The sequence below is a fragment of the Brucella gallinifaecis genome (assembly GCF_006476605.1).
In the GTDB taxonomy this organism is placed as follows: Bacteria; Pseudomonadota; Alphaproteobacteria; order Rhizobiales; family Rhizobiaceae; genus Brucella; species Brucella gallinifaecis.
The window spans coordinates 1-48,430 of sequence record NZ_ML636816.1; the positions used below are offsets into that span (position 1 = coordinate 1).

The window sequence follows — 48,430 nt, forward strand, 5'->3', positions numbered from 1 at the left end:
TATGCTGTCACCAGTACACTTTGAACAGAACCACAAAATGAAGACGAAGAGTGTCTAATAAACTCGGGGCTATTCAGTAATTGTCATTCTTGTACCAATCATCATTGCCACCAAACTGTTCCAAATCGATGTTTTTGCTTCCAAATAAACCAACGAAGCAGGCCAACTGCTCAATAACTTCATCAAATGCGAGGGAACTATGAAACTATCTTCTTATCTCTTAGCCGGCTGTATGTCGCTTGGGCTTACTCTACCGGCGTTGGCCAACGATCCTGTGCTCTACACATCAAACCCGGTTCAGGCCTATGAAGCGGTGCAAGCCGTTGTGAAAGACAAGACCGGGCAAAATCTGGGCGTGATCACCGGAGGCTCCGGTGTTTTGCTGCGCCGTGCAGAAGCTGAAACATCAGCGCCTCAGAGTGACATTTTCTGGTCTTCATCCGCCAACACCCTTGGTGCTTATGAAAAACTGTTTGAGCCTTATAAGGCGTCAGCGCTCGAAGCTATCCCACAGAACCTGCATTACAGTGGCGATCTGTTTATTCCTGCCAATGTTCATCTGGTGACAATGTTAGTCAACTCCGACCAGCTACAAGGCAATGCAGCTCCAAAGACATGGGCTGATCTGGCCAAGCCAGAATGGAAGGGCAAGATTATCATGCCTGACCCTGTTAACAGCTCGACTGGCTACACCATCGCATGGGGGCTTTCAAAACTGCTCGATGAAGACACGTTTAAGGCTATCGTAGCCAATATCGTAACATCGGGTTCTGCTTCGAATGTGCCCAAAGGCACAGCAATGGGGGAATACACTATTGGCCTGACGTTTGAGGCAACAGCTTATCCTTATATCGACGGCGGGCAGGAAGAATTGTCCCTCGTGTATCCATCAGAAGGCACATTCATGACGCCGGAATTTGCGGGTTTATTCAAGAATGCCCCAAGCGGTGACAATGCTAAAAAGGCACTCGACAGCCTGCTTTCAAAGGAAGCACAAATTGAGCTTTTGAAGGTCGCATTCCGTCGCCCAAGCCGCAATGATATCAAAGTATCTGAATTCGTTGAACTCCCGGAGCTCGCCGAGGTAAAAGTGTTTGAACTTGATGAGGCAGACGCTGCCAAAAACCGCGACGCATTTCTAGGCGAATGGGCCAAGTTGCCTAAAGCTGGCGATCTACCGCAATAGAGAATTGCATATGGTGCGGTTCAAGGTGTCAGTTTAAGAGCTACGGCTTCATCCAAGCGCCAGCGGGAATATTTCCGGCAGGAAATGGCTTGCATTCCTGATAAAGACCGCGGCGCCATGGCTGACAAGGCAGCAGAGCTTTCCGCACAGTATCCATCATTTTCTGCTACTGATATCATGGAAATGGCTCGTATAACTTGGGCTACTATGGGCAACACAGAGCGCGGGAATGAGATATTGCCCGCCTTGGTAAAAGGATTGGTCACACTCCAATCATCGAAAGGGGTGAACGCCGCGCCGAAGATGGTTAATAGGCTGCTCAATGGTGTCGACAATCTGGGCAAAAACTCCATGAATGAGGTCGGTGTGAAAAACACCATTGATATCATTGATGGGATCATTCGGGCAGCACAGATCGAAAATGGTGAAATCGAACAAAACCACCGGTTCAATGTAGCATAATCAATCTCTACACCGCGTTCAGTCATTATTTACTAAAGATCACGATAGGAAACGGCATAACAGATGCAAAAGAGAATAGCGTGCAGAATGGCGCTTTTGGAGAAATGAAATCTTTGAAGCCAACCATCATACGCTGTCTCCTCACTCAATTACCCTCTCCAAAGGGAACATAACTCAAATGAAGTAAAAAGATGCGATATAATCAAAACTGATTGCCTATGCGGCAATCAGCATTTTCTCGATTTCGTTTACCAGATCACGCAACTGGAAAAGCTTGGGAAGTGCATTTAGATCGCGTGGCGTATCAGAATCGGGATTTAGCACAATCGCTGCAAAACCGGTGATGAACATGATTTTGAGATCTGAATCGATTTCAGTCGCGCTTTTTGCAAGTTAGATTCCGTCCATTTCCGGCAGAGCAAACCACTGCGTGAATATAGAATATGATCTCGCGCGGTATAAAGAGCGGAAATCAATCGAACGGATGTTTGGCAGACTAAAACCAATCACGCTATCGCCACCCGATACGACTAACTCCCTGGGAGTTTCATCCGCATAGTTCATACTGCCACCGCAAGATACTGGCTCAAATTCATCTACGCTGCCTAGTATGAATCATCCAGAAGACTATTCACCCAAAATTCTGATACACTTGCGCTGTTGGGCAGACTGACGATATGCAATATTGAGCTTGCAACATCTTCCGGGCGCGTCAGTACATCAGACGATGATGCAAGGGGCGTTCCCATATCTGTTGCAACAAACCCGGGGCAAATCGCAGTAGACCGCACACCCTTCTCGAACCCGGCATGGCGAATTGCATGCGAAAGCCCCAATGCCGCAAACTTCGACACTGAATAAGAACCTGAAATCGCCGACTTAACACGTTTGGCTGAGAGCGAAGCCACAATCACAACCCGTCCGCTTCCAGTCTTAACCAATTCGTCCCAGCAGGCTTTAACAAGCAATCGCGGACCATTGACGTTGACATCCATCAAGGTGTCAAATTCTTCATCAGTCGCTTCGATAACTGACTTACGCACCATCACACCTGCATTCGCTACAACTGCATCAATGCGTCCAAAACGCTCAACCGCTGCATTGGCCCAACGTTTTGCCATAGCCGGGTCTGTAGCATCATAAGCCTCGATCTGTGTCGATGCAGCATCTGCCCAATCCGGCATTTGCGGGGTTCTCATACCAAGTGAAACATTCCAGCCCGCAGCCAGAAATGCTCTGGCAGTTGCAGCGCCAATACCTCTATTGGCCCCAGAAATAAGAATAGTTCTTTTTTGTTGCATAGGGATTCCTTGACTAAAGCGGAGAAACTGTCCGTGAAACGGCCCGGGAAATTTGAGTCCCGGGCCGTCTGGTTTCAAAATTTCAAGTCTGATCAGCTTTGAATATAAACAACATGGGTTACGGTAAATTCGTAAAGTCCGTGCTTGCCGTCAGCACCGCCAATACCCGACTTGCGACGACCGGCATGAAACCCCTGCATAGCCTCAAAATTCTCGCGGTTAATATAGGTTTCGCCGAATTTCAGCTCACGCGAAGCCTGCATGGCCGCGGAAAGATCGCGTGTATAGATTGAAGAGGTCAGACCATAATCAGAGTCATTCGACAATGCGATTGCCTCATCCAGACTATCGACAATCTGAACGGGCAGAACCGGACCAAAGGTCTCCTTGCGCATGATGTCCATATCAGCTTTAGCACCGGTAATCAGCGTTGGCTCGTAATGGAAACCGGAAGCGCGATCTGCCACCTTGCCACCCAGCACAACCGTTGCACCCTGCGCACGAGCCGTGTCGACAGCCTGAGCAACCTTATCAAGACCGGCCTGATTAACAAGCGGTCCCATATGCAGATCATCTTCTACCGATGGATCACCATAGCGGGTGTTTTCAAACAGGGTCTTTAGCTTTGCGACAAACGCATCATGAACCGGGCGTTCTACATAAACACGCTCGGCACAGTTACAGACCTGACCTGTATTGATAACGCGCGAGTCATAGATCGCTTTGGCGGCCAGATCGAGATCTGCGTCTTTCAAGACAATCGCCGGAGCCTTACCACCCAGTTCAAGATTGACTTTTGTCAGGTTCTTGCCTGCGGTTTGCATAATGTGTGAACCGGTAGCGACACTACCCGTAAAGGTGATCAGGTCAATGCCCGGATGTGATGCAAGCGCTTCACCGGCAACCCGTCCACGACCACCAACCAGATTGAAAACACCCTTTGGCAGATCGGTTTCGGCCAGAAGCTCGGCAAAAACATAAGCGTTAAGCGGCGTCTCTTCGCTTGGTTTGATTACAATCGTATTGCCTGTCAGCAGCGCAGGCGCCATTTTACGTGCAATCAGGAAGAAGGGGAAGTTCCATGGAAGAATGCCAGCAACCACACCAACCGGCTTGCGCAGCAAAAGCATGGTTTCATTTGGACGGTCGCTTGTCAGCACTTCGCCTTCAATCCGGCGCGCCCATTCTGCCATATAATCTATGTAATCGGCAGTAAAATCGACTTCTACCTGAGCAAGACCACGGACCTTGCCCTGTTCCTTGACGATAATATCAGCCAGCTCAACCCGATGCTCGCGCAGCTTGGCAGAAATCTTGCGCAGGTAATTCGCGCGTTCAATGGCGGGCAGCTTTTCCCACGCGCCTTGCGCGGCGCGTGCAGCCTTTACTGCCGCATCCACCTCCTCTGCGCCTGTCTCGGGTATCCTGCCCAGCAATGCACCAGTGGCAGGATTGGTAACATCAATCAATTCGCTGCCAGCCGCTACAAAAGCACCATCAATATAATTCTGATAGTCACGCGGCATATCTGAAAATGCCTGCGATTGCTTGCGTATGCTCATGCCTTTTCCTCCTTAAGCGATGATAATTCCGTTATTATTGTTCGACCTGTCAGCTGTTTATGCCGCATTTTTCTTTGCATAAGGCGGACGCAAACGACTGATGTCAAACACCTTGCTGTCAACACTTGTCGGACTGCCGGTAATAAGATCCGCCATCAGCTGCCCGGCACCCGGACCGATACCAAAACCATGCCCCGAAAAACCCGAGGCAATATGGAAGCCCGGAATATGATGGATGGGGCTGATAACCGGAATTGCATCGGGCGTAGCATCAATGACACCGGACCATTCATTGAGCACACGCGCTTTTGCAAATTCTGGAAACCGTCGTGTCATGTTGCGCAGAGCATTGCGCGTAAAGCCCGAATTTGCCGGCGGATCCATAACGCGGCATTGCTCGAAGATTGTCTGCTCGTCCAAACGCCATTTACGTTTTGTTGCAAGCTCCTGAAAGAAGGAGCCATTAAAACGCAGGCTCAATTCACGCCATGTCGTCAGATATGTCGGTGCAAATTCAGTGAAAAGCCGCAGATGATCAGGCGTAATGGGAGCAAGGTTTAGATTGCGCACCGCAATGGTGAAGCTGCCATCAAGGCGCTTGCGATAAGCAAAATCCCCTGCTCCCACCGGCATATCTGTAATGCCCTCAACGCCATCGACACGGGCAACCGGACCGATAACTTTGAGCTGCGGAAAATCAATACCCATATTGCCTGCAAAAAGCCGCGACCAGATACCACCTGCCAGAACAACAGCCTGACAACGAATTTCTCCGCGCTCCGTCACAACAGAACTGACACGACCAGCTGCCGTTTCAATGCCGCGGACCGCACAATGCGTCAGGATAATTGCACCCTTTTCACGCGCCGCTTCTGCCATGGCTGGTACGGCGATCCACGGTTCAGCACGTCCATCTGTCCCGGTATGCAAAACACCCAGTAGATTGCCGTTATTGCCCGGAATTTTTTCAGAAATTTCGGCGGGAGTGAGCATGCGGGCATCAACGCCATGCCGTTTGCCAATCTCGGCCCAACTCAGCCACTCTTTCAGCTCACGCTGCGTATAAGAGAGATAGCTGATACCAGTGCGTCGCCATCCCGTTTCACGACCAATACGCGCATTCATCTGCGACCACAGATTGACCGAATGCATGCAGAGCGGCAATTCGCGCTCATCACGCCCCATCTGCCGCGTCCAGCCCCAGTTGCGGGCTGATTGCTCACCGGCAATCACACCTTTTTCGCACACAGCAACAGAGATACCGCGTTCAGCCAGTTCAAGCGCCGTGGTAATCCCAACAATACCTCCACCGATAATGACAACATCGACAGCTTTCGGCAAAGTCTCATCACCCGCAAAAGGTGCAACCGGAATAGAAAGCGGCTTCATTTATAGAACTCACTTAAAGAGGATATATGCGAAGTTGATTGATTACTTTACCGACCGGGACGGTCGATAAAGTCACGCAATCGATACCAGCCGGTGAAAAGCGGCAGAAACCACGGTTTCTCGGAATAAAGCGGAATAGCCATAAATTTCTCGCGGTCAAACGCCGATGGCATATTCTGTTGTCCGAGAATTTTACGCGCGACCTGATAGCCAAGATAGGTCATCAGCGCGACGCCATTGCCATTACATCCGACCGCGAAATGCGCACCATCTCGCTCGCCAATATGCGCAATTTTGTCGGCAGTCATGGCAACGCTTCCTACCCATGAATGGGTGATCTTAACGCCCTCAAGTTGCGGCCAAAGTGCAACCATCCGCGCATAAATGCGTTTTGCTGCCTGCTTCTCCGTCATCTCAAAAACACCGGGACGAGACCCAAAAAGTATTCGCGTGCCATCAGGAGAAACACGACTGTAAATAAGATCACGTCTTGTATCTGAAACCATGCGTCCATTTGGAATAAGCTCTGCCAACAGATCAGCTGGAAGAGGCTCGGTTGCGATCTGATAACTCTTCACCGGCACAAGACGTCGGGCGAGCTCAGGAGATGCATCTTTTCCGGTATAGCCATTGGTTGCCTGAATGACATTCGTCGCCCGGATTGAACCGCGTGCAGTGGGGACGATCTTTTCACCGTTTCCGACTTCTTCCACGCGTCCGGCGCGTGCATGCGAGCGCAACATGACACCGGCAGCTTTCGCACGCTCCCGCAAGGCTTTGTGAAACATGGCAGGATGCAAGCCGCCATAATCATCCACCAGCATTCCGCCATGATAAAAGTCTGAGCCAATCACCGAACGCTGCTCTTCACGGGAAATCTGGTGTACCTTAACGCTGGTCTTCTCGTTGAGAAGCGTGCCATGTCTTTTAAGCGTTTCGTAATCGCGTGCAGTATAAGCACCAAAAAAACGCCCCTTCAATGTCAGCGCGGCATCGAGATTCTCGCTGTCAATCAAGGTCTTGAGATAATCAAAGCTTTCATTGCTTTCACCAATCAGCCGGGAAACAAGGGCCGGGTCGATGCCATTAATCGCACCGCCGACCACAAGCTTCTGGGCACTGGAAACCATACCACCAGAACGTGTGGAGCAGCCTGCACCCAGTTGTTCACCATCAAGCACGACAACCGAACGTCCGGCACGCGCCAGATGTGTTGCCGCATTCAACCCGGCATATCCAGAACCAACCACAACGACATCAACGCGTGCGGGTAGTGGATCAAGGTTGGTTTCAGGCTGTGCAGCCTCCCACCAATAGGGAGCTTCCTTGAAGTTCTCAGCATAAATATGGTCGTAGCGGGACATTGAACGTCAAGCCTTAAGGCTCGTCCTTTTGAAATAAAGTGATCTCAGATGCGATCCCATAATAGGAGCGGATGCAGGAATTAGAGAACCTGACCAAGAAATTCCCGCGTGCGTGGGTCCTGCGGGTTATCAAATATCTGTGCCGGCGGTCCACTTTCAACAATCATCCCATGATCTGTGAAGCAGACGCGATGCGAAACTTCACGGGCGAATTTCATTTCATGCGTGACAAGAATACAGGTCAGTCCATCTTCGACCAGTTCACGAATGGTCATGAGCACATCCTTCACCGTTTCGGGATCAAGTGCCGCTGTTACTTCGTCGAACAAAATAACTTCCGGCTGCATGGCAAGCGCCCGGGCAATTGCGACACGCTGTTGCTGGCCACCTGAAAGCTGGCCGGGATAGCTGTCTGCCTTATGGGAAAGGCGCACCTTATCCAATAATTTGCATGCACGCTTTTCAACCTCGGCACGATCATGACGGAGCACCTGAATTGGTGCCATCATGATATTCTCGAGCGCCGTTTTATGCGGAAACAGATTATATTGCTGGAACACCATCGCGACCTCATGGCGAAGCGGACGCATCGCTTTTTCGGTCTTCAGTTCATGAACCTGATACGGTCCAACGCGGATGGTTCCACTATCAATCGGGATCAGGCCGTTAATGCAGCGCAGGATCGTTGATTTGCCCGAGCCGGATGGGCCGATAATGCATACAGCCTCGCCTTTTTTAACCGACAGATCGATGCCTTTGAGAACTTCAAAACTACCGAAGGCTTTGCGAACATTTTTAATTTCGATAAGGGGGGCAGACTGGTTCATAGATTTTCTCCCTTGACTGCACGTTCCAGACGGCGGGCAAACAGCGCAATCGGATAGCAGTAGGCAAAGAACAGGAAGAGCACGGTAAGGTAGAAGTAAACGAGTGCGAGCTCGCTCTCCATGGCAATAGACGTGTTCAAAATGGTGATGACGTCCTGAATACCGGTAACGGTAGCAAGCGATGTTGCAATCATCAGCAGGGCATAAAGGTTCATCCAGCCCGGGATCATGCGCCGGAACGCCTGCGGTAAGATAACATAGCGATAGATCTGCATCGGCGTATATCCGAGCGACCGTGCTGCTTCCCATTGACCGGAGTGAATGGACTGCACGGCACCGCGAATAACTTCCGAAAAGTTTGCAGCCGTTGGCAAAGCCAAACCAATTGTAGCCTTAACAAAGGTCGGAAAAGGAATAACCAGGCCGAAAATTCGGACTTCAAACGGAATGATGTAAAGCATCGCAAACAGCAGCACGAGCCATGGCGAATTGCGAAGAAAATTCATCACAAGCAAAGCTGGCACCCGCACCGAGGCATTCTTCACCATGGTTGCAAGACCCATAGCAGTCCCAAGAGCCGTAGCAAGTGCCATAGCTGCAATCGACAGCAGGATATTCAAGGCAAAGCCGCCAGTAATTGGCCAGCCGGAACCGGACCCGGTCAGAAGCAAAGGCAAGCGCGCGGCAACTCTGCGCCACTGATCAGCACCACCTGAAAGCGCATCGACAGCAACCCATGCTGCAATAGCAAGAGCGATGAAAAGAAGAACAGCTCGCTTCTTATTCTCATATGTCATGACACTGTTCATCATCCACCAGCCTTTCCGTAACCGGGGAAAGCCATCCAGGCTTCAAGCTTGGCCATGCCATAAGTCAGAACCGATACGAGGCTCACATATATAACCAGTACCAGCACCATAACTTCGAGTGTGCGGAAGTTATCATTGTAGATCTGTCCGGCGTAATACATCAGTTCAGGGACAGCAATCACCGAAGCCTGAGAGGTCGTCTTGAAAAGATTACTCAGGATATTTGTGAGTGCCGGAAGGCAGATACGCGTTGCGATCGGCGCTTCAATGCGCCAGAAACGCGACCAGCGGCCATAGCCAAGAGAGCGTGACGCTTCAATAATCGAACGAGGCATGGTTTCAATGCCAGAACGAAATGCTTCAATTGCCAATGCGCCACCAAACAGGCTGAGCGAAATAGCAGCGCAAGAGAAGGCACTTAATAACGGAACTGAAAGGCCCGTCACCGGATCGACAACTTTCAAACCTAAAGTCGACAAGGTGAAATACGCAAACAACATTTGCAGCAAAGGCGGTGTGTTGCGAAAAACCTCGACAAAAAGCTCAATAAGCGCATCAAGCCAGAAAATACGCAAGGTCAGACCAAGCGCACCCAACATACCAATCAGCACCGCAACGAATGAAGAAATCGCTGCGAGCTGAATAGTGTTGAGGACCCCAATCACTAACCAATGCTGGTAGGTCGGATCACCGAGCCATGAATAATCAAGACCGAACAAAAGTGCCTCTCCGAGCTGAGCTTAGTTGTTTACAGCAGCGGCAGCGGCTTTGGCCCGCTCTGCAATATAATCGGAGGCAGGCATGTTAAATTCCTTCTCCCACTCGATGAGCTTTCCTTCAGCTTCCGCTTTGTGAATGGCTTTGTCGACGACTTCCTTGAAAGCCACGTCGCCTTCACGAATGCCGCCACCCATCGGCGCAAACTCATAAGGCTGAACAGCGATTTTGTAGCCGGCCCAGTCTGCTTCACGCAGCTTCATGCGCAATGTGATGTCGTCAAAAACGAAACCGATGCAGCGATTATCCTTAAGGGCACGATAGGCTTCCGGCGGGTTCTTGAAAGCAACCAGCTTCATGCCGAATTCTTCTGTCATCTTCTTATTGAAGTATGAACCCTGAATGCCGCACACAGTTTGACCTTTAAACTGATCCCAGCTGTCGATCTTGGCTTCCTTTGCCATCATGACCGAAGGACCGCCAGCCGAAACATACTGCGTGGTGAAATCGATTACCCGATCCCGTTCCGGCGAAATTCCAAGCGTCGCGAACACAATATCAACACGGCCAGCCGACAAAAATTCAATACGGTTTGCCGCGACTACCGGAACCAATTCGATCTTATCTTCAGAACCAAGAAGTTCTTTTGCAACATATTTTGCCAACTCTATTTCAAAGCCGACGATCTCACCTTTTTCATTCAAATAACCATAAGGCGCATAATCATTTTTCACGCCGACAATGAGCTTGTCGCGCTCTTTAATCGTCGCAAGCGTATCGGCCACAGCATTCTGAGCTGCCAGTACCGCGCACATGGCCACCGTCGACAGAATAATTTTTCTGATCATTTAAGTTCCCTTTTTTGAATATTCAGAATCCACTCGATATGAGGCCGCTGCTTTTTTAATCATTTTCCCATGCAGCCTTTATTTCATCATTGAACACCGATATTTCTCACTATACAAGTTATGTTGGTAGTATTTTTTACAATGTGAGAATTCATGATCAAAAATCCCAAAACTTCTCCAACAGGCGGCACCCAACTTTTGGATCGCGCTGTGCAATTGCTTGATCTGGTCGCTGACGGAGGCAATGATGGGCTTACATTGAAGAGGCTCACGGAGCTGTCGGGGCTTAACAACGCCACCTGCCATCGCATTCTCAACACGCTTGTCGGCCATAAGCTTCTTGCAAGAGATGATAAAAAACGCTGCTATCGGTTAGGCGCACGTATGTCGATTTACGGTGCGCGGGCAGCAAGAGGCCCGGGACTCATAAGCCGCTGCGAAATTGCGCTGACCCGACTACGCCGTCGTACCGGAGATACTGTACACCTCATGGCACGGTTTAATCATGATTCTGTCTGCCTTGACCGCAGAGATGGAGAATGCGTGGTCCCCACCTTAACCGGCATGATCGGTGGTTCAGTGCCACTGGGTGTCGGCCCTGGATCAATTGCCATGCTGTCTTATCTTGATGAGGACGAGCAAGACTTTATCATTCGTGCCAATCTTGAACGCTATTCAGGCTATAAGGGATTAACCGTCGATAGAATTCACGAATTGATAGAAGAAACGCGGGAACGCGGATATGCTATCGATAATGAGGAGCTCATAAAAGGAATTGTAGGAATCGCTGTGCCTATTTTCACGGACGGTGTGACTGCTGGAGCATCCATAGGCTTCACGATACTCGGCGCAAAACTGGCTCCCAATTCCTTAACCGAATACGCCCGCATACTCAAAGATGAAGTAACCGCTATTCTGGATCAGTAATGGTTTGATCCAGAAGAAACAGGCTGGTTCATGAGAATTTAGAAAACAAACGCGAAGTTTAAAACAAATAAATGACTAATTAGAAATAGAAAGGCCCGGTGAACTCACCGGGCCTTTCTATTTATGCACCGTATGGTACCCAGATGTTTTTGACCTGGATAGCTTTACGCAGATAATCACGGCCCTGTGCTTCGGCTTTATTGCTCCAGTTCGGCAGACGACCATTGCTGACCCATGTCGCTTTGAGGTTTCCTGCGGAAGCTTTTTCAACCATAGCGCTGCCATCTTTTGAGCCGAAGTACCAAAGAGCTGCCACTTCATCATGCTCGGCCAAGGTTTTGGTAAGGACATCACGCTCGCCAGTGACGATATTGACGACACCACCCGGAACATCCGATGTATCGAGCAGTTGATAAAAATCACCCGCAATCAGCGGATGACGGCTTGACGGCACGACAACCGTACGATTGCCCATGGTAATGGCAGGCAGAACAAGCGAGACAAGTGAGAGAAGCGGGGCCTCATCCGGGCAGACAATTCCCATCACTCCCCATGGTTCATTCATGGCAAGTGTCACATGACGAGACTTGGTTGAGTGGACAGCACCATCGAATTTGTCGGCCTGTGCTGCGTAGTAGAAAATCCGGCGTAACGATGCCTCGACTTCCTCTGTGGCTTTCTTTTCGCTGACGCCGGTGCTTTCGACCAGTCGATTGATAAAGTCACTGCGGCGGGCATCGAGATTTTCACCCAGATAATAAAGCACCTGCGCCCGGTTATGCGCTGTTGCATTGCCCCAGCTTGATGCCTTTGCGGCAGCCTCAACCGCATTGCGAATGTCTTTGCGGTTGCTGATCCCGACCTGACCGATAACCGTACCAGCCTTGCCAATAACAGAATAACTGTAACCACTGTCGGAACGTACCTGCTTTCCGCCAATATAGTTCTTCATCGTACGGTCAATGCCGTTGGTTGCAATCTTTGCCTCACCTGAAGGCAAAGCGGATGGCACGAAGCTTTCATTCACCTTGGATGGAGCAAGCGCCTTTTCCCAATCGGCTACGAGATATTCGTAAAGCCCTTCACGTGCCCCTTCACGGCCATAGCCGCTTTCGCGATAGCCACCAAAGCCTGCCCCCGCATCAAGCATATTGGTACAGTTGATCCAGACAACCCCAGCCTTCACGTGCGCCGCAAGATCAAGCGCGACATTGATGTTTTCTGACCAGATGGATGCAGCGAGGCCATAACGCGTGTTATTTGCAAGGGCTACAGCTTCATCCGGCGTGCGAAAACTTGTAGCAGCAGCAATTGGTCCGAAGATTTCCACCTGACAAACCGTTGCAGCCTGATCAACATCTGTGAAGAAACCCGGTGCAATATAATTGCCTTTCGCTGGCATAGGGTTGGGTGTTTGCCAAAGCTGGCCGCCTTCCTCAATGCCCTTTTGAATGAGATCAGAAATGCGCTTCACCTGTGTCGGCGAGACAATCGCACCAACATCGGTCGATTTATCAAGCGGGTCACCGACGCGTAAGGTCTCAAGCCGCTTTCTCAGCTTGGCATAAAAACGATCGGCAATGCCTTCCTGCACCAGAAGACGTGAGCCTGCACAACAGACTTCACCCTGATTAAACCAGATGGCATCGACCACGCCTTCAACGGCTGCATCAAGATCAGCATCTTCAAACACAATGAAAGGCGACTTGCCACCAAGTTCCAGAGAAAGCTTCTTGCCAGAGCCGGCAGTCTGCTCGCGAATAATGCGGCCCACCTGTGTTGAACCGGTGAAGGCAACCTTGTTCACGTCTTCATGACCACAGATGCTAGCGCCTGTTGTACCATCGCCCTGAACAATATTGACCACGCCCGCAGGCAGACCAACTTCATGGCAGATTTCTGCAAAGGCAATGGCCGTCAATGGTGTCAGATCGGCAGGCTTTAACACCACCGTATTGCCTGCTGCGAGTGCAGGGGCGATCTTCCATGCCAGCATCAAAAGCGGGAAGTTCCATGGAATGACCTGCGCGCAGACACCAACAGGCGAAAAGCCTTTAAACTCGTCTTCGACCATCTCTGCCCAACCGGCATGATGGTAAAAGTGACGAACAGCGAGAGGAATATCGATGTCGCGGGTTTCGCGCAGCGGCTTGCCATTATCCATTGCTTCGAGCACCGAAAGAAAGCGTTCGCGCTTCTGGATATGGCGGGCAATGGCATAAAGATATTTGGCACGTTCATGGCCGGAAAGCTTCGACCATTTACCAAAGGAGTTACGTGCCGCTTTTACCGCCTGATCAACATCTTCCACTGTGCCAAGCAGAATCTCCGCCAGCTTGTCGCCATTGGCGGGATTGGCTACAGCAATGGTCTGACGACCTTCCGGCTTGGTGAAAGAGCCATTGATGTAATGACCAAACGAACGGCCATGCTGTTCCAGCCACTGCTTCACATCGGCGCTGGCTTCGGGGGAAGGTCCATATTCCATGGTCTTCAGAATGTCCTTGATAGGTCGCATTTTATGTTCCTTACGAGCATTTCCAGCAAAGTTCTTGGCGCCCTGCGCCTGGAAATGCGTAAAAGCCAAATTTAAGCAGCGGCGTGACGGTTGGTGCTCGAATAACGTCCGGTCACGAAGTGCTCCAATTGCCGTTCAATATCGCCAAGCATCGATGATGCGCCGATGCGGAACAGATCCGGTTCCAGCCAGCGATTGCCGAGTTCTTCTTTCATAAGCGTGAGCCATGCCAGAGCATCTTTGGAGGTCTTGAGACCACCGGCCGGCTTGAAGCCAACGATCTGGCCAGACAATTCGCCATAATCGCGCAAGGCGCGTACCATGGTCAGGCTAACTGGCAGCGTCGCATTAACATCTTCCTTGCCGGTCGAGGTCTTGATAAAATCGGAACCCGCCTGCATAGCCACCATCGAGGCGCGATAAACATTGCTCAGCGTGTTAAGGTCGCCGGTCGCAAGAATGGCCTTCATATGAGCGTCACCACAGGCTTCACGCATGGCTGAAATCTCATCATAAAGCGCTGACCAGTTCTGTGTGAGCACATGCTCGCGTGTAATCACGATGTCGATCTCATCCGCACCCTGCTCAACCGCATAGGCAATTTCGGCCAGCCGCAATGGCAGCGGCGTCAATCCTGCCGGAAAGCCTGTCGCAACCGACGCCACAGGAATGCCGGCCCCCTCAAGCGCCTTAACCGCATGGGGCACCATGGTCGGATAAACACAGACAGCACCTGTGGTAATGCCGGCATCGCCGAGCCCAAGCGCCTCCAGAATATCATCGCGTACCGGACGGCGTGCCTTGGCGCAAAGACGGCGCACACGACCTTCAGTATCGTCACCGGCAAGGGTAGTCAGATCAATGCATTGAATCGCCCGGACAAGCCAAGCTGCCTGATATTCTTTCTTGATCGAACGACGTGTCGGCAAGCTCGAAGCACGCCGCTCCGATGCACTGCGGTTTACAACAACATCTTCAAACCATTCAGGCCGTAAAGATGTGCCACTATTGCGGGGAAAATTCATAATTTCATCAACCATACTCGCAGAGGAAGAAAGCGTAGTGAAACTGGCAGGAATTGAGACCGTCATCCTCGGCCCTTTCTGTGATCGATAAACCGGTTAAGAAGAATGGCAGCGACAATAATGACCCCGGTAACGGTCATCTGATAGAAAGACCCCCAACCAAGCAGGTTGAAGATATTTCTGAGCACCTGAAGCAGCATGACTGCGAAGAACGTGCCCAATATGCTGCCACGCCCGCCAAACAAACTGGTTCCGCCCAGCACGACAGCAGCGATTGCATCGAGTTCAAGGCCCTGTGCCGCTGTTGGCTGCCCGATGCGCAAACGAGAGGTAAGCAATATGCCAGCAAAAGATGCCATCAGACCGGAAATCGAAAAGACGGCGATGATCATGCCACGTGTCGGCAAACCGGAAAGGCGTGCAGCTTCAGGATTGCCACCCGTTGCATAGACATATTCGCCAAAAACCGTATAGCGAAGAACAAGACCCGCAATAATACAAAGGGCAATGAAGATTATTCCCATTGAGGCTATAGCGAAGCCCGGGAAGACTGGCACCATTGTTGAACTGATCGTTGCAAAACCTGCTGGTAATCCACTCACAGGAACGCCATCAGTCAAAAGATAAGTCAGGCCACGAAATGAAACCAAACCGGCCAGTGTGATAATAAAGCTCGGCACCTGTGCGAGGGCGGATATAGCTCCCATTCCTGCTCCGCAAGCCATACCTGCAAATGCAGTTATGACAACGGCTACAACCGGATCATAACCTTGCGCCATGAGCACGGCGACCAGCATGCCACAAAGTGCGGCAACGCTCCCCACTGACAAATCAATATTGCCGGTCAGAATGACGAAGGTCATGCCAACCGCAACAACGCCGACAACCGATGCCTGCTGAAACAGGTTTGCAATATTACCGAAGGTTAGAAAGTTGCTGGAAAGACTGGAGGCGATTGCAACGACCAACAGGAAGATAACGATAAAATTATATTCTACCGCCAGATTGATCAGGCGTTTGGTCACAGGAGCCCTGTCTGCTTGAGCGCTCAATAATGGTGTATCAGTGCTGGACATGGAAACTGTCCCCCAGAATTGTTGTTTTCAGGATCGTGTCACGATCGGTTTTTGAAGGATCATAGCGAGCAATAATGCGGCCTTCATGGAAGACCCATATGCTATCGCAGGATGAGTAAAGTTCATCCAGTTCACTGCTGGCGACGATAACAGCTGCGCCCTCATCGGCAAGCTTGTGGACCAGATTATAGAGATCAGCCTTGGCACCAATATCAAGTCCGCGACTTGGTTCATCGAGCAGCAGAATTCGGGCGCCATTGATTATCCACTTGGCCAGAACAACCTTTTGCTGATTACCGCCGGAAAGCTGGACAACCGACTGTTCGGGAAAACCATATTTGATTGAAAGACTAGCGAGAACTGGCTGCGTGCGCTGTTTCTGGAAACTGTGGCGGGTAAGCCAGTTCGATTTCATAGCTGGCAAAGTGGCATTCTTATAGATTGGCGCATGAAGGATAAGCCCTTCAGTCTTTCGGTTCTCCGGCACAAGCCCAATACCGAACCGAATGGCGTCTGATGGATAACGCGGCTTAAACGGCTTGCCATCAATCTGAACATCGCCCTGAAAAGCCCGTGCTCCAAACAGTGATTTCAGAAAGCTCGTACGCCCGGAACCATTCAGCCCCGTCAACCCCGTCACTTCACCCCAACGCACCTGAAAATCATCAATATGCAGGCCTTCATCGCCTTTGAGACTGGTCACCTTCAGCGCGACTTCACCTGTTGCTGGCGGACGTTCCTGTCGCTCGACCAGTGAGCGCTCGCGGCCTATAATCGCCTCGACCAGCATTTCATCGCCGGTAGAACTCAATTCAAAAGTCTCGATCGTTTTGCCGCCGCGCAAGACAGTCACGCGGTCACCAATTTCACGCAGCTCACCAAGGCGATGGCTGACATAAAGGATTGCAACCCCTTGCCGGGTCAGTTCGCGAATAACCTCAAAAACGCTTTTGAGTTCTGTTTCGTTAAGCGCTGCCGACGGCTCATCCATAATGATGATTTTTGCGTCCATGGTCAGTGAACGCGCGATTGCAGTAAGTTGCTGGTTTGCGACCGATAGCGTCTCAATACGCGCATCGGGTGCGAAATTCGCCCCCACTCGCTTGAGTGCTTCCACAGCTTTGCGCCGACGATCCTTTTTTCTCAGAAAGCCTAATGTTTTTGGCGCATGTCCCAGAAACATATTTTCTTCGACGGTCAGTTGCGGAACCAGATCAAGTTCCTGATAAATCATCGAAATACCAAGACGTGAGGCTTCCGACGGTGATCTTGGCGAGACTTTTTTGCCATCTATCGCGACAGTGCCCGTCGAAGGGCGCAGTGCACCCGCAATGATTTTGAGAAATGTCGACTTTCCAGCGCCATTTGCGCCCAGCAAACAATGTATTTCGCCTTTTTGAATGTCGATTGAAGCATGTTCCAGCGCAACAATATTGGGCGGAAACCGCTTGGAGACGTTGCTTACGGACAAAACGCTATGGGACATTTGAAACCTCTAGGGCATGTCGTGCTGTGGCCTCATCGGTCACGATAACCTTGAGATATCCAGCTGCGAGTGCGGCGACAGCGATATTGTGTTTTTCGGGACCGGAAACGACGCCGATACTGTGTTGCTTTCTGGAAAGGGATTCCAGGCGCAATCCCAGTGTACGATCATCGATCGAGCTATCGACAATGGCGCCCTTCATATCGACAAAGCGTCCAAGAATATCACCCACGGCACCCGCATCACGCAAACGATCAATGTCGGTTTCGTTGAGATAACCTGAGCTTAAAAGGACCGATTGATGCGTGATGCCGCCCATGCCAAAACAAACGGTTTCTGCCTGTTCTGCCAGTTCCATCACCCGCTCGACAATTGGATCCTCTTCAAGCGCATCGCGTGTACTCTTCTTGCCAAGAATGGCCGGAACCGGCAGCAATGTGGTTTTGCCATTGCCTGCTGCGGCTGCAAATTCTTCAGCAACGGCACTGGTTCTGACGGTTGTTGAATGCAGATGCGTTGATCCATTGACTAAGACGACATGCAATCCGGGGCACCAGTTGCTTGGCAAAAATTTCGCCACGGCGGACATGGTTCGCCCCCAGGAAACCCCCACTAAGTCTGGCTTTGGATGCATGGCTGCAAGATAATGTGCCGCCGCCTGCGCCACACTTTCCATCAACAAAGCCGAATCTGTGCTGTCCCCTGTCGGCACTACGATTGCATCATGAAGATGATATTGCTGCTGCAACATGATTTCGAGTTCGGTGCGGCGCTGTGCACGTGGAGTAATCTCAATCCTGACAACACCCAGCTCCTTGGCTTCGGTCATAAGCCGTCCCACCTGCCAGCGGGTAAGTCCAAGTTCCTTTGCGATCTCACTCTGCGTCCGCTCGAGTTCATAATAGAGCTTGGCAACCCGCACCATAAGATGCTCGCGCTGTTCATCGGAAGGAAGACGTACGGATGGGTTCAAACGGCTGTCGTTCATATTGGAGCTCCTGTTGCCTGTCGCGCAGACAACCGATGCAGCGTGGGAGTCAGCGCTGCGGTTGCTTCGCGATAAAGCTCCAATGTATCCGCGAACCAAGCACTGCGCACCGCATTTGGATGCAATTCCTCTGTATATGCAGCGCAATTTTTTGCGGCTGTAATCAAGTCAGGGAAAAATCCCAGTGCATGGGCCGCACTGACCGAAGCGCCAATGAGCGAGAGATTGTCGCTTTGCGCAACCAAGACTGGACGCGCAAAAGCATCAACTGTGCTTTGCAGCCATAGCGGGTTTTTACAAATACCGCCGGCCATAACGATACGGTTGATCGTTACATCGCGTTTTTCCAAAGAGTAGAGAACATTGGCCGAGCCAAGCGCGATTGAGTCAACGGCCGATGCATAAATATCTGCTCTTCCATGTCCCAGCGAAAGCCCCAGCATTGCACCGCGCAAGTGCCCATCCCGGTAAGGTGTCCGGTTCCCCATCCAGTAATCAAGGGTTAGCAATCCAGAGCCAGCCTGTTGCGCGACACTGGCCTGTTGAATAAGTGCCCTGTGCTCATCAGCATCCAGACCAAATATCTGACCGCTTAACCAGTTGAGAATGGAACCAGTAGAGACCTGCCCTGCCTCAACCAGCCAGTAATCATCCACCAGCGCATTGGGATAAGGCCCCCAAAAGCCGTTAACATCGCTATAGCCTGCAAGATGCGTCAAAAGCACATTGGACGTGCCGCCGATAGCGAGCATCGAGCCAACATCAACTGTATCGGATCCGAGCATACCGATATGCGCGTCAATTCCGCCCTGCGCAATCAGCGGACAGGAAGTCAATCCAAGCGCTTCAGCCACATGCTTTTGCAAAGCGCCAATGGTTCCGCCAACAGGAATAATGCGCTGCGGGAGTTTAGCTGCCAGCTCTTCAACACCAAGCTGCGTATAAATTTCAGGAACGAACCGGGATGCAAGAGAATCGTAATTCCATTTGCAGGCTGCGTTCATACGCGAGCCAACCCATTCACCTGACAGCTTGAAATTGATGAAATCAAGGGCTTCGCAAATGACGTCTGCCTGCGCATAGATTTCCGGCTCATTGCGCGCCAGCCACATTGCTTTCGGAACAAGCCATTCCACCGCATCGCCACCACCGCTAAAGGCCATCACGGGATGATCGACCTGTGTGGTAAGATGCGCTTCCGCTGTGGCGCGACAATCCATCCATAACAAGGCCGGACGCAAAGGCTGGCCATCCCTTTTGCACACGGCGACAGTTGATGCCGTCGTTGCAGCACAGATTGCAGCCACATCCCGTATGCCACTTTGCTCAACAGCCTTGCGACCCGCAACCAAAAGGGCTTCCCACCATTCACCCGGCTGCTGCTCAGCCCATCCGGCGCGTGGATAGGTGGTGTTATATTGTACTTCAGCAACAGCAATCATATTGCGTCGCTCAAGGTCATATACACCGGCACGAACGCTGCCGGTGCCAAGATCAAAACTAAGAACACATGTCATGTAAAACCTCCCTATACCAACTCCCGATTGGTATATTACCGTCGCTGATGCTCAGGGACGAAACATGACTTTAGAGAAAAACATCGATTTGTCAGATTTGAATTTCTCGAACATTTCCGGCAGTTCAGCGAGATCAAGATCATGGCTGATCATGAATTCCCACTTCAGATCGCCCGCTCCCAGCTTATCCAGTGCCACGGTCCATTGCGGTCCCGGATAAGGAGCACCGAATGAATTCCACGAGCCGTGCAACGAGATTTCCTGACGCAAAAAATGCTGAAAGGTTTTGTTATCCAGCGTGACATCCGATACCGGTATGCCGATGAAGACAACATGGCCGCCCGGAGCAGCCAGTTTCACAGCCGCATTGATTGATGAAGGGTGGCCAGCTGCTTCGACAATGATTTCGCAAAGCAAATCTGCGGGGATTTCCTCACCGGGCAAGAATGTATGCGTAGCTCCCGCCTCACGAGCAAGATCAAGCTTTTGCTGTGAAACATCGATTGCAACGACTTCGCTTGCCCCCATCAGTTTCATCCACTGGATCGCAAACAGGCCAATTGGCCCACAGCCGATAACCGCTCCGCGCTGCCCGATCGTAACGCTGCCCGCTTTCCAGATAGCATGCAGCGCAATGGATGCAGGATCGGTCATTGCGACAGCACGAGGATCGAGATCTTGCGGTGTCTTGAGAAGATTTTCGACCGGAACACAGACAAATTCCGTATAGGCACCATCTCTGCGCGATCCAAAATAATCATAATCGCGGCAACGTGAAAACTGGCCTTTTTGGCATTGATCGCATTTCCGACAAGGCAACATTGGAGGAATGGCCACCAGCTCACCCAGTGCAAAACCGTCAACACCATCACCTATCTCAGTAATATGCCCGGAAAATTCATGCCCGCAGATAATGGGCATCTTATGTGCGCCCTTGATAAGCATACGCGGCAAGTCAGACCCGCAAACACCAACAGACGCAACCCGCAAAATGACGTGCCCAGGGCGCACCTTTGGGACGGGTACATCTTCGATACGAATATCGCCGGGAGTATATAATACTGCTGCACGCATGGGAAAAATCCTGAGTGAATTTGATATTTTACTTGGAACTTTTGGCTGGAACCGGACAAAGGCAAGCCATGCGAGCCGCTGATTTTCAATCCAGCGACCCGGTTTATGCAGTGCTCCGGTGAAAGAGCACCGACAATTTTAATGATTACTTTGCGAGCGCCTCTGGCCGGTATTCGGCAAACAGACTCTCATGCGGGAATTTGCTCACATTCTCTTTTGTGACAACGGCTGTTCCTGCATCTACAAATTTTGGCACGTCTTTCTTAGCTGCCGCCTGAACCGCAACCTGAATGGTCACATCACCAAGATATTTCGGATCATTAAGCGCCGTTGCAATGTAATGATCACCTTTCGACATTGTCTCAAGGGCTTCCGACAAACCGTCGACACCTGCAACCGAAACGTCACTCCGCCCAGTTTCCTGCAAAACCTGCAATGCACCAAGCGCCATGTCGTCATTATGTGCATACACAACCTTCACATCAGGATTGGCCTGTAGCAAATCCTGCATCGCAGTAACGGCATTTGCCCGTATATATTCGGCATAAGGCCCGGCAACAATTATATGCTTGCTGCCTTCAATCGCCTTATGGAAACCATCGCGGCGATCCATCATAACGGCGCCGCCGGCATCACCCTGAATTTCAATGATCTTGGCACTTTCAATGCCATCAGCTTTCAGCTTTGCAAGAACAGCTTCACCAACGAGCTGACCCATTTTCTTATTATCACGACCAATATGTGCACTCACACCATCGCCATTAACGCTGCGGTCTACTGTGATCACGGGTATTTGCGCACTCACTGCAGCTTCCAGTGAGGGCACAACAGCGTCCGGGTTAACTGGATTGATGATGATCGCATCCACGCCCTGCGTGATGAGATCTTGAATATCGTTGTTCTGCTTGCTCACATCACCATTGGCATCAAGAAACACGAGCGTATTGCCCGAAGCCTTAGCCGCTGCCTCAGCCCCTTCTTTTAACTGAACATAAAATGGCGACTGCAACGTTACCTGACTAAAGCCGATTTTAAGCCCCTCGGCCAAAGCAAGTGATGGCAACATCAATGAAGCTGAGATGGCCGTGAAAGCCATGAGTATATTACGACGATTGAGCATTCTTTTCCTCCCTAAGATACTCGAACCAACAAATGTGAATTTAATGCACTTTTGTTGGTTCGAGTTTTATTCAAGGAAAAGGTTATTGTCAATCCCCACGATCACATCGGGCAATCCAATTCTGATGCAGAATTCACGCAAATACAGAGCTTCGTTCAGGAGTAAGTCCGATCGATTAATTGTATTGGCAAGCCAGCCACCAACATGATCTCCAGCGATGAGTTGAAGATCCTTAAAGAAAAAGCAAAGGTTCGCTTTTTGAGATATTTGACAACGAAATCATCAATCAGAATTGTGCCCAATGCAGTTTGATAGCCCTGCGGACGTTGACAGCATGATAATTGGCGACCGTTTTGGTGTGCGTGAGCGTGCTGTATTAATTTCTAAATGGCGTGCAAAGCCGATATTCCGTAATTAGAAAAAACATATGTCCAAAAAAACCATTTCTGTCATATGTATGTATAAAATAAAGTACGACCAGATGTCGGCAAAATGAATAAAATCATTATAAAGAATGCTACAATTGGATTTAAAGTGTTATCCTTATGTTTTCTGTATCGCCTGAGCATCAGCACACAAAGTGCACACTCAGGCGACTTGGCTTTTAAGCGATATCGATTACTGGCATAGAATAATCTGGGTCAAAGCCAATTGTATTTCGTAAGGGCAATCCGAACCCCTGAGCCTCAATTTCAAAAATATCACCAACTTTTGTAACGATCCCATCCGCAACACTAAGCGTAGCAGTTCCAAACATGTGAACATGCACATCACCTGGTTGGCGAAACAAACCATACTTGAAATGGTGATACTCAAGATTGGCTATTGAATGGCTCATATTGTCTTCGCCCGACAAGAATGGCTTTTCCCAAAAGACTTTTCCCTCGCGAAGAATGCGTGATGTTCCCTCGATATGGGCAGGAAGGGCACCCAGCCTTAGTTCAGGACCAATGGAACAAGGACGCAACTTGGAATGGGCGAGATAAAGGTAATTTGCTCGTTCCGTGATATGATCAGAAAACTCATTCGCGAGTGTAAAGCCAAGCCTGCAAGGATTTCCATCCGCATCTATGATATAAATACCGGCAATTTCAGGTTCTTCACCTGCATCAAGTGCAAAGGCGGGAGAACGAAGTTCCGAGCAGGGAGCCGCTAAGCAATGTCCGTTACCTTTGTAAAACCATTCCGGCTGGACACCTCTAGTGCCGGTAACTGGCTTGCCCTGCTCCAACCCCATCTGGAACATTTTCATCGAGTCCGTGAGTACCTCATCCTGTTCAACTCCTGACTTATGCATTGCATCACGCGTTGATGCGGAACCAAGATGAGTAAGGCCGGTACCTGTAAGATAAAGATGTGAAGGATCAGGGTGATCGATAGGCGAAAGTAACCGTCCGTCATCCAGCAACTGCAGGTAATTAATATTTTCGCTCAGACCAGCTTCCCTGATGGTGTTACCTATCCCCTTGCCTGACAAGGATGCAGTGGCAATCGCATAAACAGATGTATAACCGTTTACCTTACGGGCAACACCATCATTAACCACGGCCACCGCACGTTCACCGTTCTGGTCTAGATATTGAATCAGATTCAACGCTCAAGCCCTCCCAGTTCAAGCAATCGCTGTCTAGCAACAGATGCATCTTCTCCATTTGCTAAAGATCTTGCGATTGCTTCACCGCCCAGTTGCTGGAATTCGACATATCCTTGAAAGCGAGGTCTGATCCAGGCTGCTTCCACAGTTGATATAACGGAACTGAAAAATCCATTATAACGAGCATCCATGTCCGCATCGGTCCATCCACAATGACCACCCGGTTGCCCATGATGTTCGGCAACAAGGCTTGCTTGAATGACATCGCTCGCCATATAGCTTGCAAAAGCCAGTGCTGCATCCTGCTGGACGCTGTGGCGCGAAATTCCCATAGCCGTACCGCCAATGGCTGTACCGGCATGGTAGGGAACAGCTATTCCGGCAAAAGCTGCAAAGCCAAGACGATTAACATTGTCCGGCTCACCATATGTCGCATAGCCATAAACGAGTGGCGCATAGACAATATCATCGCGGACGGCCATCTGCTCATGAATATCTATACTGTTCCAGCCCCAAGTTTCCAGCGGTGATAAATCAAGGATCGCACGAACGGCATCATAAGCCTGTGTAAAGCTGTGCTCCGGGATTGCCAGCAATTGTTTATCACTTGCTTCAACTGGCTTTCCCAAATTCGCCATATATGCAAATACGCTCAGTAGAGCATGTGGGGTTTGCACAGGCGTACCCAGATAAAGCCCTTTACCGCGAGCTTGCCTGCCAAGCTGCAGCACATCGGCATATGTTGTTGGAAGTTTAGCATTCATTTCAGCTAAAAGATCGTTGCGTACCAAAGCATGCTGGGTTGCACCGTCGATCGGCAGACCCCAAACATGCCCGGCGAACCGATATGTCTCAAGACTCGGACCAATATAAGAAGAGCTTGCTAAAGCAGATGTCAGCTCAGGCAGCCTGTCGTCGAGCGTCAGGAAGCATTCGCTCGTGGCAATGGCGCCACAAAAAGGGTGATCAAAAATGACGATGTCATGTTCCTTCGCCACTTGCTCGATACCCTGATGCTCAAAATCGCTTAAGGGACGGATAACCTGCTCGATTTCTACATTGGGATGATCGCGGCGATAGGCCTGTATTGCTGCTGCAACAGGCGCCGTGGCGCGCCGGTTATTCCAATTAAGAACAGAAAGTCTGATCAATTCAAGCCTCCTTTCTCGTCACAATATGAATGTGGTTGCAGATCAGTGCGAGCGAGTCATCCTGCTTGAGAACTTCGACCTGTTCGATCACGAGCCCCTGTTCCGGACGCTTGTGATCGCGTTTTTCGATAATTGTCGAGCGAACACGAATCGTATCACCAATAAAGGTCGGCACGATGAAACGCAGGCGGTCATAACCATATGACATGGAATGCGGATTGATGACACTTGCCGCCATACCAATGCCGACACTAAACACAAGCGTCCCATGGGCAATGCGCTGCTTGAATGGCTGTGTAGCACACCACGCAGCATCCATGTGGTGCGGAAAGAAATCTCCGGTCTGCCCCGCATGCAATACGATATCGGCTTCAGTGATAGTTCGTCCACTGGTTACATTGGTTTCGCCAATGGCATAGTCTTCAAAATATCGTTCGATAATCATCGTGCCGTTTCCATTTCGTATTTTTGCTTGAGATATTCATTGTCTTCGCCGATTTTGGGCGCACCTTTGGCGGATCGCAGAACACGGCCATCAATGCGGATCGGGCATCGCGTCGTGTTAACTTTGGCGCCGGTATTGGTGAAGACGTCCTGCAACATGTCGAGTGCCTTGAACCCCTCGTGCTGCACAAGCGTCGGCCAATCCATAACCTGCGCACACCATATGTCAGCCGGTTCTAAAATGGCCAACCAGTCGGCCGTCGACCGCTGGACAAGGCGATCCCAGATCAGTTTTTTAGCTTCATCCCGATCATTAAACATACGTTCGGGATGATCAAATGTCGCCAACTCCGGAATAGACAACAGCTGCGCAAGATTGCTCAGAGAGTTCATAGCAAGAGCCAGAAAGCCATCCTTAGTCGGATAAATTCCATAAGGTGCGCTAAGATAAGCACTGGCACTCCCGATACCACTTCGCATCGGTCCCTGTCCGTCACCATTTAAGAAAGTGCTGAAGAACTCGAATTGCAGATCAAGGATGGATTCCATCAGGCTGACGTCAACGCGAGCGCCCTGTCCTGTCACACCACGACGAACCAGAGCGGCCAGAATACCCTGTGCAAGATGCGCACCTGTCATCATATCAGCAACCGCAACACCGGTGGCGACCGGTGGGTGCCCGCAATCGCCCGTCATCCATGCCAGTCCCGACATGGACTGCACCAACAGGTCCTGACCCGGCTTATTACGCCATGGTCCTTCATCACCATACCCTGTTACGGAACCATAAATCAGCCGCGGATTGATCATGCGTACATCGTCATAACTCAACCCCAACCGCTCTATGACACCTGGACGAAAATTCTGGATCATCACATCCGCACGGCGAATAAGCGTTTTCACATTTTCTACGTCAGCCGGATTCTTGAGATCCGCCGAGAAACTGCGCTTGTTGCGATTGATTGTATGGAACAGCGTGCTATCGCCATCGACCTGAAGATTTGAGACATAAAGGCGACGGCTTAAGTCACCGCCTTCCGGCCTTTCAACCTTAATGACATCTGCTCCAAGATCGGCCAGTCGAAGGGCCGCCGAGGGGCCTGCGAGAAACTGGCTAAGGTCCAGTACGACAAGCCCGGAAAGCGGCAGAACTTGCTTTTCGTCTACTGCAATCGATGCCTGTTTGAAAGATGAGTGCATCATCAGACTCCAATCATAAGTGATGGCAAAAAGAGGGAAATGGCGGGGATCAATGTCACCAGAGCCAAGACAATGAACATGCAAATTAAGAAAGGCACAGATTCCAGAAACGTCTCGGTAATCGGAGTGTTAAGAGTACTTGAGGCTGTAAACGATAATGTACCAACCGGGGGGGGTAATGCCGCCCATTGTTAAGTTCAAAACCATTATTATACCGAAGTGAACAGGATCGATGCCCAGCGCTGTGACAACAGGAACGAGGATGGGAGTAAGTAAAATAATCCCTGCTGTACCTTCGATAAACATGCCGATAACCAATAGCATTAGGTTAATAAGTAAAAGCAGAAACAGGGGGTTATCAGTCAGTGCAATCAAAGCTGTTGCAATCTGACCGGGCACTCGTTCCCAAACCATATAATATCCAAATGTCGATGCAGCACAGATGATCAGCATGACAATTGAGATGGTCATTACAGAGTCACGAATGATGGTCGGAATCTGGTTCCAATGTAGTTCACGATGGCAAACCACGCCGATAAAGATTGCATAAATAACGGCAATCGCACCCGCTTCTGTAGGCGTGAAGAGACCATAACGCAGGCCGATCACGATAAAGACTGGAACTGTCAGCGCCCATGCAGCTTCCCTGAAAGCCACCCAGAGTTCCCGACCTGTCATCATACGATCACGACCACGCTTAAAGCCGCGGGCTTTCGAGACGAAAAACACCGTAATCATCAGGCAAACTGCAATAAACAAGCCCGGCACGACTCCGGCCAGAAACAGGCGGCCAATAGAAACATTCGCCATGAACGCATATACGATCAGGCCGATGCCAGGAGGGATCATCGCCACAATGATTGACGATGCCGCAACGACTGCGGCTGCGAAGCCACGCGGATAACCTTTTGCAATCATCGTTGGACCAAGCATCTTCGACAACATTGCCGCATCTGCATTGGCCGACGCTGTGAGGCCGCCCATCATAGTCGCTAGAATTACTGCAATCTGTGCCAGACCGCCGGTAAGATGCCCAACAAAGGCATCCGCCAGATACAGCAAACGACGGGTGATGCCAGCTGCATTCATGATACTTCCGGCAATGACAAAGAAGGGCAGCGCAAGAAGCGGAAAGGATTCCGTGCTAGAGACAATACGCTGAGCAAAAAGATCAATCGGTAGTGCACCACCGAGATAGAAATACAGTAAGCTTGGCGCCATAAGGGCCATTGCAACTGGCACACTCAACAGAAGCAGACCTAACATCAGAAAAATCGGCCATATGATCATGTCGTTGACGCCTTCTTAAAGAGCATTTCATAACTGGCGATGGTATGGCGAATAGTCATAGCTCCAAAGCCAACCGCAGCTGCGGCATAGATAACGGCTTGGGGCCAGCGAAGAATGGTCGTCGGTGTATCGGTGGTGGAAAGTGTGAAGTTGGTTGCTAGGCAGGTCACTATAAAAAGCGTGACGAACGTAATAAACGCAGCAAGAATACGCATTGCATAAGCCACACGTTCAGGAACCAGATGCAGGAAACTGTCGATGGCAATATGCCCCGAGCGCCGAAAGGCTGCAGCGGATCCCAGAAATACCGCCCATGCAAACATGATACTGGCCAGTTCACCCGACCAACTTGCTGGAGTAGCAGTCACATACCGGGTCACTACACCCCAGGTAACGGAAAGAATGACAATTAGAAGAGCAATTGTTGCCAAAACCTCTTCTAACATCAAATCGGCGAACAGAATCCTGCTCTGCCCGGACTTGGTGTCGGACTGATGGGTCATGATAAACTCGTTGTTAGAAAAGATGCGTACAGGCTCCAAACCCGCACGCGATTATGGCTTAATCCAGAATTGTCCGGATTTCAGTGTAGACGCCGGGTGTCCACTTCGGAAAAGCATCATAGACTTTAGCAGTTGTTTCACGAAATGAAGCAATATCGATATCTTCGACGACCGTGACTCCCTGAGACTTAAGCTGCTCGAGCAGCTTCTGGTCATTTGCGAGCGTAGTCTCGGTCATAAAAGTTCCCGCTTTCACAGATTCTTCTTGTAGAATCTGCTGCAATTCAGGGTCCAGTGAATTAAATATCTTTTCACTCATGACCAAACCAAGAAAGGCTGTGAAATGCCCAGTCAAAGATAGGGTTTTACGCTGTTCTTGCAGTTTTGATCCAACCAGAGAGCCCAACGGTGCTTCAACGGCTTCAACCACATTTTGCGAAAGAGCACTGTAAACTTCTGTCCATGGTAAAGGTGTGCCGCGTGCCCCCAAAGCAGCAAAGGTTTCAATCCAGATTGGATTCGGGGAAATACGCATTGTCACGCCTGCAAGGTCAGCCGGTTTGTTAAACGGCTTGTTGCCAAGCATATGACGATTACCGAAGAAGTAATTGAACGACAATGGTCGGAAACCAGCTTCGGCCGCACGTCCGGTCAACTGATCATACCATTTGCTATCCAGTATCTTCTGGAAATCTTCTGGCGCATTCAACAAGTATGGTCCGTTCATAACACCAAAATCAGGTACATAATCAGACATAAAGCCTGGATCAGCTACCTGGATAATCGGTGCACCATGACGTACCTGTTCGTAAACCTCACGATTGATACCAAGCTGCTCAGAAGGAAAGACCGTGATGTTTAGACGACCTTCACTACGCTCATTAACAGCCTTCGCAAATGCTTCTACTGCCTGATTGATTGGCTCAGTTGGTGCTAGCGCATGAGCAACGCGTAGATTGACTGTTTGCGCTGACGCGACAACAGGCAGCAATGAGATTACTGAAGCGGCAATTGCCGCCCTTAAAATTTTATGCATGTTTCTCTCCCATAAGCACCACTCCTCTGGTGCCTCGACAATATGTAAAATTTCACATATGTCGAGCTCATTCTATATATGGAATAAAAGGCGTCAAGAGCTATGATTGAAACAGATACGGGAAACCGTGTTCCGGCCTTGGAAAAAGGACTTGATATCCTAGAGGTTCTAGCCTCCGAACACGGTGGCTTGCTGCAAAAAGAAGTAGCGAGCCGGGTCGGCCGATCGGTGAGTGAAATATTTCGCGTTCTCAACGCTCTGGAAGCTCGAGGATACGTTTCACGAGATGAGCTTAAAGGGACTTATAGGCTAACGCTAAAACTCTTTGAACTGGCCCATATACACCCGCCCACACGCCGCCTCATTGAGGTGGCAACAATCCAGATGGAAAGCTTGGCGGCCGCTATAGGATGCTCCTGTCATCTCGTTACCTGCCATCAAAATCGGTTAATGGTGGTCGCTCAGGCTCAGCCCGATTCTCTTCTAATGGGATGGAGCGTAAAAATCGGTGCATCTTTCCCGATAAGCAGGCATTTTGCTTCTGCTCGAACCATTGCTGCGCATCAGAATGTTGAAAATATGGAACAAATGCTCGCGAACATGATGACAGCTGACCCTCAGCTCAATCGCGATGATGTTTTGGCTGAGTTGAATACTATTCGTAATGATGGATATGAAATTTCTCAGAGTCGGATTGCACCAGGTGTCACAGATATCAGCTGTCCCGTACTCAATCATTTGGGCGTGGCGGTTGCTGCCCTCACTGTTCCAAAAGTCGGCAATCTTCCTGAACCTCAACTCTCTTCAAATGAAATAATTCATGCAGTAATTAAAGCCTCAAGCGCAATATCAATGGCAATTGGCGGACAGCCCAAAAGGAATACCAACCCGTTAGATCACTCCTAAAGATCATTTAAATCATATTCACTTAATATTAGATCAGAACCGCAAATTGCATAATAATTCACACAGATGCTCAGTAACAATTCGACATATGGCAAAATTTACCTATTGCCATATGTTCGTATAACGATATCTCAAATCCTGTACGCAGAAATTCTGCTCTCGGATATTAATCACTAATGGCATTCGAGGCTAAGAACCGAAAATTAGTGCAAAAAACTATAACGCAATCAATTCGGTCACACAGCGTAGCATAACGATAAATATGATAATATCAGTCTTGTTATAAAAACCATGTCATGCTTATAGGAAATCTGAATAGGTTTTCTCTCTTATATCACATGTCCCTAATGAGGAATGCTGCATGACCCGAATGAAGTGTTTTCTAGCCGCGTCTAGCCTTTTTGCCCTGATCGCTTCTCCAAACCCAGTAACCGCAGCAACGCATTATCCATTGACTTTAGAAAACTGCGGGGCAAGTGTTACATTTGAAAAAGCACCAGAACGTGCCATCGGCCTTGGTCAGAACAGTGCCGAAATCATGCTACTCTTAGGCTTAGAGGATCGCATGGTAGGTACAGCCTTCTGGCCAAGTAAAGTTTTGCCACAGCTTGCAGAAGCCAATGCAAAAGTAAAACTTCTGACGGTCGAATTCCCAACATTTGAAACAATTCTGGCAGAAAACCCTGATTTTGTGACTGCTGCTCTTCCAAGCTTAATCGGCCCAAGCAGTAAAGTATCCAAGCGCGAGGATTTTGATAAGGTTGCAATCCCAACCTATCTTTCACCAAGCACTTGCCTGAGCACTGAAGAAGTCAAAGACGAATATGGCAGCCGCGACAAGCTATGGAATATGGATCTTCTTTATAAAGAAATTGATGAGCTTTCCAAAATTTTTGACGTTGAAGCTCGCGGTCAAGCGCTGATAGCTGATTTCAAGGCTCGTGAAGCAAAGCTGCGCGCTGGCGTCTCTCCTGAAGATAAAAAGCTCTCCTATGTATTCTGGTTTTCAAGCCAATCTCCATCAGCGGACGCCTATTTAGGCGGTGGTAACGGCGCCTCCACATTTATTGCAGATGTGCTGGGCGGTGAAAATGCCATTAAAGCCAAAGCCGAATGGCCAACACTGAGTTGGGAAGGCATTATTGCCGCTAATCCCGATGTTATTGTGATCGCCAATCTCGATCGCAACCGCTGGGAACTCGACAAGCCCGAAGCAAAAATTAAGTTCTTAACGACAGATCCAGTCGTTAGCCAAATGCCGGCTGTCAAAAACAAAGCAATCGTCGTCATGGATGGACAAGCAATGAATCCGACCATCCGCACCATTTATGGTGCTGAGCAGGTTGCAGAACAATTGAAAGAGTCTGGTATTTTGAAGTGAGCACCAAAAGCCACAACCTGCGGCGTGCGAGCGTTTTCACGCTTCTGCTGTTGGTCTCACTAACCGCAATTGTTCTGGTTACAAGCATTAGCGTTGGGATCGGTGACTTGCCGATCCCACTGAATACTACATTTGCAGCCATAACCAACCGTATTGGATGGACGGCAATTGAGCTTAATCATATTCATGAGACAGTCATCTGGGATTATCGTCTCAGCCGTGCGCTTGTAGCCGTCTTCTGCGGTGCGGGTCTTGCCTTATCCGGCGCGATTATGCAGTCACTGTTACGCAATCCATTAGCTGAGCCTTATGTGCTCGGCATATCTGCTGGCGCTTCAACCGGAGCGGTTGGTGTCGTAATTATGGGTATCGGAGCCGGTGCAATTTCACTCTCGCTTGGTGCTTTTGTCGGTGCTTTTGCAGCGTTTTTATTTGTAGCACTGTTATCGAACGGGACGCGCGGTGGTGCGGACCGGACAATTCTCGCAGGTGTTGCCGCTTCCCAACTATTCAATGCAGCGACTGCTTATGTCGTTACAACATCAGGCAATGCGCAACAGGCACGCGACGTGATGTTTTGGTTGTTGGGAAGTTTTGGGGGCGTGCGCTGGCCTGAATTCATGCTCGTATCCATCATAATAAGCGTTGGCCTTATCGCCTGTCTCCTTTATGCGCATATTCTTGATGCTTTTGCCTTTGGAGATGAAGCAGCTGCATCCTTGGGTGTGAATGTAGGGCGCGCCCGTATCGTGCTATTTGCGCTCACTGCATTAATGACAGCCACCATCGTTAGCATGGTTGGATCAATTGGATTTGTTGGTCTGGTCGTGCCACATGCTGCTCGCTTTTTAGTCGGCCCGCTTCATGTCAAGCTTCTGCCCGCATGTGCTGTAGGCGGTGCCATCTTTATGGTGCTTGCAGATATAGCTTCCCGCATCTTGATACCACAGCAGGTTTTACCCATTGGCGTAGTCACAGCCCTTGTTGGGGTTCCATTCTTCTCTATCATTCTATACCGGTTTCAGCGTGTGTCATGACAATTAAAGTCGACAATCTAACCTGGAAAGTTGGCAGAAAAACCATCATTGACAGCATTTCATTTGAAGTAAAATCCGGAAAAATGCTTGGTCTTCTCGGTCCAAACGGCTCTGGAAAAACCACTTTATTACGCCTGATTGCTGGCCTTCGAGCGCCACACTCTGGTCAGGTGCTGTTAGATAATAAAAATATAAGCACTTTTACACGTCGCAACATTGCTCAGCGCGTAGCTTTCGTGGAGCAACATGCAACTACAAATGCCAATCTGAAAGTCTCGGATGTCGTAAAGCTGGGGCGCTTACCGCATCGTTCCATGTTTACTGGCTGGACAAGTAATGACGACAATGCTGTGGAAAATGCCCTGGAACGTACGGGCATGCAGCATAAGCGCAATGAGAGCTGGCAAAACCTATCAGGCGGCGAAAAGCAAAGGGCGCATATTGCCCGCGCTTTGGCACAATCGCCCAGAGAACTCATCCTAGATGAGCCCACCAATCACTTGGATATTCAACACCAAATGAGCTTGCTTCGTTTGGTGGCTAGTTTGCCCGTTACGAGTATTATCGCAATGCATGACCTTAATCATGCAGCAATGTTTTGTGATGAACTGATTATTATGCAGACCGGGAGGATCGTAGCATCAGGGGCGCCAGAAGACGTCATCACAGACCATCTATTGAGAGATGTTTTCCGTGTCGAAGCACATATTGAGACCTCACTTTATAATAAACGGCCTCATATCCATTTCTTACGCTAACCTATAGGCACTTGGACAGAATGTGTTGAAAAAGCTTGATCTACACGGAGCGCGGCTGCGCGACGGAAGCTCTCTTTATCTATAAGAATGATACGTTTCTCTAGTATAACAAGCATATAGACCAGCACTCTAAGAACCGGTCGAGCATATTCGGCAATGACTGCTCTGGATCCTGAACAACCAACGCCTGTTTTCTGATATGTGCAGAACCTTGGGCACCCCCTACTACACTCTGCTAAATAATGGCAGCTGAAGGGGGAGGCCCTCACAACCTTTTTGGGAACATGTTACCGGGCCCTTTGCGTTGGTTAGCTTGATGCGACTATATCTGCGAGCCTGCTACCCAAATGGCCAGCCGGATTTGCGAGATCCAACACTATGTTCATATGATTGAAACCTGGCACCGGCACCGCTTCTGAAGCGTAATCTTGAGCATGAAGACGTGTTTTGAAAGCTTCTGCCTGTTCATGAAAAGGGGCTGTTTCCTCCGTTCCAAACGCAATAATTCGCTGAGGACATGGCAGTGACTTTGAGGTTAGTGGTGACCAGTCCGCGGCCTCTTGTCTTGTCATTTTGGCCTCGTCACGCAAGAAGCTATTCGGGATGTCCGAAAGATCATAAAGGCCGCTCACGAGCAGAAGCCCTTTAATAGTGGGTAGAACAGGCGCTGTGCTTTCTGCAGTGCCTATGGCTGATAGATATGAAGCAAGATGCGCACCTGCCGAATGGCCACTTACTGTTATTTTGTGTGGGTCAGCGCCGAATTTCCCCGCATTTTCCTCAATCCAGTATATGGATCGCCTCACCTGATTGACCAGAACATCAAGACGCTGATCTGGCATCAGATCATATTCAATAATGGCAGCAATGCCGCCAGCCGCCAGAACAGGCGCGGCTACAAAACGGTAATTCTCTTTTTCTCCTGAACGCCAGTAACCGCCATGGACGAACACATGTATAGGTGCGCCGTGCGCAAGGCGGTCAGGCAATATTATGTCCAGAACTTCCCGCTCCCGCAAACCGTAGCGTATATCTGCCAACACCTTCTGCTTTGCTGAAAGGGCACGGCTTTGCTCGGTGAACTCCTGAGCAATTGCATCGAAATCTGGCACGAAGTCTCGGATGCGATAAAAGTCCTGGGACATTAAGGGGCGTTCCTTCAAAAATCAGTAATCCACTGCGTAATACTTAGCTTCCATGAATTCCAGAATACCGGTAACACCACCTTCACGGCCAAGGCCGCTTTGCTTGACGCCACCAAAAGGTGCCGCAGGGTCTGACATTAATCCCCTGTTGATGCCCAGCATACCTGTTTCAAGCCGCTTGCCAACCCGCATTGCCTGCTTGAGGTCGCGGCTGTAAATATAGGCGGCAAGTCCATATTCGGTGTTGTTTGCAAGACGGACCGCCTCGTCTTCGCTCTCGAATTTATAAACTGGCGCAACAGGGCCGAAGATTTCCTCACGGGCGATCGCGGCATCGACCGGAACATTTTCGAGCACTGTCGGCGGATAAAAATAGCCGCTTTTTGCAAGGGGTTTGCCGCCGGTCGTGGCGCGTGCACCCAAAGAGAGCGCATCCGATACCAGTCTGTCGATTTTAACAACAGCATTTTTTGTGATCATCGGACCGCACTGAGTATCAGGGGCATAGCCGGCACCAACCTTGAGTGCCTCCATACGAGCTGTAAGGCCGGCAACAAATGCGTCATGTATACCTGACTGAACATAAAATCTGTTTGCGGCAGTACATGCTTCACCGGCATTGCGCATTTTTGCGATCATAGCGCCGTCGAGAGCGGCCTCGAGATCTGCATCATCGAAAACAAGGAAGGGGGCGTTGCCACCGAGTTCCATTGAACAGTTGACTACTGATTTTGCAGCTTCGCCAAGCAATGTGCGGCCTACACCCGTCGAACCCGTGAAAGAAAGCTTGCGCACACGCGGATCTGCGAGCATGGCGTTTGTGACCGCAGACGGATTGCTTGTGGTGAGCACGTTGACAACACCCGCAGGTACGCCAGCCTCTTCGCCAAGGCGTGCCATAGCGTAAGCTGTCAGGGGTGTTTCAGAAGCAGGTTTGAGAATGACTGTACATCCGGCAGCAAGAGCGGGGCCAATTTTTCGGGTCGCCATGGCCGCGGGAAAATTCCACGGCGTAATAAGGACTGCAATGCCAATTGGTTCATGGTCGACAATGATGTGGTGAGAGCCGGAAGGCGTATGCCGGTATTCCCCCGGAATGCGCACAGCCTCTTCCGCATACCAACGCAAAAATTCGGCTGCATAGGCAATTTCGCCGCGTGCATCGGGCAGTGCCTTGCCATTTTCCAGCGAGACAAGCAAAGCAAGCTCTTCAGCATGTTGCGTCATCAGTTGAAACCAGCGGCGGAGGATTTCTGAGCGTTGACGTGATGGGGTGTTGCGCCATGCCAAGGCTGCTGCATTCGCAGCATCCACGGCGTGCATTGCATCGGCGACGGATGCGTCGGCGACTTCACCGAGTTTTTCACCTGTGGACGGATCTGTGACGGCTATCCCATTGCCTTTATGCCATTTGCCGCCGATGTAAAGACCTTCAGTGTGCATGGTCGGAGCGGCATAGCCGGTGAATTTGGCATTAATCGTCATGGTAGAAATCCTTTTCAATTCGGGCATGAGCGCTCGCCATGATAGGCGGCGGTGACGAGATCGTGCATTTCAGTATGGTTGAGGGGGCGTGGATTGTTCTGAATAAGGCGAGAGATGCCCATGCTTTGTTCAGCTACCCAGCCTATCCGGCTTTCTTCAAGCCCAAGTTCACGCAGTGTTGACGGGATGCCTATGCGTGCAAACAGAGATTCAAATTCGGGAATGACCTCGTCAGGCTCTGCCAGCCCGATAACTTGCGCTATTTGAGAAAGTTCGTCATGGATGACTGGCGCATTCCACCTCATAACATAGGGCATAAGGCAGGCCACACCGAGACCATGTGCCGTGTGCGTTAAAGCACCTACCGGATATTGAATGGCATGGGCAGCGGCTGTTCCTGCTACACCAAAAGCCAGTCCTGCAAGCGTTGCGCCCAGCATGACCTTTTCACGCGCCGCGTGATCGCTGCCGGTTGCGCATGCCGCTTCAAGCCCTTGCCACAGCAATTTGATAGCGCTCAAGGCGAAATGATCTGACAGTTCGTTTTTGCCAACGAAAACGCGTTGCTGGGCGATACCGGGAATGGGATCGCGTCTGATTGCTGTGAAAGCCTCAAGCGCGTGGGTCAGCGCGTCCGCACCTGCAATTGCTGTAAGGGCGGGTGGACATGACAGAGTGAGTTCCGGGTCGCAGATTGAAACAGTAGGAATGAGATAGGGGCTGGAAATGCCAACCTTCAGGCTTCGCTCAGCATCAGAAAGCACTGCGACTGGCGTCACTTCCGAACCGGTGCCGGCAGTGGTGGGGATTGCAATTAATGGCATTAAAGGCCCGGGGACAGCGTATTCGCCATAATAATCCTGTGGTCGTCCGCCATGGGTGAGAAGCAGGGCCAAGCATTTGGCCATATCAAGACAAGAGCCGCCTCCAATGCCGATGACAAGATCAGGAGCAAAGCTGCGGGCAGCATCCGCGCTGCTTATAGCAGAATCGACCGGAACATCAGGCAAAGTGGTGCTATCTACAAATATTATGATGCCTGCTTCTTCAAGCTGTCGCATGAGTGTGACGAAATTGTCGTCGGAAGCAAGGCGCATATCGGTGACGATCAATGCCCGTCGGCCAAGTTTGGCGGCAATGCTGCCAAGAGCATGCCGCTGCCCCCTGCCAAAGAGCAGTTCACGCGGCGCTCTCAATGTGCCGAAAAGGTTCATGAAAGATCTCCTTCAATAATTCAGGCTGCTTTGAGCGCCAAAAGATGTTCTAAAAGCATTGGGGGAAGTTCTATTCCCAAGCGCTCCATTGACGCCCGTCGTTTACGTGCGCCATCACCTGGTATGGCGACCGGATTTTCTGGATCGGACGGAGTGGAATTGCGCAAGTGATCAAGATAGGATGCAAGTGAGCAGATATTGCCATTGCCTGCCGCTACATCGATCAGAATGAGAAGGTCGCCCTTGTTGGCGGCATGGATGTCATCAAGCGTGCCACGCACCTTTGGAGCAAGGTCGGAACCCGCAAGTGCTGCAACCAGAAGCTCAATGGCAAGACCCAGCCCGTAACCTTTTGCGCCGCCGAATGGAGCGATAGCACCGGTTTTGGCCGCTTGAGGGTCCGTCGTTGACTGACCTGCTGCATCAACCGCCCAACCGGATGGAATAGGCACCCCGCGCAGGGCATGATTGTTGATCTTGCCCATGGAAACAATGCTGGTCGCAAAATCAAGGGTGAAGGGATGATCGCCCGAGGGAATTGCAATAGCGACGGGATTGGTCCCGAGCATGGCCTGAGTGCCGCCAAACGGATGAACAAGCGCTTCACTGGTTGACATCACAATGCCAATTGTACCGTTTTTGGCGGCGGCCTCTGCGTAATAAGCCAGCATACCAATATGATTGGCATTATGGATCGCAGCCATGGCAATGCCGGATTCACTCAGAATGGGCTGCATTTCCTGCATTGCATGCATCATCACTACCGGCCCTAGGCCGCGCTCGCCGTCGACACTGAGAAAGGAGCGCCTGTGCCATGTTCCGGTTCCACGGCTTTGTGCATTGGCAAGCCCCTTGTCCAATCGGGAAAGAATAAGTGGCAGTCGCTGCAAGCCGTGCGAAGGTATTCCACGCAGTTCAGCTTCTAGAAGAATATCTGCCTGGAGGCGTGCATGGGCTGTAGGTACGTCTCTCGCTTCGAGGAGAGTTACCGCTAACCCCCGGAGCCGTTCTGCTGCAAGCTTCATATTTTAATCCTATATCGGATCGTATACGATATTGTATTTGACATAGGATATCTTATTTGCAATAAACAGCAATATGTCAAGAAGCCGTTGGAGAATTTAAATGACATTTACAGCGGAGCGGGAAACCAGGAGGATGCCTATTCGCCCGAGCAGCGTGGTCGATAGCGTCTATGATAATATATATCATAGACTGATGTCCCTGGAGATTGCGCCCAGTTCACGCATTCCCATAGATGTTCTGGCGCGTGAGATTGGCGTTTCTCAAACGCCTATCCGCGAAGCATTGAGCCGCTTGGAGCGGGAAGGCCTTGTGCGTAAGGAGCATCTGGTCGGCTACAGTGCATCACCGCAATGGACAAAAAAACAGTTCGAAGACCTTTATGCATTCCGCTTGCTCGTCGAACCCGAAGTGGCCCGGCTCGCGACCCTCAATATGACCCCTGAGGATCTGGATCTTCTTGAAAATGCCGCTGCTGATATGGGAAATGGCGATGCGCCTGTTGATCGCAATACGCGCTATTCACGCTTTGCGCGTGCAGACGCGCATTTTCACGATGCAATCCTACATATTGGCGGCAACGACCTGATCCGTAATGCTTTATCCAGTCAGCATGTCCATCTGCATATTTTCCGGTTGATGTTTCACACACGCGTAACGCAGGAAGCGCTTGAAGAGCACGAAAACTTGCTTTCAGCATTCCGTTCAGGTGATCCGCAGGCGGCATATGATGCCATGCGCATTCATATAGAGCGTTCGCGCGACAGATTACTTTCGGCTTTCGAATGAAAACAGCCCTCTCTACCCAATCTCCGGCATTATCCGCCAGTCAGGCGAGTGCAGTCCTTCAGGCTGAAGGCCTGAGTAAGACCTATGGCCAGATCACAGTCTTGTCTGATGTCACTCTTGATGTCCGGGCGGGTGAGGTTCACGCAATCATCGGCGAGAATGGTGCTGGCAAGTCGACCCTGATGAAGCTGTTATCCGGATATGTCGAGCCGACGCGAGGCCGGTTGTTACTGGACGGCAAGGTGACAGCATTTCGGAATGCGGTTGAAGCAGAAGATGCCGGTATCGTTTTGGTTCATCAGGAAATTCTGCTTGCCCCTGATCTGACAGTGGCGGAGAACCTGTTTCTCGGACGCGAACTTAGCCGCGGTCCGATGGTGGATGATGCCGCGATGAACCGGCGCACTACTGAGCTTCTGGCAAGAGTTGGCTCTGCAGCGCATCCGCAAGATCATGTTGGTGAATTGCCGCTTGCACAGCGCCAGCTTGTACAGATCGCCCGTGCGCTTCTGGATGACCGAAAAGTGGTTATTCTTGATGAGCCGACCGCAGTTCTGGCCAATGATGAGGTCGCAGCGCTGCTGGATATTATAAAGATGCTACGCGAACATGGCGTGGCAGTTCTCTATATTTCGCATCGTCTTGATGAAGTTCAGGCACTGGCCGATAGGATCACCGTGCTGCGTGATGGCCATATGATTGGTACATGGCCAGCCGAAAATCTCAGCCAGCGTGAAATGGCCGAGCTGATGGTCGGACGTGAACTGGCAATGCTTTATCCTCACAAACGTCCTCTGACAGAGCATGCGCCCATTCTCTCAGTCACGGATCTGTCGGTGGATCATGGTACGGATTGTGTAAGTTTCAATGCCCGGCCCGGCGAGGTGCTTGGCATTGGCGGAATGATCGGCGCAGGCCGTACTGAACTGATCGAAGGGCTGATGGGGCTTCGTCCGTCACGGGCAGCGAGCGTTATTGTCAATGGCGAAGAAATCAAGCATCGCTCGGTTCGCACATTGATGGATGCTGGTCTTGTCTATCTGACTGAAGATCGAAAAGGAAAAGGCCTGCTTCTGGAGGAGCAGCTCGGCCCCAACCTGACACTTCAGGCGCTTGATGCAGTTAATCCTGGTACTGTCCTTAATAAGCAGCAAGAGCTTTCTCTCCTCAAGCAGGTGGTGGCGGATTATGATATCCGCGTTCGCTCACTTCAGCTTGAAGCGGGAAAACTTTCCGGCGGCAATCAGCAAAAGCTGCTGCTGGCCAAAGTAATGCTGGCCGATCCTGCGATCGTGATTATTGATGAACCAACACGCGGCATCGATATTGGTAACAAGGATCAGATCTACCATTTTATCGATGCGATGGTGCGTGCTGGTAAGGCTTGCATCATAATCTCATCAGAAATGCCGGAACTGGTAGGACTTGCTGACCGCGTTCTCGTAATGCGGGCTGGCAGGATCGTTGCCGAGCTTACCGGCGATGAAATCAATGAGAAAAATGTCATCTACGCCGCCACTGTTGGTGGAAGTGAAGATGTGGGGGAGAACAAACATGGCCGAAGCGGCAACACCAAGCATACCCGCTGACAAGAGACGTCGTATCCGCTGGGCTGACCTTGCGCCTTTCATTGCGCTTGCGGTGATTGTGTTTTTCGGAGCGATGGTCAATTCGAATTTCACAGCTTCTGCAAACCTGATCAATGTTATCACACGCAGCGCTTTCATCGCGATTATTGCGGTTGGAGCGACGTTTGTTATCTCATCGGGTGGTTTGGACCTTTCGGTCGGGTCCATGATGGCCTTTGTCACCGGAATTATGATCATGGTGATGAACTATCTGGCGCCAGCTTATGGTGCATGGGCAATCCCAATGGGGGCTAGTCTTGCTCTTGTTGTGGGCGCACTTTGTGGCCTTTTCAACGGGCTGATTGTGACACTCGGACGTATAGAGCCGTTCATCGTAACACTTGGCACTATGGGTATTTTCAGAGCCTTTATCACTTTCATGACGGATGGAGGGTCATTACCGATCGACCGCAGTCTGCGTGAGGCCTATCGCCCGGTCTATTTTGGCAATCTGTTCGGCATTCCATATCCGGTTCTTATCACCTTGGTTGTGGTGATGCTTGGCGCATTCCTACTTTACAAAACGAAGTTTGGCCGCCGCCTTACATCTGCCGGATCGAGTGAGGAGGTTGCCCGCTTTTCCGGTGTCAACGTCGCGGCTGTGCGAACCTTTGCTTATGTTATTCAGGGCATTTGCGTGGCTGTTGCGGCTATCTGTTATGTACCGCGCCTGGGAGCTGCCACGCCAACAACGGGCCAACTCTGGGAGCTGCAGGTCATTACCGCGGTGGTGATTGGCGGCACGCTATTGCGCGGCGGACGCGGACGCATCGGAGGAACCGTGGCTGGCGCACTCATTCTCGAAGTTATCGCTAACGTCATGGTTCTGTCAGACATGGTTTCTGAATATCTCGTCGCAGCCGTGCAGGGCGCGATTATTATCATCGCTATGCTGGCGCACCGTTTTACTGCCAACCGCTGAAAACAGTACTGACTTCACAAGGAGGAGAACATGAAGTCTATTTTACAAAAAACCGGTCTCTTAGGAGCGACCGTTGCATTGGCTCTTGCTCTGCCACTCGGCAGCGCACTATCCGAAGATAAAAAGGTAACAATGGCTGTCTCGATACCAGCCGCCACACACGGCTGGACAGGCGGTGTCGTTTACCACGCCGAGCAGGCAAAAAAAGAAATAGAAGCCGCATACCCGAATATCGAGGTTATTGTATCAACCTCGCCTTCAGCAACAGCTCAAGTCTCCGCTCTGGAGGATCTTTCCGCCAGTCGCAAGCTGGATGCACTGGTCATTCTGCCGTTCACTTCCGAGGAGCTGACAGGACCGGTCGAGCAGGTCAAACAAAAAGGTACTTTCATCTCTGTTGTTGACCGTGGTCTCACAGACCCAAATGTTCAGGATCTGTACGTCGCCGGTGATAACATAGCAGTTGGTGCCAACACAGCGCACTGGCTGGTAGACAAGCTCGGTGGCGAGGGTGAGATAGTCGTTCTTCGTGGCATCCCAACGGTCATTGATGATGAACGCATCAAGGGTTTCTCGGATGTTATAGGAAAGTCCAACATCAAGATCCTCGATATTCAATATGCGAACTGGAATCAGGATGAAGCTTTCAAGCTGATGCAGGACTATCTTGCAAAATATCCTAAAATCGATGCCGTCTGGGCTAATGATGATGACATGTTGCTTGGTGTTCTTGAGGCGGTCGACAATGCAGGCCGTAAAGACATTAAATATGCACTTGGTGGCAACGGCATGAAACAGGTTATCGAGATGGTTAAGGAAAAGAACGAGCGTACGCCGATCTCAACTCCTTATCCGCCATCAATGGTCAAATCGGCCATGTATATGACGGCAGCACAATTCGCCGGACAAGCACCAATGCGCGGTTCATTCCTGCTTGGTGCGCCACTGATCACGCCTGAAAACGCAGAGCAGTTCTATTTTCCGGATTCTCCGTTCTAAAGCATACAGGCGAAAACATACTGGTGCCCGTTTCAGAATGGGCACCATCCAATCATGAATAAGAGGAGATATGATATGAACGGCAAAAAAATTCTCATGCTGACCGGAGAGTTCACTGAGGAATATGAAATTTATGTGTTTCAGCAGGGAATGGAAGCAGTGGGTCATACGGTTCACGTGATATGCCCTGACAAAAAGGCTGGAGACCGGATTAAAACCTCACTGCATGATTTTGAAGGCGACCAGACCTATACGGAAAAGCTCGGCCATTATGCCGACATCAACAAAACGTTTTCTGAAGTCCGTGTTGAGGAATATGACGCCGTTTATGCGGCTGGCGGACGCGGTCCCGAATATATCCGTACCGACAAACGCATTCAGGATATGGTTCGCCATTTCCATGAGACGGGCAAGCCGATCTTTACCATCTGCCATGGTGTGCAGATTTTGATGGCTGTTCCCGGTGTTCTGAAGGGTAGAAAAGTTGCGGGTCTTGGTGCCTGTGAACCAGAGGTGACAGCGGTTGGCGGCACCTATATCGACCTGAGCCCGACTGATGCTTATGTTGATGGCAATATGGTTTCGGCCAAAGGATGGACCGCATTAGCAGCATTCATGCGTGAGTGCCTAAACGTACTTGGAACAAAAATTATTCATAGCTAATAGTTGTGATCGGCGGGTATCCTCCCGCCGATTGTATATAGAAGTTTCAATTTCAGATATTTGATAAATCAACGGACAGCATGATTGGTTGTGATTTAATGTCCACTTCTCTGACTGCCTTTATTTAGCAGAATGTATCTGTCGAGCAAAAGAAGATGGTGCTTGGCTCATACTGGCGCCAAGCACATATCAAAGATATGGCAGGCTTTGAACAATTGAAGGCAAGATACTTCTCTCAATGGTGTTGCTGCGATCAACAAAGCATAGAATTGATCTTTTCTCTGCCTGCACGATCTTTAGTATAAATTACCTACCGATTTTATAAGTTTTTATATCAACTAACCTCCTGCTCCGCATGGCGGAAATTGAGGTTGAAAATGTCAAAATTTGAGAACACACGAGCCAGCCAGGCTCGTTTTTATGTCATTCGGCTCGAACCGGGTGATGATGTTGTAGAAGAATTACGGGCTTTCGTTAATGCGAAAGGCTTGAGGGCCGTATCCATTGTATCTGTCGTTGGCAGCCTTAACACTGCCCTTTTACGTTATGCAAATACTGGCGTCTGGGCCGAAGTGTCTGGGCATTTCGAAATCGTTTCCCTCGTTGGAACGATTGATGAAAAAGGTGAGCATTTGCATATTTCGCTTTCGGATCGGACTGGCAAGACAATTGGCGCTCACTTTGGTGTCGGCTCAGCCGTTTACACTACAGCTGAGATTGTTCTGGCAGAACTGGAAGATCTCAGCTTCCGCCGAGAATTATGCGCAAAATCCGGCTGGGAAGAACTGATCGTCGAACCGAGATAATCATTTAAATAATTAAATTTAGCAGGGGTTAAACCAATGACGGCTGTAGCAAAAACTCATTTCGATACGCGGATACTCGCGCTGATCGCCGTAGCGATTGTGATCAATATTGTTGGTGGGCAAATCAATGATCTTCTACGCTTACCAATCTTTCTTGACTCTATTGGTACCATACTTGTGGCTGTGCTTGCGGGACCAATTGCAGGCGGCCTAACCGGCCTTCTCACAAATCTTATAATCGGACTGATCTTCGCACCAGTTGCAGCTGCTTTCGCACCTGTTGCACTGGTCATTGGCGTTGTTGCAGGTCTTTTGGCACGTGCTGGCTGGTTCAGAACATTCTGGCAAGCAGCATTGTCGGGTATTGTGATTGCAGCAGCTCTCACCGTGGTTGCAGTGCCTATCCGTATTTACCTCTTTGGTGGGGTAACCGGATCGGGTGCGGATTTCTTCATCGCCTATCTCGCAAATGTCGGACAGACCTTATTCAGTTCGGTCGCACTCACTGTATTCACCGCCAATATCGCCGATAAGATCATTAGTGCGCTTTTGGTATGGGCAATTATCAGCAAACTTCCGGAACGCCTGTCATCGGGCTACACCTATTTAAAATATAGCCGCAAAGCATGAGTTCACATACATCGTTTATTTTCAGCCCGGGGGAGAGCATTCTCCACCGGGCTAATCCATTGACCAAACTTGCAATGCTCGTCTGGGTCATTGCGTTATCATTCGTGATGTCATGGTCAGCACTTTGGCTATCAACCTTCATTCTGGTTGCACTGTCTATACTATTTGGGTTTAAGGCAAAGGTGCTTAAGCGCTTTGTCCTGTTATCACTGCCATTTGTACTCGCTGTTTGCATTTTTCATGGTCTAATTCTTCCTCAGAATGATTTTGTGTCAATTGGCTATCTGAGATACAGCCCATATGGATTAGAACATGCGGCACTGCTTTCGGGGCGAATTTCGCTGATGCTGGCAGCCTCGCTGCTCTTTGTGTCCTCCACTCACCCATCCACATTGTTGCGGGCGTTCGATGTGGCACACTTTTCTCCCGGCGTTTCCTATCTGCTGGCTTCACCGCTCCTGCTTCTTGATGAGTTTGGCGCACGTGCCAAATCCATCCAGGATGCACAACGTTCAAGAGGGCTGAATACAGAAGGCGGCGTGAAGGCGCGTCTAAATGCATTGTCAATGCTGGTTGTACCTCTGGTCACGAGCGCACTCTCGGACGCTCATGAACGCGCAGACGTTTTGAACGCACGCGGATTTCGCGCATTGCCCTATAGAACAACTCTTAATGCACCGAAAGACAGCGGTAGTGAAAAGCAATTCCGCCGTGTGCTTTATCTGTTATCAATACTGCAAATTGGCTATGCATTATGGCGTTGATTGAAGTCTTAGATCTGAGTTTGGCTTTTCGTGATAAAATCATTCTGAACAATGTGAGTTTCGAGATTAATAAGTCTGAGCGGCTTGCAATTATTGGTGGCAACGGTTCTGGAAAGTCTTCTCTTGGCCGACTGATTGCTGGCTGGCATGTTAATGCTGTCAGTTCCGGAAATGTACTTTTCGAGGGGCGTCCGTGGAAGGAATATTCAAACTCCGAACGTGCCTCTGCGATACAACTCGTGGGCCAGATTCCTGTTCAGCATCTCTCCGGCCGTGCTTTCACTGTCGAGGAAGAAATAGCGTTCGGACCAGAGAATTTAGGCCTCACCGCCCATGAAATCCGCACACGTGTTGACTTCGCGGTCAATGCTACCAATCTTGGCCATTTGCTGTCGCGCAGTCCCTTCAGCCTTTCGGGTGGAGAGCAGCAACGCCTAGTTATCGCCGCATCACTGGCTTTGAAACCGCAAGTACTTGTTCTGGACGAACCATTTACCAATCTCGATCCTGAATCTCGCGATGCCATGCTTAGTGTGCTTGATGGATTGTCATCAGATCTGACAATCGTACTGCTTGAAACCAACCCAAGTCTCGCAGCAACTCTTGCAGAGCGGTTTATATTTTTAGACGATTCCGCACTCATTGCTGACAGCAATGCACGGGAGGTACTGTTCAACTCACAGCTGGTAGAGCGGCTAGGATTGCCTGCAGTGACGAACGCCATAGTTTCATTTCTGGGCGTTGATCATCATTTGGCCCACCGGGCAACGGTTCCGCTCTCGTCTGCCGAGTTCGATGCTTTCATTGAAAGTCTCAACAATGTTAAAAATTGAACATCTTTCATTTGCCTATCCGTCTTCAAGCCTGCTTTTCCAAGAGATCAGTGCAACGCTCTCATCCGGAGATGTACTGGCTATCATCGGCAGGAATGGTGCCGGGAAAAGTACACTTTTACGGCTATTGAACGGGCTTTTGAAACCACTTCGTGGTCATGTTGAACTTGATGGCAAAAATCTATCCGAACTAAAAATACATGAGATTGCTCGCCATGTCGGCACGGTCTTTCAAAGCCCGGAACAACAGCTTTTTGCTTCAACTGTAGAAGAGGAGGTTGCTTTTGGGCCAAAACAATTTGGGCTGAGGAAGCCGCAACTTGCACAGAGGGTTAGAACTGCGCTGGACAGAACGGGACTGTCATCGTTCGCAAGCCAACATCCTCTTGATCTCGACTATGCAAGCCGTCGTTTTTTGACACTTGCCTGCGTACTGGCAAACAGCCCGAATGTACTTCTTCTTGATGAGCCTCAACGCGGACTGGACAAAGGCTGGACGGAACGACTTGAGCAGATCATTTCTGAGGAGAAACAGTCCGGGCGTATTGTTATTCTCGTTTGTCATGACATGGATTTCGTTGAGCGTAATGCAACAGTTATCCTTCCTTTGGGTAGGAAATCAGTGAGACAATACGCAGTCAACGACTTCTTTCTCGACAAGGTTGCCGTCGATGAAACAGGTGTTGAAACACCATGGAGAATAAGAATTCAGCAGGCCTTGGATATGAAAAAGACACAGTGGATCGGGTGATTTTTCTGCGCCCTTATGCTGGCTTTCTCAAGCGTGAAATAATTACAATACCTGACAAAGCACCTGCGGTACAAAAGACAAGAAATACCCAGCCCGATAAAGCACCGGCATGAATACCGGATAATAGAACGCCAACTGTGCAACCCAATCCGGTCATGGCACCCCAGCCCATCAGAACACCGCCAATAAAGCGTTCTGCCAATCCTTTGAACGATGGCCATGTTGGCTTGAATTGCCCGGCAATCAAAGCCGAAGCAAAGCTGGATAGGACGAGACCGATCACAAATACGCCATTTGGAGAAAGCAGAGCGGTTTTGACAGCGCTGATACACCCACGAACGGTATCAAGACCAATAAGCGTTTCGGGTATGAGCGGTGAGGACGAAGCCGCAGTTCGGACGAGACTTCCCAGTTCCGCAGTAACACCGAGAGGGGCAACGCGCAGATAGGCAAATGCACTTATGGCTGCAACAAATAAACCTGTTACGACGGGGGGCCAGCGTTTCTTGAATATGGCTTCGGCATTGCTGGTATTCGCTGTGCTACCACGATCACTACCATTATATTTTGATCGCTTAAGTACGAAAATGGTAATTACCGCCAAAACAGCCAAAGCAATGAGCGTCGTAAAAGCATAGCCAAAAATACCGGGCAACCAGATTGCCGGGTCATTATAGACGGATAATGTATAGAGGCTGTTCCAGGTCAGAAAGCCGATCAAAAAACCAATGCCCGCTCCGATAAGTGCTGCGATAGAGCCGAAAGCGCCCTCGCCAAGTCGATAGAAATGGGCCGATAGGCACGATCCCGATATAGCCATGCCCAGCCCGAAAACGAGTGAGGCAAAAGCAAGCACGACGCCCACTGGTCCGATATGCGCACCGGGTGGCAGACGGTCTGGCTGCGGCACGGGGACCCATGCTCCCAATATGATCTGATAGAGAACGATTCCACCAGCCAGTGCTATGATGATAGACAAAATGCCTGCGGGATCACGATTTTCTACAAAATCGCGTAAATTACACAGAAAGCAGAAACGCCCTCTTTGCAATACAATTCCAAATGCGCAGCCAGCCAGCAAAGAAAACGACAGTGTTCTGCCGGGCGCATCGCTTGCCAGAAAAACACTCCAAAGAACCAGTGCAGCGAGGATAAAAGCGGCACTTACTCGGGCGAGTACTAGGCGCATGCAATGACCATTCATGAGAGGTGGTTCGGGAAATCTGGACAGCGGAGATAAGTGGAATTTCTGCCTGACTTCGGCTTAGATGCCGAGAACAGG

At 50.2% G+C, this 48,430-nt stretch carries 46 protein-coding genes and 2 pseudogenes; 18 read left to right on the forward strand and 30 right to left on the reverse strand.

What is annotated here, in order from left to right:
* Window positions 1–199: 199 nt before the first annotated feature.
* Both FHY56_RS16235 and FHY56_RS16240 read left to right on the forward strand, forming a co-directional pair.
* The gene (locus tag FHY56_RS16235) at window positions 200–1,186 is read left to right on the forward strand and encodes an extracellular solute-binding protein (RefSeq protein WP_140906198.1); all 987 of its coding nucleotides are present in this window, start codon (window positions 200–202) and stop codon (window positions 1,184–1,186) included.
* 117 nt (window positions 1,187–1,303) lie between these two features.
* On the forward strand, window positions 1,304–1,648 hold the full coding sequence (locus tag FHY56_RS16240) for a hypothetical protein (RefSeq protein WP_140906199.1): 345 nt from the start codon (window positions 1,304–1,306) through the stop codon (window positions 1,646–1,648).
* A gap of 216 nt (window positions 1,649–1,864) precedes the next feature.
* On the opposite strand, the pseudogene FHY56_RS16245 reads toward FHY56_RS16240, so the two are convergent.
* Window positions 1,865–2,065 (reverse strand): annotated as a pseudogene (locus tag FHY56_RS16245) (response regulator); the annotation flags it as partial.
* Between FHY56_RS16245 and FHY56_RS18445 the strand changes: the two are divergent.
* Window positions 2,049–2,257 (forward strand): annotated as a pseudogene (locus FHY56_RS18445) (IS5 family transposase); the annotation flags it as partial. The pseudogenes FHY56_RS16245 and FHY56_RS18445 overlap by 17 nt on opposite strands.
* On the opposite strand, the gene FHY56_RS16250 reads toward FHY56_RS18445, so the two are convergent.
* The 8 genes from FHY56_RS16250 to FHY56_RS16285 form a co-directional block, all read right to left on the reverse strand.
* The gene (locus FHY56_RS16250; protein WP_140906200.1) at window positions 2,254–2,949 is read right to left on the reverse strand and encodes an SDR family NAD(P)-dependent oxidoreductase; all 696 of its coding nucleotides are present in this window, start codon (window positions 2,947–2,949) and stop codon (window positions 2,254–2,256) included. The pseudogene FHY56_RS18445 and the gene FHY56_RS16250 sit on opposite strands and share 4 nt — an antisense overlap.
* Window positions 2,950–3,041: 92 nt before the next feature.
* The gene (gene aldA / locus FHY56_RS16255; protein ID WP_235889527.1) at window positions 3,042–4,511 is read right to left on the reverse strand and encodes an aldehyde dehydrogenase; all 1,470 of its coding nucleotides are present in this window, start codon (window positions 4,509–4,511) and stop codon (window positions 3,042–3,044) included.
* Window positions 4,512–4,568: 57 nt separating this feature from the next.
* Window positions 4,569–5,900, reverse strand: coding sequence for an NAD(P)/FAD-dependent oxidoreductase (locus tag FHY56_RS16260; RefSeq protein WP_140906201.1), 1,332 nt, complete (start codon window positions 5,898–5,900; stop codon window positions 4,569–4,571).
* Between the two features lie 47 nt (window positions 5,901–5,947).
* Window positions 5,948–7,264, reverse strand: a complete 1,317-nt coding sequence (locus tag FHY56_RS16265) for an NAD(P)/FAD-dependent oxidoreductase (RefSeq protein ID WP_140906202.1) — start codon at window positions 7,262–7,264, stop codon at window positions 5,948–5,950.
* Window positions 7,265–7,344: 80 nt separating this feature from the next.
* Entirely contained in the window at window positions 7,345–8,091 is a 747-nt protein-coding gene (locus FHY56_RS16270) for an amino acid ABC transporter ATP-binding protein (protein WP_140906203.1), read from the reverse strand.
* Entirely contained in the window at window positions 8,088–8,888 is an 801-nt protein-coding gene (locus FHY56_RS16275) for an amino acid ABC transporter permease (RefSeq protein ID WP_235889528.1), read from the reverse strand. The genes FHY56_RS16270 and FHY56_RS16275 overlap by 4 nt, the downstream gene beginning before the upstream one ends.
* An 11-nt stretch (window positions 8,889–8,899) precedes the next feature.
* Entirely contained in the window at window positions 8,900–9,619 is a 720-nt protein-coding gene (locus tag FHY56_RS16280; RefSeq protein ID WP_140906204.1) for an amino acid ABC transporter permease, read from the reverse strand.
* A gap of 21 nt (window positions 9,620–9,640) precedes the next feature.
* Complete coding sequence (locus FHY56_RS16285) at window positions 9,641–10,465, reverse strand: transporter substrate-binding domain-containing protein (RefSeq protein ID WP_140906205.1); 825 nt, start codon at window positions 10,463–10,465, stop codon at window positions 9,641–9,643.
* Between the two features lie 153 nt (window positions 10,466–10,618).
* On the opposite strand from FHY56_RS16285, the gene FHY56_RS16290 reads away from it, so the two are divergent.
* Window positions 10,619–11,392, forward strand: coding sequence for an IclR family transcriptional regulator (locus FHY56_RS16290; RefSeq protein WP_140906206.1), 774 nt, complete (start codon window positions 10,619–10,621; stop codon window positions 11,390–11,392).
* A gap of 121 nt (window positions 11,393–11,513) precedes the next feature.
* Here the strand turns inward: FHY56_RS16290 and FHY56_RS16295 are convergent, their stop codons facing one another.
* From FHY56_RS16295 to FHY56_RS16365, 16 genes are all read right to left on the reverse strand, one after another.
* Window positions 11,514–13,910 (reverse strand): aldehyde dehydrogenase family protein, encoded by a 2,397-nt coding sequence (locus FHY56_RS16295; RefSeq protein ID WP_168927621.1) that lies wholly within the window; start codon window positions 13,908–13,910, stop codon window positions 11,514–11,516.
* Window positions 13,911–13,981: 71 nt separating this feature from the next.
* A complete protein-coding gene (deoC, locus tag FHY56_RS16300) occupies window positions 13,982–14,935 on the reverse strand; it encodes a deoxyribose-phosphate aldolase (RefSeq protein ID WP_140906242.1) in 954 nt (317 codons plus the stop codon).
* Between the two features lie 62 nt (window positions 14,936–14,997).
* The gene (locus FHY56_RS16305; protein ID WP_140906207.1) at window positions 14,998–16,011 is read right to left on the reverse strand and encodes an ABC transporter permease; all 1,014 of its coding nucleotides are present in this window, start codon (window positions 16,009–16,011) and stop codon (window positions 14,998–15,000) included.
* Complete coding sequence (locus tag FHY56_RS16310; RefSeq protein ID WP_140906208.1) at window positions 15,998–17,497, reverse strand: sugar ABC transporter ATP-binding protein; 1,500 nt, start codon at window positions 17,495–17,497, stop codon at window positions 15,998–16,000. The genes FHY56_RS16305 and FHY56_RS16310 overlap by 14 nt, the downstream gene beginning before the upstream one ends.
* On the reverse strand, window positions 17,487–18,485 hold the full coding sequence (locus FHY56_RS16315) for a sugar-binding transcriptional regulator (RefSeq protein ID WP_140906209.1): 999 nt from the start codon (window positions 18,483–18,485) through the stop codon (window positions 17,487–17,489). Before FHY56_RS16315 ends, FHY56_RS16310 begins: the two co-directional genes overlap by 11 nt.
* Window positions 18,482–20,002, reverse strand: a complete 1,521-nt coding sequence (locus FHY56_RS16320) for an FGGY-family carbohydrate kinase (RefSeq protein ID WP_140906210.1) — start codon at window positions 20,000–20,002, stop codon at window positions 18,482–18,484. The genes FHY56_RS16315 and FHY56_RS16320 overlap by 4 nt, the downstream gene beginning before the upstream one ends.
* Before the next feature lie 51 nt (window positions 20,003–20,053).
* Window positions 20,054–21,076 (reverse strand): galactitol-1-phosphate 5-dehydrogenase, encoded by a 1,023-nt coding sequence (locus tag FHY56_RS16325; RefSeq protein ID WP_140906211.1) that lies wholly within the window; start codon window positions 21,074–21,076, stop codon window positions 20,054–20,056.
* Window positions 21,077–21,221: 145 nt separating this feature from the next.
* A complete protein-coding gene (locus tag FHY56_RS16330) occupies window positions 21,222–22,196 on the reverse strand; it encodes a substrate-binding domain-containing protein (protein WP_140906212.1) in 975 nt (324 codons plus the stop codon).
* Between the two features lie 604 nt (window positions 22,197–22,800).
* A complete protein-coding gene (araD1, locus tag FHY56_RS16335) occupies window positions 22,801–23,790 on the reverse strand; it encodes an AraD1 family protein (protein ID WP_140906213.1) in 990 nt (329 codons plus the stop codon).
* A complete protein-coding gene (locus FHY56_RS16340) occupies window positions 23,787–24,941 on the reverse strand; it encodes an ABC transporter substrate-binding protein (protein WP_140906214.1) in 1,155 nt (384 codons plus the stop codon). The genes araD1 and FHY56_RS16340 overlap by 4 nt, the downstream gene beginning before the upstream one ends.
* Window position 24,942: 1 nt before the next feature.
* Window positions 24,943–25,386: a MaoC/PaaZ C-terminal domain-containing protein gene (locus FHY56_RS16345; RefSeq protein ID WP_140906215.1), complete on the reverse strand. Its 444-nt coding sequence runs from the start codon at window positions 25,384–25,386 to the stop codon at window positions 24,943–24,945.
* Entirely contained in the window at window positions 25,383–26,588 is a 1,206-nt protein-coding gene (locus FHY56_RS16350; protein WP_235889529.1) for a CaiB/BaiF CoA transferase family protein, read from the reverse strand. The genes FHY56_RS16345 and FHY56_RS16350 overlap by 4 nt, the downstream gene beginning before the upstream one ends.
* Window positions 26,588–26,707, reverse strand: a complete 120-nt coding sequence (locus FHY56_RS18410) for a hypothetical protein (protein WP_376890501.1) — start codon at window positions 26,705–26,707, stop codon at window positions 26,588–26,590. The genes FHY56_RS16350 and FHY56_RS18410 overlap by 1 nt, the downstream gene beginning before the upstream one ends.
* A 7-nt stretch (window positions 26,708–26,714) precedes the next feature.
* Window positions 26,715–27,875, reverse strand: coding sequence for a TRAP transporter large permease (locus FHY56_RS16355; RefSeq protein ID WP_210240063.1), 1,161 nt, complete (start codon window positions 27,873–27,875; stop codon window positions 26,715–26,717).
* Window positions 27,872–28,378, reverse strand: a complete 507-nt coding sequence (locus FHY56_RS16360) for a TRAP transporter small permease (protein ID WP_140906216.1) — start codon at window positions 28,376–28,378, stop codon at window positions 27,872–27,874. The genes FHY56_RS16355 and FHY56_RS16360 overlap by 4 nt, the downstream gene beginning before the upstream one ends.
* A 58-nt stretch (window positions 28,379–28,436) precedes the next feature.
* Entirely contained in the window at window positions 28,437–29,414 is a 978-nt protein-coding gene (locus FHY56_RS16365; RefSeq protein WP_140906217.1) for a C4-dicarboxylate TRAP transporter substrate-binding protein, read from the reverse strand.
* Between the two features lie 102 nt (window positions 29,415–29,516).
* Here FHY56_RS16365 and FHY56_RS16370 point away from each other — a divergent pair, with 102 nt between their 5' ends.
* The 4 genes from FHY56_RS16370 to FHY56_RS16385 all read left to right on the forward strand — a co-directional run bounded on the left by FHY56_RS16370 (window position 29,517) and on the right by FHY56_RS16385 (window position 33,496).
* Window positions 29,517–30,320 carry an IclR family transcriptional regulator gene (locus FHY56_RS16370; RefSeq protein WP_140906218.1) on the forward strand — a complete coding sequence of 268 codons (804 nt, stop codon included), beginning with the start codon at window positions 29,517–29,519 and terminating at the stop codon, window positions 30,318–30,320.
* Between the two features lie 361 nt (window positions 30,321–30,681).
* Window positions 30,682–31,701, forward strand: coding sequence for an ABC transporter substrate-binding protein (locus tag FHY56_RS16375; RefSeq protein ID WP_140906219.1), 1,020 nt, complete (start codon window positions 30,682–30,684; stop codon window positions 31,699–31,701).
* The gene (locus FHY56_RS16380; RefSeq protein WP_140906220.1) at window positions 31,698–32,738 is read left to right on the forward strand and encodes a FecCD family ABC transporter permease; all 1,041 of its coding nucleotides are present in this window, start codon (window positions 31,698–31,700) and stop codon (window positions 32,736–32,738) included. The genes FHY56_RS16375 and FHY56_RS16380 overlap by 4 nt, the downstream gene beginning before the upstream one ends.
* On the forward strand, window positions 32,735–33,496 hold the full coding sequence (locus FHY56_RS16385; RefSeq protein WP_140906221.1) for an ABC transporter ATP-binding protein: 762 nt from the start codon (window positions 32,735–32,737) through the stop codon (window positions 33,494–33,496). Before FHY56_RS16380 ends, FHY56_RS16385 begins: the two co-directional genes overlap by 4 nt.
* A 308-nt stretch (window positions 33,497–33,804) precedes the next feature.
* Here FHY56_RS16385 and FHY56_RS16390 read toward each other — a convergent pair whose 3' ends face one another.
* Genes FHY56_RS16390 through FHY56_RS16405 form a run of 4 tightly spaced genes read right to left on the reverse strand, consistent with a single transcriptional unit; the run spans window position 33,805 to window position 38,365 of the window.
* The gene (locus tag FHY56_RS16390) at window positions 33,805–34,641 is read right to left on the reverse strand and encodes an alpha/beta hydrolase (protein WP_140906222.1); all 837 of its coding nucleotides are present in this window, start codon (window positions 34,639–34,641) and stop codon (window positions 33,805–33,807) included.
* Window positions 34,642–34,662: 21 nt separating this feature from the next.
* Window positions 34,663–36,126: an NAD-dependent succinate-semialdehyde dehydrogenase gene (locus tag FHY56_RS16395; RefSeq protein WP_140906223.1), complete on the reverse strand. Its 1,464-nt coding sequence runs from the start codon at window positions 36,124–36,126 to the stop codon at window positions 34,663–34,665.
* Window positions 36,127–36,140: 14 nt separating this feature from the next.
* Complete coding sequence (locus tag FHY56_RS16400; RefSeq protein ID WP_140906224.1) at window positions 36,141–37,340, reverse strand: iron-containing alcohol dehydrogenase; 1,200 nt, start codon at window positions 37,338–37,340, stop codon at window positions 36,141–36,143.
* 20 nt (window positions 37,341–37,360) lie between these two features.
* A complete protein-coding gene (locus tag FHY56_RS16405) occupies window positions 37,361–38,365 on the reverse strand; it encodes an Ldh family oxidoreductase (protein ID WP_140906225.1) in 1,005 nt (334 codons plus the stop codon).
* Window positions 38,366–38,465: 100 nt separating this feature from the next.
* Here FHY56_RS16405 and FHY56_RS16410 point away from each other — a divergent pair, with 100 nt between their 5' ends.
* The 10 genes from FHY56_RS16410 to FHY56_RS16455 all read left to right on the forward strand — a co-directional run bounded on the left by FHY56_RS16410 (window position 38,466) and on the right by FHY56_RS16455 (window position 47,148).
* Window positions 38,466–39,152, forward strand: coding sequence for a GntR family transcriptional regulator (locus FHY56_RS16410; RefSeq protein ID WP_140906226.1), 687 nt, complete (start codon window positions 38,466–38,468; stop codon window positions 39,150–39,152).
* Entirely contained in the window at window positions 39,149–40,741 is a 1,593-nt protein-coding gene (locus FHY56_RS16415; RefSeq protein ID WP_140906227.1) for a sugar ABC transporter ATP-binding protein, read from the forward strand. The genes FHY56_RS16410 and FHY56_RS16415 overlap by 4 nt, the downstream gene beginning before the upstream one ends.
* Window positions 40,707–41,702, forward strand: a complete 996-nt coding sequence (locus FHY56_RS16420) for an ABC transporter permease (protein ID WP_140906229.1) — start codon at window positions 40,707–40,709, stop codon at window positions 41,700–41,702. Before FHY56_RS16415 ends, FHY56_RS16420 begins: the two co-directional genes overlap by 35 nt.
* A 30-nt stretch (window positions 41,703–41,732) precedes the next feature.
* On the forward strand, window positions 41,733–42,701 hold the full coding sequence (locus FHY56_RS16425) for a substrate-binding domain-containing protein (RefSeq protein ID WP_140906230.1): 969 nt from the start codon (window positions 41,733–41,735) through the stop codon (window positions 42,699–42,701).
* Window positions 42,702–42,776: 75 nt separating this feature from the next.
* Window positions 42,777–43,364 carry a DJ-1/PfpI family protein gene (locus FHY56_RS16430; RefSeq protein ID WP_140906231.1) on the forward strand — a complete coding sequence of 196 codons (588 nt, stop codon included), beginning with the start codon at window positions 42,777–42,779 and terminating at the stop codon, window positions 43,362–43,364.
* Window positions 43,365–43,741: 377 nt separating this feature from the next.
* Complete coding sequence (locus FHY56_RS16435; RefSeq protein ID WP_140906232.1) at window positions 43,742–44,170, forward strand: PPC domain-containing DNA-binding protein; 429 nt, start codon at window positions 43,742–43,744, stop codon at window positions 44,168–44,170.
* 36 nt (window positions 44,171–44,206) lie between these two features.
* Window positions 44,207–44,800: an ECF transporter S component gene (locus FHY56_RS16440; RefSeq protein WP_140906233.1), complete on the forward strand. Its 594-nt coding sequence runs from the start codon at window positions 44,207–44,209 to the stop codon at window positions 44,798–44,800.
* Window positions 44,797–45,564, forward strand: a complete 768-nt coding sequence (locus tag FHY56_RS16445; protein WP_140906234.1) for an energy-coupling factor transporter transmembrane component T family protein — start codon at window positions 44,797–44,799, stop codon at window positions 45,562–45,564. The genes FHY56_RS16440 and FHY56_RS16445 overlap by 4 nt, the downstream gene beginning before the upstream one ends.
* Window positions 45,565–45,584: 20 nt before the next feature.
* Entirely contained in the window at window positions 45,585–46,397 is an 813-nt protein-coding gene (locus FHY56_RS16450) for an energy-coupling factor ABC transporter ATP-binding protein (protein WP_158447779.1), read from the forward strand.
* Entirely contained in the window at window positions 46,384–47,148 is a 765-nt protein-coding gene (locus FHY56_RS16455) for an energy-coupling factor ABC transporter ATP-binding protein (protein WP_158447780.1), read from the forward strand. The genes FHY56_RS16450 and FHY56_RS16455 overlap by 14 nt, the downstream gene beginning before the upstream one ends.
* A gap of 13 nt (window positions 47,149–47,161) precedes the next feature.
* On the opposite strand, the gene FHY56_RS16460 is transcribed toward FHY56_RS16455, so the two are convergent.
* Window positions 47,162–48,337, reverse strand: coding sequence for a YeeE/YedE family protein (locus FHY56_RS16460; protein WP_140906238.1), 1,176 nt, complete (start codon window positions 48,335–48,337; stop codon window positions 47,162–47,164).
* Window positions 48,338–48,430 lie beyond the last annotated feature (93 nt).

Excerpts from the sequence above, each read along its gene's own strand:
- FHY56_RS16370 (WP_140906218.1), top strand. The coding sequence starts at position 29,517 with ATGATTGAAACAGATACGGGAAACCGTGTTCCGGCCTTGGAAAAAGGA.
- FHY56_RS16325 (WP_140906211.1), bottom strand. The coding sequence starts at position 21,076 with ATGCGTGCAGCAGTATTATATACTCCCGGCGATATTCGTATCGAAGAT.
- FHY56_RS16420 (WP_140906229.1), top strand. The coding sequence starts at position 40,707 with ATGGCCGAAGCGGCAACACCAAGCATACCCGCTGACAAGAGACGTCGT.
- FHY56_RS16315 (WP_140906209.1), bottom strand. The coding sequence starts at position 18,485 with ATGAACGACAGCCGTTTGAACCCATCCGTACGTCTTCCTTCCGATGAA.
- deoC (WP_140906242.1), bottom strand. The coding sequence starts at position 14,935 with ATGAATTTTCCCCGCAATAGTGGCACATCTTTACGGCCTGAATGGTTT.
- FHY56_RS16330 (WP_140906212.1), bottom strand. The coding sequence starts at position 22,196 with ATGCTCAATCGTCGTAATATACTCATGGCTTTCACGGCCATCTCAGCT.
- FHY56_RS16425 (WP_140906230.1), top strand. The coding sequence starts at position 41,733 with ATGAAGTCTATTTTACAAAAAACCGGTCTCTTAGGAGCGACCGTTGCA.
- FHY56_RS16305 (WP_140906207.1), bottom strand. The coding sequence starts at position 16,011 with ATGTCCAGCACTGATACACCATTATTGAGCGCTCAAGCAGACAGGGCT.
- FHY56_RS16430 (WP_140906231.1), top strand. The coding sequence starts at position 42,777 with ATGAACGGCAAAAAAATTCTCATGCTGACCGGAGAGTTCACTGAGGAA.
- FHY56_RS16415 (WP_140906227.1), top strand. The coding sequence starts at position 39,149 with ATGAAAACAGCCCTCTCTACCCAATCTCCGGCATTATCCGCCAGTCAG.
- FHY56_RS16435 (WP_140906232.1), top strand. The coding sequence starts at position 43,742 with ATGTCAAAATTTGAGAACACACGAGCCAGCCAGGCTCGTTTTTATGTC.
- FHY56_RS16235 (WP_140906198.1), top strand. The coding sequence starts at position 200 with ATGAAACTATCTTCTTATCTCTTAGCCGGCTGTATGTCGCTTGGGCTT.
- FHY56_RS16310 (WP_140906208.1), bottom strand. The coding sequence starts at position 17,497 with ATGTCCCATAGCGTTTTGTCCGTAAGCAACGTCTCCAAGCGGTTTCCG.
- aldA (WP_235889527.1), bottom strand. The coding sequence starts at position 4,511 with ATGAGCATACGCAAGCAATCGCAGGCATTTTCAGATATGCCGCGTGAC.
- FHY56_RS16455 (WP_158447780.1), top strand. The coding sequence starts at position 46,384 with ATGTTAAAAATTGAACATCTTTCATTTGCCTATCCGTCTTCAAGCCTG.
- FHY56_RS16265 (WP_140906202.1), bottom strand. The coding sequence starts at position 7,264 with ATGTCCCGCTACGACCATATTTATGCTGAGAACTTCAAGGAAGCTCCC.
- FHY56_RS16295 (WP_168927621.1), bottom strand. The coding sequence starts at position 13,910 with ATGCGACCTATCAAGGACATTCTGAAGACCATGGAATATGGACCTTCC.
- FHY56_RS16385 (WP_140906221.1), top strand. The coding sequence starts at position 32,735 with ATGACAATTAAAGTCGACAATCTAACCTGGAAAGTTGGCAGAAAAACC.
- FHY56_RS16375 (WP_140906219.1), top strand. The coding sequence starts at position 30,682 with ATGACCCGAATGAAGTGTTTTCTAGCCGCGTCTAGCCTTTTTGCCCTG.
- FHY56_RS16260 (WP_140906201.1), bottom strand. The coding sequence starts at position 5,900 with ATGAAGCCGCTTTCTATTCCGGTTGCACCTTTTGCGGGTGATGAGACT.
- FHY56_RS16365 (WP_140906217.1), bottom strand. The coding sequence starts at position 29,414 with ATGCATAAAATTTTAAGGGCGGCAATTGCCGCTTCAGTAATCTCATTG.
- FHY56_RS16400 (WP_140906224.1), bottom strand. The coding sequence starts at position 37,340 with ATGAACCTTTTCGGCACATTGAGAGCGCCGCGTGAACTGCTCTTTGGC.
- FHY56_RS16240 (WP_140906199.1), top strand. The coding sequence starts at position 1,304 with ATGGCTGACAAGGCAGCAGAGCTTTCCGCACAGTATCCATCATTTTCT.
- FHY56_RS16395 (WP_140906223.1), bottom strand. The coding sequence starts at position 36,126 with ATGACGATTAATGCCAAATTCACCGGCTATGCCGCTCCGACCATGCAC.
- FHY56_RS16275 (WP_235889528.1), bottom strand. The coding sequence starts at position 8,888 with ATGACATATGAGAATAAGAAGCGAGCTGTTCTTCTTTTCATCGCTCTT.
- FHY56_RS16290 (WP_140906206.1), top strand. The coding sequence starts at position 10,619 with ATGATCAAAAATCCCAAAACTTCTCCAACAGGCGGCACCCAACTTTTG.
- FHY56_RS16390 (WP_140906222.1), bottom strand. The coding sequence starts at position 34,641 with ATGTCCCAGGACTTTTATCGCATCCGAGACTTCGTGCCAGATTTCGAT.
- FHY56_RS16405 (WP_140906225.1), bottom strand. The coding sequence starts at position 38,365 with ATGAAGCTTGCAGCAGAACGGCTCCGGGGGTTAGCGGTAACTCTCCTC.
- FHY56_RS16460 (WP_140906238.1), bottom strand. The coding sequence starts at position 48,337 with ATGCGCCTAGTACTCGCCCGAGTAAGTGCCGCTTTTATCCTCGCTGCA.
- FHY56_RS16285 (WP_140906205.1), bottom strand. The coding sequence starts at position 10,465 with ATGATCAGAAAAATTATTCTGTCGACGGTGGCCATGTGCGCGGTACTG.
- FHY56_RS16360 (WP_140906216.1), bottom strand. The coding sequence starts at position 28,378 with ATGACCCATCAGTCCGACACCAAGTCCGGGCAGAGCAGGATTCTGTTC.
- FHY56_RS16355 (WP_210240063.1), bottom strand. The coding sequence starts at position 27,875 with ATGATCATATGGCCGATTTTTCTGATGTTAGGTCTGCTTCTGTTGAGT.
- FHY56_RS16410 (WP_140906226.1), top strand. The coding sequence starts at position 38,466 with ATGACATTTACAGCGGAGCGGGAAACCAGGAGGATGCCTATTCGCCCG.
- FHY56_RS16270 (WP_140906203.1), bottom strand. The coding sequence starts at position 8,091 with ATGAACCAGTCTGCCCCCCTTATCGAAATTAAAAATGTTCGCAAAGCC.
- FHY56_RS16445 (WP_140906234.1), top strand. The coding sequence starts at position 44,797 with ATGAGTTCACATACATCGTTTATTTTCAGCCCGGGGGAGAGCATTCTC.
- FHY56_RS16350 (WP_235889529.1), bottom strand. The coding sequence starts at position 26,588 with ATGATGCACTCATCTTTCAAACAGGCATCGATTGCAGTAGACGAAAAG.
- FHY56_RS16250 (WP_140906200.1), bottom strand. The coding sequence starts at position 2,949 with ATGCAACAAAAAAGAACTATTCTTATTTCTGGGGCCAATAGAGGTATT.
- FHY56_RS16320 (WP_140906210.1), bottom strand. The coding sequence starts at position 20,002 with ATGACATGTGTTCTTAGTTTTGATCTTGGCACCGGCAGCGTTCGTGCC.
- FHY56_RS16440 (WP_140906233.1), top strand. The coding sequence starts at position 44,207 with ATGACGGCTGTAGCAAAAACTCATTTCGATACGCGGATACTCGCGCTG.
- FHY56_RS16345 (WP_140906215.1), bottom strand. The coding sequence starts at position 25,386 with ATGATTATCGAACGATATTTTGAAGACTATGCCATTGGCGAAACCAAT.